The sequence below is a fragment of the Stutzerimonas stutzeri genome, from assembly GCF_024448935.1.
Taxonomy (GTDB): Bacteria; Pseudomonadota; Gammaproteobacteria; order Pseudomonadales; family Pseudomonadaceae; genus Stutzerimonas; species Stutzerimonas stutzeri_AO.
In genome coordinates, this window is the sequence record NZ_JAMOIE010000027.1 from 1 (window position 1) to 50,817 (window position 50,817).

The following is a 50,817-nucleotide window of genomic DNA, read 5'->3' on the forward strand; positions in this document are numbered from 1 at the left end:
GGGACGATTTATTCGCCCGATGTTATGCGGCGCCTTAGGCGAATGAATTCGCCCCTACAAATGCACCTGCGCTTGGTTTCAAGAAGATGCCATGAACAGATCCCGGCCCCGTAGGGGCGAATTTATTCGCCGATGTTATGCGGCGCCTCAGGGCGAACGGATTCGCCCATACAAAAGCACCTGCGCCTGGTTTCAAGAAGATGCCATGCACAGATCTCGGCCCCGTAGGGGCGAATTTATTCGCCCGATGTTCCGCAGGGAATTCAGCCCGGAAAATGAGGGAAAAGCTGCTTGATTAACCGAATCGCGAGGAAACAGCCATGAAATGGTTCGATATCTGCTCCCTGGACGAGATCAACCCACTCGGCGCACGCATCGTTGCCGGGCCGAAGGGTGACATCGCAGTCTTCCGCACCGCCGACGATCAGGTGTTCGCGCTGGACGACCGCTGCCCGCACAAGGGCGGCCCGCTGTCCCAGGGCATCGTCTTCGGCAAGCAGGTCGCCTGCCCGCTGCACAACTGGCAGATCAACCTCGATAGCGGCGAAGCCGTGGCGCCTGACGTTGGCTGCGCGCATCGCCATGAAGCACGGGTCGAGAACGGCCGCGTGCTGCTTTCCCTGAACAGCGCAACCGAGTGCGCCTGAGCGCACGGAGAGCCAGCCCCAGATGAACGAATTGTCAGTAGATGACGCCATGCGCCAGACAACCGCTTCGACCTGCTGCTATTGCGGCGTAGGTTGCGGCGTGCTGATCGAGCACGACGGCGAGCGCATCCTCGATGTCGCCGGCGACCCGAACCATCCCGCCAACTTCGGCAAGCTGTGCAGCAAAGGTGCGACCCTGCACCTGACCGGCGACCTGGACGCCCGCGCGCACTACCCCGAACTGCGCCTGGGCAAAGGTCTGGCCCGCGCACGCACCGATTGGGGCAGCGCCCTGGACCACGCCGCCAATGTATTCGCCGAAACCATCGCCGAACACGGCCCGGACAGCGTCGCCTTCTACATCTCCGGCCAGTTGCTGACCGAGGACTATTACGCCTTCAACAAGCTCGCCCGCGCGCTGGTCGGCACCAACAACATCGATTCGAACTCGCGGCTGTGCATGTCGTCCGCCGTGGTCGGCTACAAGCGCAGCCTCGGCGCCGACGCCCCGCCGTGCAGCTACGAGGACATCGAGCAGAGCGACTGCCTGCTGATCGTCGGCAGCAACATGGCCTATGCCCATCCGGTGCTGTTCCGTCGCCTCGAAAAAGCCAAGGCCGAGCGCCCGGAGATGAAGGTCATCGTCGTCGATCCACGACGCACCGTCACCTGCGACCTGGCCGACCTGCACCTGGCGATTCTGCCAGGGACCGACGTTGCGCTGTTCCACGGCATGCTGCACATCCTGCTGTGGGAAGGCTGGATCGATCGCAATTTCATCGAGGCCCACACCGATGGCTTCGATGAGCTGAAAAGCATGGTGCGCGACTACAATCCGGCCATGGTGGCGGACCTCTGCGGCATCGGCATTGATGAACTGCAGACCACCGCCCGCCTCATCGGCACGTCGAACAGCTTCCTCTCGCTCTGGTGCATGGGCCTCAACCAGTCCACCGCCGGCAGCGCCAAGAACAGTGCGCTGATCAACCTGCACCTGGCTACCGGCCAGATCGGCAAGCCCAGCGCCGGGCCCTTCTCCCTGACCGGCCAGCCCAACGCCATGGGTGGCCGCGAAACGGGCAGTCTGTCCAACCTGTTGCCTGGACATCGCGAGGTGGGCGATGCCGCGCATCGAGCCGAAGTCGCCGACTACTGGGGCGTACCGGCCCTGCCGGATGCCCCCGGTCTGTCGGCCATCGAACTGTTCGACGCCGTGCACAGCGGGCGGATCAAGGCGCTGTGGATCGCCTGTACCAACCCGGCGCAGTCCATGCCGGACCAGCAGAAGATTCACCAAGCCCTCGCGGCCTGCCCCTTCGTGGTGGTGCAGGAGGCCTTTTTCACCACCGAAACCTGTCGCTACGCCGACCTGCTTCTGCCCGCCGCCAGCTGGGGCGAGAAGGAAGGCACCGTGACCAACTCGGAGCGCCGCGTCAGCCACGTGCGCTCCGCCATCGCTGCGCCAGGCGAGGCGCGCGCCGACTGGTCGATCACCTGCGATTTCGCCCGCCGGTTGGAAAAGTTGATGCGCCCCGGCCAGCCCAGCCTGTTCGCGCTCGACACGCCGTCATCAATATTCGACGAATACAAGCGCCTGACCGCAGGCCGAGATCTTGATCTGTCCGGCCTCAGCCATGCACTGATCGACCGCCTCGGCCCGCAGCAATGGCCCTTCCCGGCCGGCAGCCAGCAAGGCACACCGCGGCTCTACGGCGACGGCGTGTTCCCCACCGACAATGGCCGCGCGCGCTTTCTCGCCGAGCAGTACCAGACGCCGAAAGAACGACGCGAGGCGCGCTTCCCGCTCACGCTGAACACCGGCCGCCTGCGCGATCACTGGCACGGCATGAGCCGCACCGGCACCGCGGCGCGCCTGTTCGGCCACGTCGAGCAAGCGCTGCTCGGCATGAGCGCCGACGACATGCGCCGACGCCGACTGCTCGACGGCCAACTGGTCAAGGTCCGCAGCCGCCGTGGCGAGCTGCTGTTGCCGGTGCACAAGGACGACAGCCTGCGGCCCGGCCAGACCTTCATGCCGATGCACTGGGGTGATCGCTTCCTCAAGGGGATGGGCGTGAATGTGCTGACGCTGCCCGCCTTCGACCCGATCTCCAAACAACCGGAGCTCAAGCATGCCGGCATCGAAGTGGAAAAGGTCGACCTGCCCTGGCAGTTCTTCGCGCTCGTCGAAGGCTCGGTGCAGAAGCGCTTCGAGTCCCTGCGCCCATTATTCGAAGGCTTCGCCTATGCCAGCTTCAGCCTGACCGGGCGAGACCGTTCCGCGCTGGTCATCCGCGCCGCCTGTCACGAAGCTCCGGATGCGGCGCAACTGGCGCAGATCGAACAACTGCTGGGGCTGGATGAAGGCCCGGTGGTGGCTTACGACGACCCACGACGTGCGGTCGGCAAGCGGGTGCGTATCGAGGAGGGTCGCATCGTCGCCCTCAGCCTGTCCGGCGAAACCGCCGCACGCGACTGGCTGAAGCAGCTCTGGCAGGACGGCACGGCCGATCAGGCGTTGCGCCGCTGGCTGCTGGCACCGCTGAGCACGCCGCCGGGTGGCGGAGCCCGCACGGCCAAGACCCTGTGCAACTGCATGAACGTCAGCCAGGACGCGATCTGTGCGGGCATCGATCGCGGTCTTGACCTGGATGGACTGAAGGGGGCACTGGGCTGCGGCACCAGCTGCGGGTCCTGTGTGCCGGAAATCAAGCGGTTGCTGGTCAAGCACCCGGCTGTCGCTTGAAGAAACTGTTCGAACAGCCGATGCACGGCGCATCGCCGGCCGATCATTGCCGCACCAGAGGTAGCACCATGAGCGCAAAAGCATGAAACAAGCCAATGGCAGCGCGGCCAGAAGCCGAGCGAGGGGGCAGCACCGATAAGCGGGCTGCAGGCTCAGGATCATGCCGGGTGGCCCGTCGAGAGCCTTTGCGGGCCTCCCCTCGCCGCAACCTGAGATGCGCCGATGAAGAAAAAATATTTCAATAAGCTTCCTCGAAAACATGTACGCGCACTTTCTATGGGCATAGTATGTGCACCCATCACAAGGTTGCGGCGCTTCGCCGCAGCTGCAATACAGCCGTTCCGCTGAGGAGTCCGGCATGTCCGATGTCAGTCTGTCCCACAACTGGGGCTTCGCGGTATTTCTTCTGGGCGTCTTCGCGCTGTGCGCGTTCATGCTCGGCGCTTCCAGCCTGCTCGGCAGCAAGGCCTGGGGTCGCGCCAAGAACGAACCTTTCGAGTCCGGCATTTTGCCCACGGGCAATGCGCGGCTGCGTTTTTCCGCAAAATTCTATCTGGTCGCGATGCTCTTCGTGATCTTCGACGTTGAAGCCCTATATCTCTTTGCCTGGGCTGTCTCGGTACGCGAAAGCGGCTGGGCGGGCCTCATTGAAGCTACCGTATTCATAGCAATTCTGTTGGCGGGTCTTGTCTACCTTTGGCGGGTGGGTGCGCTCGATTGGGCGCCATCCAGCCGTCGCGAGCGACAGGCGAAGCTAAAACAATGAGGCTCTTCGCATGCAATACAAACTTACCCGGATCGATCCGGATGCGGTCAGTGACCGTTATCCGGTCGGCCAGCAGGAGACTGTTGCCGATCCATTAGAAGACCAGGTTCATCGCAACATCTACATGGGCAAGCTGGAAGACGTGCTGAGTGGCGCGGTCAACTGGGGGCGCAAGCATTCCCTCTGGCCGTACAACTTCGGCCTGTCGTGCTGCTATGTGGAGATGACCACTGCCTTCACCGCGCCTCATGACATCGCTCGCTTCGGCGCCGAGGTCATCCGCGCCTCGCCGCGCCAGGCCGACTTCATGGTCATCGCCGGTACCTGCTTCATCAAGATGGCACCCGTCATCCAGCGTCTCTACGAACAAATGCTCGAACCCAAGTGGGTCATCTCCATGGGTTCGTGCGCCAACTCCGGTGGTATGTACGACATCTACTCGGTCGTTCAGGGGGTCGACAAGTTCCTCCCCGTCGACGTCTACATACCCGGCTGCCCGCCCCGCCCCGAGGCGTTCCTGCAAGGTTTGCAACTGTTGCAGGAATCCATCGGCAAGGAGCGCCGTCCGCTTTCCTGGGTCGTCGGCGATCAAGGCGTCTATCGCGCCGAGATGCCGTCGCAGAAGGAGCAGCGACGCGAACAGCGTATCCAGGTCACCAACCTGCGCAGCCCCGACGACGTGTGAGGCCGGCTTTCCGCCTGGAAAGCCTCTCCACACCCAACCGTTGACCGAAAGCGACCGAGATCATGACTGCAGGCAATGCGCTGTACATCCCGTCTTACAAGGCTGACGACCCGGATATCGTGGTCGAGCTGAACGCGCGCTTCGGCGCCGAAACCTTCGCGTTGCAACCCAGCCTGACCGGCATGCCGGTGCTCTGGGTGCCACGCGAAAAGCTCATCGAGGTGCTGGGGTTCCTGCGCCAGGTCAGCAAGCCCTACGTAATGCTCTACGACCTGAGCGCCATCGATGAACGCCTGCGCACGAATCGCCGCGGTCTGCCACCTGCCGATTTCAGCGTGTTCTATCAGCTGATGTCGCTTGAGCGAAACAGCGATGTGATGATCAAGGTCGCGCTCAAGGAAGGTGATCTCAACCTGCCTACCGCCGTCTCCATCTGGCCCAACGCCAACTGGTACGAGCGCGAAATCTGGGACATGTTCGGCATCACCTTCGAGGGCCATCCGCTCCTCACCCGCATCCTGATGCCGCCAACGTGGGACGGTCACCCCCTGCGCAAGGATTATCCCGCGCGGGCCACCGAATTCGATCCCTATAGCCTGAACGCCGCCAAGCAGGACCTGGAGCAGGAAGCCCTGCGTTTCAAACCCGAAGACTGGGGCATGAAGCGTGGCAACGAGCACGAGGACTACATGTTCCTCAACCTCGGCCCCAACCATCCCTCGGCGCACGGCGCGTTCCGCATCATCCTGCAGCTCGACGGCGAGGAAATCCTCGATTGCGTCCCCGAGATCGGCTACCACCATCGCGGCGCCGAAAAGATGGCCGAGCGTCAGAGCTGGCACAGTTTCATCCCCTATACCGACCGCATCGACTACCTCGGCGGGGTGATGAACAACCTGCCCTATGTGCTGGCCGTGGAGAAACTGGCCGGCATCACCGTGCCGGACCGGGTCGACTTCATCCGCGTGATGATGGCCGAGTTCTTCCGCATCCAGAACCACTTGCTGTATCTGGGCACCTACATCCAGGACGTCGGCGCGATGACCCCGGTGTTCTTTACCTTCACCGACCGCCAGCGCGCCTACGAGGTCATCGAAGCCATCACCGGCTTCCGCATGCACCCGGCCTGGTATCGCATTGGCGGCGTTGCGCATGACCTGCCGCGCGGCTGGGACAAGCTGGTTCGCGAATTCCTCGACTGGATGCCCAAGCGCCTGAAGGAATACGAAAAGGCGGCGCTGAAAAACAGCATTCTGATCGGCCGCACCAAGGGCGTCGCGGCTTACACCACCAAAGAAGCCCTTGAATGGGGCGTGACCGGCGCAGGCCTGCGCGCCACGGGCCTCGACTTCGACATTCGCAAGGCGCGCCCCTACTCCGGCTACCAGCATTTCGACTTTGAAGTGCCGCTGGCCGTCAACGGCGACGCCTATGACCGCTGCATGGTCAAGATGGGCGAGATGCGCGAGAGCCTGAAGATCATCGAGCAGTGCCTCAAGCACATGCCGGAAGGGCCCTACAAGGCCGACCACCCGCTGACCACACCGCCGCCGAAAGAGCGCATGCTGCAACACATCGAAACCCTGATCACCCACTTCTTGCAGGTCTCCTGGGGTCCGGTAATGCCGGCCAATGAAAGCTTCCAGATGATCGAAGCGACCAAGGGCATCAACAGCTATTACCTGACCAGCGACGGCAGCACGATGAGTTACCGCACACGCATCCGCACGCCCAGCTTCCCGCATCTGCAGCAGATCCCATCGGTGATTCGCGGCAGCATGATTCCGGACCTGATTGCCTATCTGGGCAGCATCGATTTCGTTATGGCCGACGTGGACCGCTGATATGAACACTCTGATCAAGACTGACTGTTTCTCCCTCAGCGAGACCGAACGCTCGGCCATCGAGCACGAGATGCACCATTACGAAGATCCCCGCGCCGCGTCCATCGAAGCGCTGAATATCGTCCAGAAGGCCCGTGGCTGGGTGCCTGACGGCGCTTGCGACGCCATCGGCGAAGTCCTCGGCATCCCGGCCAGCGACATCGAAGGGGTCGCCACTTTCTATAGCCAGATATTCCGCGTGCCGGTGGGCCGCCACATCATCCGTGTCTGCGACAGCATGACCTGCTACATCGGTGGCCACGAGTCGATCCTCGGCGCCATCGAGCAGGCGCTCGGTATCGCACCGGGCCAGACCACCGACGACAACCGCTTCACGCTGATCCCGGTGTGCTGCCTGGGCAACTGCGACAAGGCGCCGGCACTGATGATCGATGACGACACCTTCGGCGACGTACAGCCCGGCAGCGTCGGCGCTCTGCTGGAGGCCTATCAATGAATCAGCGCAGCGCTATGAACATGAAGCTTTCATCCTTCGGCCCGATCAATCGCATCGAACGCCAGGAAGAAACCCATCCGCTGACCTGGCGCCTGCGCGACGACGGCGAACCGGTATGGCTCGACGCATATCGGCAGAAGGCCGGCTACGACGCACTGCGCAAGGCGTTGGCCGACATGGCCGAAGCCGACATCGTGCAAACCGTGAAGGACTCAGGGCTGAAAGGCCGCGGCGGCGCCGGCTTCCCCACCGGTGTGAAGTGGGGCCTGATGCCGGCCGACGAATCACTGAACATCCGCTACCTGCTGTGCAACGCAGACGAGATGGAGCCCAACACCTGGAAGGACCGCCTGCTCATGGAGCAGCTGCCGCACCTGCTGATCGAAGGCATGATCATCAGCGCCCGCGCACTCAAGGCCTATCGCGGCTACATCTTCCTGCGCGGCGAATATGTCGATGCGGCGCGCAACCTCTCCCGAGCCATCGACGAAGCGAAAACCGCCGGCCTGCTGGGCAAGAACATCCTCGGCAGCGGCTTCGATTTCGAGCTGTTCGTCCACACCGGCGCCGGCCGCTACATCTGTGGCGAGGAAACCGCGCTGATCAACTCGCTGGAAGGCCGCCGCGCCAACCCGCGCGCCAAGCCGCCATTTCCCGCGGCTGTCGGCGTGTGGGGCAAGCCGACCTGCGTCAACAACGTCGAAACCTTGTGCAACGTGCCGGCGATCATCGGCAACGGCGTGGACTGGTACAAATCCCTGGCCCGCCCCGGCAGCGAAGACCACGGCAGCAAGCTGATGGGCTTCTCCGGCAAGGTGAAAAATCCCGGCATCTGGGAACTGCCCTTCGGCATCAGCGCCCGTGAGCTGTTCGAAGACTATGCCGGCGGCATGAAGGACGGCTATAGCCTCAAGTGCTGGCAGCCCGGCGGGGCCGGCACCGGCTTTCTGCTGCCCGAACACCTCGAAGCGCAGATGTACGCCGGCGGCGTCGCCAAGTTCGGCACGCGCATGGGCACCGGTCTGGCACTGGCCGTGGACCATACCGTCAGCATGGTTTCGCTACTACGCAACATGGAAGAGTTCTTCGCCCGCGAGTCCTGTGGCTGGTGCACCCCCTGCCGCGACGGCCTGCCCTGGAGCGTGAAGACCCTGCGTGCGCTGGAGCGCGGCCAGGGGACCGCTGAGGACCTCGACATTTTGTCACGACTGGTGGATTTCCTGGGCCCCGGCAAGACCTTCTGTGCTCATGCGCCCGGCGCAGTAGAGCCGCTGGGCGCCGCCATCAAATATTTCCGCGGCGAGTTCGAGGCGGGCATAAGCCAGACGGCAGCTCCCTCCTTGCAGCCGGCGCTGACGAATTGAAAGACGCTGAAGGCTGGACGCTGGACGAAAAAGCGACTCGAACCTCGTCCAGCCTCAAGCCTTCAGCCTCAAGCGAAAGATTCCCTTTAGCCAGACCCGCGCAAGCGGATGAGAAGACCTAGAAATGGCCACTATCCACGTAGACGGCAAAGACTACGAAGTCGACGGGGCGGACAACCTGCTGCAGGCGTGTCTGTCTCTCGGCCTCGATGTCCCCTATTTCTGCTGGCACCCGGCGCTGGGCAGCGTCGGTGCCTGCCGCCAGTGCGCGGTCAAGCAGTATTCCGATGAAAACGACACCCGTGGCCGGTTGGTCATGTCCTGCATGACCCCTGCCACCGACAACAGCTGGATTTCCATCAAGGACGAGGAAGCCAAGGCGTTCCGCGCCAGCGTCGTCGAATGGCTGATGATCAACCACCCGCACGACTGCCCGGTGTGCGAAGAAGGCGGTCACTGCCATTTGCAGGATATGACGGTGATGACCGGTCATAACCAGCGTCGTTATCGTTTCAGCAAGCGTACTCACCAGAATCAGCAGCTCGGCCCGTTCATCGGCCACGAGATGAACCGCTGCATCGCCTGCTATCGCTGCGTGCGCTACTACAAGGATTACGCGGGCGGCACCGACCTGGGCGTATTCGGCGCGAACGACAATGTGTATTTCGGCCGTGTCGAAGACGGCGTGCTGGAGAGCGAGTTCTCCGGCAATCTCACCGAGGTCTGCCCAACCGGTGTGTTCACCGACAAGACCCACTCCGAGCGCTACAACCGCAAATGGGACATGCAGTTTGCACCGAGCATCTGCCATGGCTGCGCGTCCGGCTGCAACATCAGCCCCGGCGAGCGCTACGGTGAGCTGCGCCGTATCGAGAACCGCTTCAACGGCGAAGTGAACCACTACTTTCTGTGCGACCGCGGTCGTTTCGGCTACGGGTACGTCAATCGCTCCGACCGGCCCCGCCAGCCATTGCTGGGCGCGGATAGACTCGGCGTCGACGCCGCACTCGACACGGCTGCCCAGCTGCTGGAAGGCAAGCGCGTGATCGGGATCGGCTCGCCACGCGCCAGCCTGGAAAGCAACCACGCGCTGCGTGAACTGGTCGGTGCGCAACACTTCTACAGCGGCATCGCCGCCGCCGAGCTGGAGAACATCCGGTTGATCCGCCAGTTGATGCAGAACGGCCCGCTGCCGGTGCCATCGATGCGCGAGATCGAACGCCACGATGCGCTGTTCATTCTCGGCGAGGACCTGACCCAGACCGCCGCGCGCATGGCCCTGGCCGTGCGCCAGGCGGCCAAGGGCAAGGCCACCGAGATCGCCGCCTCGATGAAGATCCAGGACTGGCACGCCGCTGCCGTGCAGAACGTCGGCCAGCACGCCCTGCATCCGGTGTTCATCGCCAGCGTCGCCGAGACCCGCCTCGATGACATCGCCGAGCAGCGCGTGCACGCCGCACCGGCCGATCTTGCCCGTCTCGGTTTCGCCGTGGCGCATGCCATCGATCCCGGCGCACCCGCCGTCGACGACCTGGAAGCCGAGGGCCGGGCGCTGGCGCAACGGATCGCCGACGCGCTGCTCGCCGCCAAGCGACCCCTGCTGATCAGCGGCACCTCGCTGGGCGAGAAGCGCCTGATCGAAGCGGCGGGCAATATCGCCCAGGCGCTGAAGAATCGTGGGAAGAACGCCTCGATCAGCCTCGTCGTGCCGGAAGCCAACAGCCTCGGCCTCGCACTGCTCGGTGGCGAATCGGTGGATGCCGCGCTGGACGCCTTGATTGCAGGCAGCGCCGACGCGGTAATCGTGCTCGAGAACGATCTGTATCGCCGTGCCGGCCAGGCCAAGGTCGATGCCGCCCTCGCCGCCGCCAGGGCCATCATCGTCGCCGATCATCAGCACACCGCTACCACAGCCAAGGCTCATCTCGTGCTGTCGGCCGCCAGCTTCGCCGAGGCCGATGGCACGCTGGTCAGCCAGGAGGGTCGCGCGCAGCGCTTCTTCCAGGTCTTCGAGCCCAGCTATTACGACAGCAAGATTCTGGTGCGCGAAGGCTGGCGCTGGATGCATGCGCTGCACTGCACGGTTCAGGGCAAGGCGGTGGACTGGACCACGCTGGATCAGGTCACTGCAGACTGCGCGGCAACCAACCCGCACCTGGCGGGCATCCTCCAGGCCGCGCCGCTCGCCTCGTTCCGCATCAAGGGCCTGAAAATGGCGCGCGAGCCGCTGCGCTACAGCGGACGCACCGCCATGCGCGCCAACATCAGCGTGCACGAACCGCGTCAGCCGCAGGATCCGGACTCGCCGTTCGCCTTTTCGATGGAAGGCTATTCCGGCAGCGCCGAGGACCGTCAACAGATCCCGTTCGCCTGGTCGCCGGGCTGGAACTCGCCGCAGGCCTGGAACAAGTTCCAGGACGAAGTCGGTGGCCACCTGCGCGCTGGCGACCCGGGCGTTCGCCTGCTGGACGGCGTCCGTCAGGATATGGACTGGAAAATCGCACCCCGCGCTTTTGCGCCCGCGCCCGGCACCTGGCAGGTGGTGCCGCTGCATCACCTGTTCGGCAGCGAGGAAACCTCGTCTCTCGCCGCCCCGATCCAGCGCCGTATCCCGCAGCCCTACGTCGCCCTGGCCGCGGCCGAAGCCCGCCGTGCTGGCGTGGCCGAAGGCGAGCTGCTCGATCTGCGTATCGCTGATCAGCCACTGCGCCTGCCGGTCCGCATCGATGCATCGCTGGCCCTCGGTCTCGTAGGTTTGCCGGTCGGTCTGGCCGGCGTTCCGCTGTTCTACGCCGACAGCCTGGCCACTGAACTGGAGGCCACCCGATGAGTTGGCTGACTCCCGAGGTGATCGATGTGATCGCCGCTGTTGCCAAGGCGCTGGTGATCATGCTTGCGGTGGTGGTCTGCGGGGCGCTGCTGAGCTTCGTCGAACGGCGTCTGCTGGGCTGGTGGCAGGACCGCTATGGCCCCAATCGCGTCGGACCGTTCGGCATGTTTCAGATCGCTGCGGATATGCTGAAGATGTTCTTCAAGGAGGACTGGAACCCGCCATTCTCCGACCGCCTGATTTTCACTCTGGCACCGGTGGTGGCGATGAGTTCGCTACTGATCGCCTTTGCCATCGTGCCGATAACGCCGACCTGGGGGGTGGCCGACCTGAACATCGGCCTGCTGTTCTTCTTCGCCATGGCGGGCCTCACCGTCTACGCGGTGCTCTTCGCCGGCTGGGCGAGCAACAACAAGTTCGCCCTGCTCGGCGCCCTGCGTGCTTCGGCGCAAACGGTGTCCTACGAAGTATTTCTGGGGCTGTCGTTGATGGGCATCGTCGCCCAGGCCGGCTCGTTCAACATGCGCGAGATCGTCGAATACCAGCAACAGCACCTGTGGTTCATCGTTCCGCAGTTCCTCGGCTTCTGCACGTTCTTCATCGCCGGCGTCGCGGTCACCCACCGCCACCCGTTCGACCAGCCGGAAGCCGAGCAGGAACTGGCCGACGGTTACCACGTCGAGTATGCGGGCATGAAGTGGGGCATGTTCTTCGTCGGCGAATACATCGGCATCGTGACCATCTCGGCGCTGCTGACCACGCTGTTCTTCGGCGGCTGGCATGGCCCGTTCCTGGACGCCCTGCCGTGGCTGTCATTCTTCTGGTTCGCCATCAAGACCGGTTTTTTCATCATGCTGTTCGTGCTGTTGCGCGCCTCATTGCCGCGCCCTCGCTATGACCAGGTGATGGCCTTCGGCTGGAAATTCTGCCTGCCGCTGACCCTGATCAACCTGCTGGTGACCGGCGCACTGGTGCTGGCCGCGGCCCAGTAAGGAGGAAACCCCATGTTCAAATACATTGGCGCGGTGCTGCACGGCACCTACACCCAGCTACGCAGCCTGGTGATGGTTTTCAGCCACGGCTTTCGCAAGCGCGACACCCTGCAGTACCCGGAAGAAGCGGTCTACCTGCCGCCCCGCTATCGCGGCCGCATCGTGCTGACCCGCGACCCCGACGGCGAGGAGCGCTGCGTGGCCTGCAACCTCTGCGCGGTGGCTTGCCCGGTGGCCTGCATCTCGCTGCAGAAGGCCGAGACCGACGAAGGGCGCTGGTATCCGGAGTTCTTCCGCATCAACTTTTCGCGCTGCATCTTCTGCGGGCTCTGCGAAGAAGCCTGCCCGACCAACGCGATCCAGCTCACCCCGGACTTCGAGATGGGCGAGTACAAGCGCCAGGACCTGGTGTACGAAAAGCAAGACCTGCTGATCTCCGGCCCCGGCAAATACCCCGACTACAACTTCTACCGCGTCTCCGGCCTGGCCATCGCCGGCAAGCCCAAGGGTGCCGCGCAGAACGAGGCGGAGCCGATCAACGTCAAGGGATTGTTGCCATGACGCCTTTCGATGAAAAGCGCTGGAGGCTTGAAAGCTGGACGAATAGCGGTAGCGGCGGATTCATTCGCCCATTGGCAGCAGGTAGCCGCGGGAGCGGTCTTGACCGCGAACCGGGTCTTGAAAGCTCGCGGTCCAGACCGCTCCCGCAGGGTCAGGGCGCGGCTTTTTCGTTCGGCCTTCGGCCTTCAGCCTTCCAGCGTTCCAGGAGCTTCTGATGGAATTCGCTTTCTACTTTTCCGCCGGCGTGGCCGTGGTCGCCACGCTGAGAGTCATAACCGGCAGCAATCCGGTGCACGCTCTGCTTTATCTGATCACCTCACTGCTGGCCGTGTCGATGTGCTTCTTCAGCCTCGGCGCGCCCTTTGCTGGCGCGCTCGAAGTCATCGTCTATGCCGGCGCGATCATGGTGCTCTTCGTGTTCGTGGTGATGATGCTCAATCTGGGTCGCAACACGGTCAGCCAGGAGCGCGGCTGGATGGCGCCTCGCGTGTGGCTCGGCCCGTCGTTGCTGGCGGCGATCCTGCTGGCGCAGCTGCTCTGGGCGCTTTTTTCAGCCTCCGCATACGCGCCTGCAGGGCTCTCCACGGTCGGGCCGAAAGAAGTCGGTATCGCCCTCTTCGGGCCTTACCTGCTGGCGGTCGAGCTGGCCTCCATGCTGCTGCTGGCGGCGCTGGTTGCCGCTTTCCACCTCGGGCGCCACGAGGCGAAGGAGTAACGCCATGCACTCAATTCCGATGGCGCACGGTCTGGCTGTCGCCGCCGTGCTGTTCTGCCTGGGGCTGGTCGGCCTGATGGTGCGGCGCAATATCCTGTTCATGCTGATGAGCCTGGAAGTGATGATGAACGCCACCGGCCTGGCGTTCGTCGTGGCTGGCAGCCGCTGGGAACAGCCTGACGGGCAGGTCATGTTCATCCTGGTGATCACCTTGGCGGCCGCCGAAGCCGCCATCGGCCTGGCGATCCTGCTGCAGCTGTACCGCCGCTTCAACACCCTCGATGTCGATGCTGCAAGCGAGATGCGCGGATGAACCTACTATTCATGACCTTCGTTTTTCCGCTGCTCGGCTACTTGCTGCTGGCCTTTTCGCGCGGACGGCTATCCGAAAACCTGGCCGCTGTGATCGGCGTTGGCTCGGTCGGCCTGTCCGCGCTGATCGCTGCGCTGTGTATCTGGCAGTTCAACAGCGCGCCGCCGCCGAATGGCGTCTTTACCCAGCACCTCTGGCAATGGCTGGACGTCGCGGGCTTCAGCGTCGCCTTCGGCCTGCATCTGGACGGCCTGGCACTGACGATGCTCGGCGTCGTCACCGGGGTGGGCTTTCTCATCCACCTGTTCGCCAGCTGGTACATGCGTGGCGAAGAGGGCTACTCGCGCTTTTTCGCCTACACCAACCTGTTCATCTTCAGCATGTTGCTGCTGGTGCTGGGCGACAACCTGCTGCTGCTGTACTTCGGCTGGGAAGGCGTCGGGCTGTGCTCGTATCTGTTGATCGGCTTCTACTTCAAGGAGCGCAAGAACGGTAATGCGGCGCTCAAGGCCTTCATCGTGACCCGCGTCGGCGACGTGCTGATGGCCTTCGGCCTGTTCATTCTCTTCGTTCAGCTCGGCACGCTGGATATCCAGGAACTGTTGGTGCTGGCGCCACAGAAGTTCGCCAGCGGCGATCTCTGGATCACCCTGGCGACATTGGCATTGCTTGGCGGGGCGGTCGGCAAATCGGCGCAACTGCCGTTGCAGACCTGGCTGGCCGACGCCATGGCCGGCCCGACCCCGGTGTCCGCGCTGATCCACGCGGCGACCATGGTCACCGCCGGCGTCTACCTGATCGCCCGTACCCATGGCCTGTTCCTGCTCGCGCCGGATGTGCACGAACTGGTCGGCATCGTGGGTGGCGTGACGCTGGTACTGGCTGGCTTCGCCGCGCTGGTGCAAACCGACATCAAGCGTATCCTTGCCTACTCGACCATGAGCCAGATCGGCTACATGTTCCTGGCCCTGGGCGTAGGCGCCTGGGATGCGGCCATTTTCCACCTGATGACCCACGCGTTCTTCAAAGCCCTGCTGTTCCTTGCCTCCGGCGCGGTCATCCATGCCTGCCATCATGAGCAGAACATTTTCAGGATGGGCGGCCTGTGGAGGAAACTGCCGCTGGCCTACGCGAGCTTCATCGTTGGCGGCTCGGCCCTGGCGGCGCTGCCGCTGATCACCGCAGGTTTCTACTCCAAGGACGAGATCCTCTGGGAAGCCTTCGCCAGCGGTCACAGCGGGTTGCTCTACGCCGGTCTGCTGGGTGCCTTCCTGACCTCGCTGTACACCTTCCGACTGATCTTCATCGCCTTCCACGGCGAAGCCAAGGTGGAGGCCCACGCCGCTCACGGTATCGCCCACAGCGTGCCGCTGGTGGTGCTGATCCTGTTGTCGACGTTCCTCGGCGCATTGATCGCGCCGCCGCTGGCCGGTGTCCTGCCGGAAAGCGTCGGGCATGCCGGCGGTGAAGCCAAGCACAGCCTGGAGATCGCGTCGGGGGCCATCGCCCTGGCCGGCATCCTGCTCGCCGCCATGCTGTTCCTCGGCACGCGAGGCCTGGTCAGCGCGATAGCGCAGAGCGCGCCGGGCCGTTTCCTGACTGCCTGGTGGTACGCCGCCTGGGGTTTCGACTGGCTCTACGACAAGCTCTTCGTGCAGCCCTATTTGGGGCTCTGTGGACTGCTCGCCCGCGATCCTGTCGATGCCGCCATCGGCCTGATCCCACGCACCGCTCGGGGCAGCCATGCACTATTGAGCCGCGCCCAGACCGGCCAGTTGCGCTGGTACGCCCTGTCCATCGTTGGCGGAGCCGTGCTGTTGCTCGGCGTCGTTCTGCTCTGAATTTGCGCAAGGACTCGAACCCGTGATTCTGCCCTGGTTAATCCTGATTCCCTTCATCGGCGGCCTGTTCTGCTGGCTCGTCGAACATTTCGACAAAAGCCTGCCGCGCTGGATCGCCCTGCTCACCATGGGGCTGCTGCTCGCGATCGGCCTCTGGCTGTGGGCAACCGGCAATTACCAGCTGGCCCCCGCCCCCGGTGCCGAGGCCAACTGGGCGCTGCAGTTCAAGCACGTCTGGATCGAGCGCTTCGGCATCAACCTGCACCTGGCGCTCGATGGCCTGTCGCTGTTGATGATCATACTGACCGGACTGCTCGGCGTGCTCTCGGTGCTCTGTTCCTGGAAAGAGATCCAGCGTCACGTCGGCTTCTTCCACCTCAATCTGATGTGGATTCTAGGAGGGGTGGTCGGGGTTTTCCTCGCCCTCGACCTGTTCCTGTTCTTCTTTTTCTGGGAAATGATGCTGGTGCCGATGTACTTCCTCATCGCACTCTGGGGCCATAGCGCCGAAGGCAAGCGCTCGCGGATCAATGCGGCGACCAAGTTCTTCATCTACACCCAGGCCAGCGGCCTGATCATGCTGGTGGCGATCCTTGGTCTGGTCCTGGTCAATTACCACAACACCGGCACCCTGACTTTCGATTATGAGTTGCTGCTCAAGGCCGAACTGGCGCCAGGCACCGAGTTCTTGCTGATGCTGGGCTTCTTCATCGCCTTTGCAGTGAAGTTTCCCATCGTGCCACTGCATTCCTGGCTGCCCGACGCCCATGCCCAGGCACCGACAGCAGGTTCGGTCGACCTGGCCGGCATCCTGCTGAAGACGGCCGCCTACGGCATGATTCGCTTCGCCCTGCCGCTGTTTCCCCACGCCTCGATGGATTTCGCACCGATCGCCATGGGCCTGGGGTTGCTCGGTATCTTCTATGGCGCCCTGCTGTCGTTCGGGCAGACCGATATCAAGCGGCTGATCGCCTATTCCAGCGTCTCGCACATGGGCTTCGTGCTGATCGGGATCTACTCGGGCAGCCAGCTCGCATTGCAGGGCGCGGTGGTGCTGATGATCGCTCACGGTCTCTCTGCCGCGGCGCTGTTCATCCTCAGCGGCCAGCTCTATGAGCGCCTGCACACGCGGGACATGCGCGAAATGGGCGGGCTCTGGTCGCGCCTGCCGTGGCTTCCGCCATTGAGCCTGTTCTTCGCCGCCGCCTCGCTGGGCCTGCCGGGCACCGGCAACTTCATCGGCGAGTTCGTGGTGCTGTTCGGCGCCTTTGCCGAATCGCCCTGGGTCGTGGTGGTCGCGACCTTCGGCCTGGTGCTGTCTTCGGTTTATTCGTTGGCGATGATCCATCGTGCCTACTTCGGTCCGACCAGGGCCGAAGGGCTGCTGCAAGGCCTGGATGCACGCGAGATCGGAATGGTGCTGTTGCTAGCCGTACTGCTGGTGCTGCTCGGCGTCTATCCGCAGCCGGTCTTCGACACCTCGCTCGCCACCATGAACGGTGTGCAGCAGTGGATCGATACCGCTTTCTCCCCAACCGTTTCGGCCCGGTAGTCTCGCCATGGAATTCACACAGCAACACTTCATCGCCCTGCTGCCCTTGCTGATCACCGGTGCCACCGCTATCGCGGTGATGCTGGCCATCGCCTGGCGGCGCAACCATGGGCTCAGTTTCATCGTCACTTCGGCTGGCCTGACGCTTGCGCTGCTTTCGATCGTGCCGGCGCTGCAGGTAGCCCCACTGAACGTAACGCCAATGCTGCGGCTGGATGCCTTTGCCTATTTCTATTCGGCACTCGTACTGGTCGCCACCCTGGCCTGCGTGACGCTGGCGCATGCCTACCTCGGCGAAGCCGATTCGGAAGGTTTTCCGGGTAATCGCGAGGAGCTGTTCCTGCTGATGACCCTGGCGGCCGCGGGCGGACTGGTGCTGGTCAGTACGCAGCACCTGGCTGGGCTCTTCATCGGCCTGGAGTTGCTCTCGGTACCGGTCTACGGGTTGGTTGCCTATGCCTTCTTCAACAAGCGCTCGCTGGAAGCCGGAATCAAGTACATGGTGCTGTCCGGCGCCGGCAGTGCCTTCATGCTGTTCGGCATGGCGCTGCTCTACGCCGAATCGGGCAGTCTCGATTTCACCGGCATCGGGGCCAGCCTGGCGGCACAAGGCTCGTCCCTTTTGGTACAGGCCGGTATCGGCATGTTGCTGGTCGGCCTGGGTTTCAAGCTTTCGCTCGCCCCGTTCCATCTCTGGACACCGGATGTCTACGAGGGCGCGCCGGCACCGGTCGCGGCCTTCCTGGCGACTGCCAGCAAGGTCGCGGTGTTCGCCGTACTGCTGCGCCTGTATCAGTTGTCGCCCGCCACCAGCGGCGGCTGGCTGAACGATGCGCTGAGCCTGATCGCCATCGCTTCGATCCTGATGGGCAACCTGTTGGCACTGAACCAGAGCAATCTCAAGCGCCTGCTGGGTTATTCGTCCATCGCCCACTTCGGCTACCTGCTGGTTGCGTTTATCGCCAGCAAGGGCTTGGCCGTCGAGGCTATCGGGGTCTATCTGGTGACCTATCTGCTCACCACCCTCGGCGCGTTCGGCGTGGTCAGCCTGATGTCGAGCCCCTACAAAGGGCGCGATGCGGACGCGCTGTATGAGTACCGCGGCCTGTTCTGGCGCCGGCCTTACCTCACGGCGGTGCTGACCGTGATGATGCTGTCGCTCGCCGGGATTCCACTGACGGCGGGCTTCGTTGGCAAGTTCTACGTCATCGCAGCCGGGGTCGAGTCGCAGCTGTGGTGGCTGCTGGGCGCGTTGATCATCGGCAGCGCCGTGGGCCTGTTCTACTACCTGCGGGTGGTGGTGACACTCTATCTGGTCGAGCCGGGCATCCGCCGTCACGATGCCCCTTCCAACTGGGGGCAGCTGGCTGGCGGCATCATGCTATTGGCGATTGCCGTGCTGGCCTTTTTCCTGGGCGTCTACCCGCAGCCGTTGCTGGAACTGGTCCAGCATGCGGGGCTGGCCGTCGTATAGCTGAAACCCAGGCTGAGGGGTTTGTCGTGGCAGGTGCGGCGGTCAGCGCAAGGCAGCCGCTGATCGGTCAGCCAGTGGTCGCCTGCTTTGGTTTTGCCGCGGCCTGGCAGCAGTGCGACTTCCACCGTCGTTCCCGCTGTCCTGTCCTGCCCGCGATAAAAAACCGCGACCCAGAGGCCGCGGTTTTTTGCTACGGGAGCATCACAGCTCTTGCCGCAGCTTCTCCGGCTTGATCAGGAAGCGCGCCAGTGCCGGCAGCAGCCAGATCGCGCCGACCATGTTCCAGAGGAACATGAAGGTCAGCATCAGGCCCATGTCGGCCTGGAACTTGATCGCCGAGAAGACCCAGGTGAACACCCCGATCGCCAGGCAGATGCCGGTGAAGATGACCGCCTTGCCCGTCGATTTCAGGGTTTCGTAATAGGCTTCCTGCAACGTCATGCCCTGGCGCAGGTAGGATTCCAGACGGCTGTAGATGTAGATGCCGTAGTCCACACCGATGCCCACCCCGAGTGCGATCACCGGCAACGTCGCGACTTTTACGCCAATCCCCATGAAGGCCATCAGTGCGTTGCCGAGAATGGAGGTCAGCACCAGCGGCAGAACGATACACAGGGTCGCCGCGACGGAGCGGAAGGTCAGCAGGCACATGAAACTCACCGCGGCGTAGACCGCAATCAACATGGTGGTTTCGGAGGCGGCGATGACTTCGTTGGTCGCTGCTTCGATACCGGCGTTGCCCGCAGCCAGGACGAACTCCAGCCCTTCGCGGTTGTTTTCCTCGGCGAATTCACGCGCCGCGGACACCACATGCTCAAGCGTCTCGGCTTTGTGGTCATTGAGGAACACCAGCACCGGCGCCAGCGAGCAATCGCTGTTGTACATGCCTTCGGCTCGAGCGATGGAGCTGTTCAGCACGAACTGGTTACGCGACAGCGTTTCCCACTTCAGGCTGCCCTCGTTCATGCCCTTGATGCTTTGCCGTGCCACAGTGACCATCGAAACGGCCGACTGCACGCCCTCGGTGTTCTCCATTTTCCACATCAGCTCGTCCATGGCGGCGAGCGTGTCGTAATGGGCGCAGCCCTCGGGCGCCGTTTTCACCATCACCACCAGCACGTCCGAACTGGTCGAGTAGTTGCGGATCACGAAGTCGTTGTCGAGGTTGTAGCGCGAGTCCGGATGCAGTTCCGGGGCGCCCTGATCGAGATCGCCGATCTTCAGGTTCTGTCCGTACCAGAGGCCACCACCCACGGCGAGCAGCGCGATGACGATGGAGATCGGCGCAACCACCGGATTGGCGAAATTCGACAGCAGGCGCCAGAACGGATGGTTGCGAGCCGCTTCCTCACGTGCCTGCTTGACCGCGCGCTGGCTGATGCCCATGTAGGAAATCGCCACCGGCAGCAGGATCAGGTTGGTCAGGATGATGACCGCCACGCCCAGCGACGCACCGATGGCCAGTTCGCGGATCACCCCGATGTCGATCAGTAGCAGGGTCACGAAGCCAACGGCATCGGAGGCCAGCGCCACCATGCCCGGGATGAACAGTTGACGGAACGCCATGCGCGCGGCCGCAAGCGGATCGTCGGTTTCGCCGGAAGCCATGGCGATGCCGTTGATCTTCTGCACGCCGTGGGAAATACCGATGGCAAAGACCAGGAACGGCACCAGCATCGAGTAAGGATCGAGCCCGAAACCCAGCGTGTGCAGCAGACCGAGCTGCCAGGCAACGGCGATAAGCGTGGTCACGACCACCGCGATGGTGCTCTTGAAGCAGCGGGTGAACCACAGCAACAGCGCCAGGGTGATGCCGATGGCGACAAAGAAGAACAGCGCAACACCGACCAGGCCGTCAATCAGATCACCGACCTTCTTGGCGAAACCGATGATGTGAACCTCCACATTCGGATTCTGCGCCTCGTACTTGTCGCGAATCTTCTCTTCCAGCTCGTGAGAAAATTCCTGGTAGTCGAGCTTGATCTGCTTGCTGCGGTCTTCCGGATCCGAATAAGACTCCATCAGCGGCACGTCGATGGTGCTGGACTTGAAGTCGTTGGCAACCAGACGCCCGACCTGCCCGGACTTGAGAATGTTGCTGCGCAGGTCATCGAGGCTTTCCGGCGACCCGTCATAGGTCTGCGGAATGACCTCACCACCGGCAAAGCCCTGCTCTGTCACCTCGGTCCAGCGCACACTGGGGCTCCACAACGACTTCATGTTGGAGCGATCGACACCCTGGATATAGAAGACTTCGTCATGGATCTGACGCAGCGTTTCCATGTAGTCCCTGGAGAAGATGTCACCATCCTTGGCTGCCACGGAGATCCGCACCGTGTTGCCCAGGTTGGCCAGGTCATCGCGATGCTGGAGCATGTTCTGAATGTAGGGATGCCCCAGCGGGATCATCTTTTCGAAGCTGGTCGAAGGACGAACCTGAGCCGCCTGATAGAACAGGAACACACTGATCAACAGGCAGACGAGGATCACTGCCGGTCGATTGTTGAATATCAGGCGCTCGAGGAAAGAGGCCGGTTTCTGTTGATGCTTGGTCATGGTGGCTCCGGCTTATTGTTGTTGTACGGGCAGGTTGGCGCCGCTCGGCGAAACGATCCGGACGCCGCTCTGCCCGACCAGGACCAGGTTGCCATCCGGGTTGCCGACGACGCCCGACAGGGAGCGTCGGTCAGGGCGGCTGAACAGCTTGAAGCTTTGTCCGTTGTCCTCGCTGCTGAGCACGGTGCCGCCATGACCGACCACAACGATGCGTCCATCGGCCAGCCGGTTGCCATCAGCCAGGCCCGATTCGACGGCATCACCGTCATCCAGCAGCTCGATGGCCTGCCAGCTGTCGCCGAAATCGGTTGAGCGGAACAGATTGCCACGCAGGCCAAACGCGACGACGACGCCTGGCTCGCCGCCGCCGACAACGCCGAACAACGAGCCCTGATAGGGCGACTCGACGCGCTCCCAGGTTTCGCCCATGTCAGCGGAGCGGAACATGCCGCCCATCTCGCCGACGATGAACAGGCCGGACCCGGGAATCTCGGCAATGGCGTTGAGGTGGGAACCCTCCTCGTTATCGAGGCGATCAGCGACGTCTTCCCAGTGTTCCCCGCCATCGGTGGTTTCCAGCAGCACGCCGTAAGCGCCGGTGGCAAAACCGTGCTGCGCGTTCTCGAACCAGACGTCGAGCAGCGGTACTTCGCCTTCGCGCTGTTCGTACTGCTGCGTCCAGGTCTGGCCGCCGTCCGTCGTGCCCAGGATCAGTGCGTCATGCCCCACCGCCCAGCCGTGCTTGTCGTCCGTGAAATACACGGCGGTGAGCAGCTGCCGGGTGGGCACCTTGGCCTGCGACCAGGTAGTGCCACCGTCATCGGAATAAAGGATGTGCCCCCGATCCCCTGCCGCGACCAGACGCGAGCCGGCATGGGCAATATCGAGAAGAAGTGAGGATGCGGCTTTTTGCGATTCGATCGCGTAGCGAACGCCTGGCTCGGCAGGGCTTTGGGCCTGAGCAGGCGCGGCTAGAAATGAAATGGAGAGAACACTGCAGAGCGAGAGCGTTCTTGCCAGCGGCGATTGACTACAAAACATCGGCGTGCGGGACGTTTTTTTCGCGCGCCCAACCGGTGTGCGCCACATGACGGGCTCACTCATGCATACCCCCTTTTTTTATAGGTAGGGCCTGCGTACTGAGGCAGGCGAGGCCATGCTATAGGGCTTTCGAAAGCGGCGGCAATTGCCTGGACGTTATGTTTTGTTAAGCATGGCTCGATGCTGTTGCGTGATAGGTGCGCCTTATGGCACGGGGCTTTGCCGCGCGATGCGTTCCGCTTTGAAAAAGGGACTCCGGGCTTCGAAAACGACAATCCCGCGGCGATGCGCGGATTGTCGTTTCGGGTTGTCTGTCGGCCCGGCTCAGGCGGTCAGGGCGTCAAGCAAGGCTCTTGCTGACCACCTCATAGACATCGCTGGACAGCTCGCCCGAGGCCAGAATCCGCTCCAATTCGGCCTTCATCAGGCCTTGGCGGCTGGCGTCGTACTTGCGCCAGCGGGTCAGCGGCGCCAACAAGCGCGAAGCAATCTGCGGGTTGAGGGTGTTGAGCACAATGACCTGGTCGGCCAGGAAGCGATAACCAGCGCCATCAGCACCATGGAAGTTGACCAGGTTCTGGTTGGCGAAGGCGCCGATCAAGGCTCGAACCTTGTTCGGATTCTTCAGCGTGAACGCCGGGTGCTGCATCAGCTGCTGAACGCGTTCCAGACCACCCGGCTGGGTGTTACCAGCCTGCACGCTGAACCACTGATCCATGACCAGCGGGTTGTCCTTGAAGTGCTCGGCAAACGAGGCCAGCGCCTTGTCACGCTCGGTTTCGAAGCCCGAGTTGACCAGCACTGCTAACGCCGTCAGCCGCTCGGTCATGTTGTCCGCGACCTCGAACTGCTCGACGCAGGCGGCGACCACTTCGGGCTTTCCGCTGAGCATCAGGTACGACAAGGCGATGTTCTGCAAGGCACGCCGAGCGAAGTGGCCCGCTTCGGCAACATACGGCATAGTCCGAGAAACCTCGCGATTGGCCTGGTAACGCTTCCAGAACAGCTCGAACAATGCGGTGGCAATGCTCTGACGAGCGAAGTCACGCGCCGCGTGAATGGCATCGACATCAGCCATCTCGCTGATTTCGGTCAGGTAGGCTTCGCTCGGCAGCGACAACATTTCCGCGACCATCGCCTGATCGAGGCTTTCGTCCTCGAGCTGGCTGCGCAGTGCCGCGACCAGACGCTGATCCAGCTGCAGCGCTTCGCCGCGCTGATGCTGCCCGATCATTTCCTGCAACACCTGGACCGACAGCCGCTGCCCCGCCTCCCAGCGGTTGAAACCGTCGGTGTCGTGCTGCATGAGGAACATCAGCTGATCGCGGCTGTAGGGGAAGTCCAGCTTCACCGGAGCGGAGAAACCACGCAGCAGCGAAGGCAATGGTTGCTCCGGCACATCGACAAAGGTGAAGGTCTGTTCGGGCTGGTCGACGGCCAGCACGCGGGTGGTACCGACCGGTGCGTCTTCACCTTGCAGGCGCAGCGCAATCTCGTTGCCCTGCCCATCCAGCAGGCCCAGCGAAACCGGGATGACGAAGGCCAGCTTCTCGCTTTGCCCCGGCGTTGGCGGGCAGCTTTGGCGGAATGTCAGGCTGTAGGTTTTTGCGGCGGCGTCGTACTGCTCACTGACGGCCAGTCGCGGCGTGCCCGCCTGGCTGTACCAGCGTTTGAACTGCGTCAGGTCGGCGCCATTGGCGTCTTCCATCGCCTTGACGAAATCATCGACGGTCACCGCCTGGCCATCATGCCGCGCGAAGTAGAGATCGCTGCCTTTGCGGAAGCCCTCCTCACCCAGCAGCGTCTGGATCATGCGCACCACTTCGGCGCCTTTCTCGTAAACGGTCAGGGTGTAGAAGTTGGAAATCTCGATAAAGGATTCCGGGCGCACCGAGTGGGCCATCGGACCGGCATCCTCGGCGAACTGGTGGGTGCGCAGGTAGGCGACGTCCTCGACGCGCTTGACCGTTGGCGAGTTCATGTCGGCGCTGAACTGCGAGTCACGGAAGACGGTGAAACCTTCCTTGAGCGACAGCTGGAACCAGTCACGGCAGGTGACGCGGTTACCGGACCAGTTATGGAAGTATTCATGGGCGACGATCGCCTCGACACGCTGGTGCGCGGCATCGGTGGCGGTTTCGGCACGGGCCAGCACGGCGCTGGAGTTGAAGATGTTGAGGCCCTTGTTTTCCATGGCGCCCATGTTGAAGTCGTTGACCGCGACGATCATGAAGATGTCCAGGTCGTACTCGCGGCCGTAGGCTTCCTCGTCCCACTTCATCGACTTCTTCAGGCTGTCCATGGCGTGCTGGCACTTGTCGATGTTCTCCGGTTCGACGTAGATGCGCAGCGCCACGTCGCGACCGCTCACGGTGGTGAAGTTGTCCTCGACGCACCAGAGATCACCGGCCACCAGGGCGAACAGATACGCGGGTTTCTTGAAGGGATCTTCCCAGGTCGCCCAATGACGCCCATCGTCTTCTTCGCCGCTGGCGAGCGGGTTGCCATTGGAGAGCAGGACCGGATAGGCCTGCTTCTCGGCGCTGACGGTGGTGGTGAACGTGCTCATCACGTCCGGGCGGTCAAGGTAATAGGTGATCTTGCGGAAACCCTCGGCCTCGCACTGGGTGCAGAACATGCTGCCGGACTTGTACAAACCTTCCAGCGCGGTGTTGCTCTCCGGGTGGATGACCACCGAGCTGTCGAGGGTGAAGCTGGCCGCGTCGGGTTGCAGCGTCAGGCTTTCCTCGGCCACTTCGTAGTCGCCCAGGCCGAGCTGACGGTCATTCAGCGCCAGCGAAATCAGCTCGAGATTCTGACCGTGAAGCTGCAAAGACGGCAGCCCGGCACCGGCCTCCGGGTTGCGCCGCATCACCAGCTGGGCATGCACCAGGGTGCGGTCTTCGTACAGCTCGAAGGTCAGGTGGGTTTCATCGATCAGGTAGTCCGGAACTTGATAATCCTTGAGATGAATGACTTTCGGTTGTTCGGTGCGCATCGGGTAGGCCTCTTCGAGGCAGCTTCAAGCGACGAGCTTCAAGCTGCAAGTGAATGGTTCATTCGATGGATCGATGAAGCCGACCCACCTACAGGCTTGGGTTCACGGCGTGCAGCTTGCGGCCACCTGGTAAGCGGTGAACTTGCGAATGTTGATCACGCCTGTGTCGAGGATCAGATATTGACCCTTGATGCCGCGCAGGGTGCCTTCGACGACCGGCGTCTTTTCCAGATCCAGGCTGACGATCTTGGTCGGGTAGGCCTCGACCGGATAGCGGATCTCAAGCACCTCGGCATCGGCCACTGGCTGGATCGCTTGCAACCCGTAGCGCTGCTGCAGTTCGCGCATGCCCTCAGCGCAGGCATCGAAGATCTGTTCGCGGATCTCGATCAGGTCGATGGGTTCGGCATCACCCTTGAGCAGTGCGCGCCAGTTGGTGCGATCTGCCACCTGGCTGCGCAACAGGTCTTCGACCATGCCGGATTGCTGTCGAGTCGCAACGCGCATGATCGGCAGCGCCTGGCTGGCGCCCTGATCGAGCCAGCGCGTCGGCAGTTGGGTGGCGCGGGTGATGCCGACCTTGATGCCCGAGGAGTTGGCCAGATACACCACGTGGTCGGTCATGCAGAAATCCATGCCCCACTGCGGGTCACGGCAGGTGCCGAAATCGTGATGGCACTTTTCCGGGCTCATGATGCAGATGTCGCACTGCGGCAGTTTCTTGAAGCAGGGATAGCAATAACCCTGGCTGAAACTCTTGTTGGTCTTGCGTCCACAATGGCTGCAGTGAATGGCACCCAGATATTCCAACCGCAGGGTCTTGCCGATCAGCGGATTGACCGGCACCAGCTGGTTGTTCAGACGGAATGAATACTGTGCCTGCTCGCCCAGCTGAATCGACATCTTGCTCAGCGCGCCGCGTCCCAGCTCAAGCATCAGTGGCAAGTCCCGGAAGCCGGGGCAAACAGGCTGGTGTCGACCGGCGCCCTGTTCTTGCTCTTGGAGGCGCATTCCTGGCCACCCATGTAGCCGGTGCGCTGCTCTTCGGGGAGATTTTTCAATTCCCAGGCGATCATCGCGCCGAGGCAGGTCTCTTTCTGCTCGGGCGTCAGCTTGCGGCCGTCGCTCCACTTGCCCAGCTCGACGGCGGTTTTGAGGTTTTCGTAGACTTCGGGGGTGATGTTTTCGATGGCTTCGATAAAGGACGACATGGGCGGCTCCCAGGGAATCAAGCGCGCATTCTAACGGAAATGCAGGCTGGAGGCTGGAGGCTGGAGGCGACAAGCTTCAAGCTTCAAGCTTCAAGCTTTCGATCGTGCGATCAAGCCGCCGATGACACCCGTGACGCAGCCGGCAACCAGGCCGCCAACATGGGCCGCGTTGGCGATCGCCAATGCGCCGAAGCTCACCACTTCGATCACGCCTGTCAGGCAGACCACCAGCCAGACCAGCATCAGCACCACAACGCCGGGAGGCAGCCGATAGGCCTCATCGGGGGCGAGCTTTTGGAACAGCCAGCAATGCCCGAGCAGCCCGTACAGAACGCCGGATAATCCCCCGAATATCCCCGGGCCACCGTAGGTGTACTGCGCCACATTGGAAACGACGCCGAACACCAGCGTCAGGCCAAGCAACATCAGCGCGCCTTGTCGATATTCGATGCGCCGTCCAAGCTCCCAGTACCACATCGAGTTCATGGCCAGGTGCAGGAAGCCGAAATGCACGAAGATTGGCGTTACCAGCCGCCACCACTCCCCTGCTGCGAGGGTTTGTTCGAGCGTCGCAAAGTAGGCGTACTCACCGTCGATGCGGAAGTCACCGAAGCTGAACCAGCGGATGGTCTCGAAGTTCTCGCCAAGCATGGTGATGGCGGCTGCGATCATCGTCAGCAGCAATACCGCTGCAGTCAGCGGACTGCGGCGAAGGCTGGCGACAAAACCGCCGCCGCGCCGTGGCGGTTGTTCTGCCACCACGGCACCGTCGCCCCGAGGATAGCGCTGGTAGAGCTCGCGGACCTGCTCGGCCGTCTCTGCCGGCACCCGCAACACCTGCTCGCCCGACTCCTCGGAGACGCGGCAAGGCACCTGCAACCGCTGCAACAAGGCGATAAAACCGCTCAGGTCCTCTGACAATGGCAGGCGCAACGCCTCGATGATGGCCATCTATCGCTCCACGTCCACCCAGACGAACTTCGCCGGGTCGAGTCTGGTTTCCTCATCGAGCCGATAGGCGACGAGCTTGCCGTACTTCACCGCGCTGTAATCGAGACAGGCGAGATTGGGTCGGATCGGCGCGGGTGTTCCGCTACGCCAGTAGTGCCCGACGAACAATAGGGGGTCATCCGGGCCATAGAGAAACAGCTGGCTCTTCTGGCTTTCACTGAGCGGCACCCGCGCGGCCTTTTCCGGCAGGCCGTCGGGTTGGAAGACGATGTCGCCGTAGGTCTGGGGATTTTCTTCCCAGAATTTCGTCCGGAAGAAGCTGCGGGTGAAGCCCTCCGCGCTGGTCAGCGTCAGTCCTTCCGGCAGCGGCATGTCGGTGCCACGCAGCAGGCGGTCCAGTGCCTTGGCAGCGAAGCCTTGGGCGAACGCCGCGTCCCGCAAGAATGCGGGATCGACGCATCCATTGACCAACCGCTCGCGCAGCTGACCGATCATCGCATTGTCCCAGCAGGCATGAACGACACGAAAGCGCTCGTTCTCCAGGTACAGCGGCAACGTCATGAACCATTCGCGGAAGGCGGTCCATTCTTGCGGATAGTGCTCGAATTGCTGGAAGGTATGCTGCAACAGCATGGCGTACCGCGGCGTGTGTTCGCGAACGAAGGTCTTGCCGCTCTCGGGGGGCGCCGGGGTGTACCAGCCCAGTGCGTTGAACTCGTGATTGCCCATGATGCAATGCGCCTGCCCCGCGTCGACCATTGCATGGACCAGGTGCAGCGCTTCGCGAATCCGTGGACCGCGATCAATGATGTCGCCAAGAAAGATCACCTGCCGACGTGGGTGCCGCCACACGTCGCCGTGCCGGCTATAGCCCAGCTGTTCAAGCAGACGTGCCAGTGTGTGGGCGCAACCATGCACGTCCCCGATCAGGTCGTAGCTGCGTTCCGGGTCGACAACCACTATTCCCCTCCACCGAGGCGGCTACCCCAGCCAAGCTTGGTGCGGCAGACCTCGTAATAGTTGTGGTCGAGCGGGTGGATCAGGTGAAGCTTCTGCGGTTTCTTGCGCACCGTGACGGTATCGCCTGGTGCGCAGGTGAAATGGTTCTGGCCATCGCAGGAGACCTGCGGGTAGATCTGCATGTTCGGCGAGACGACGATTTTCAGTTCGCTGTTGCCATCCACCACGATGGGCCGGCTGGACAGGGTGTGCGGATACATCGGAACAACCACGATCGCATCCAGCCGGGGGTGCATGATCGGCCCGCCTGCGGAAAGCGCGTACGCAGTTGAGCCCGTGGGGGTGGCAATGATCAGCCCATCGGCCTTCTGACTGCAGACGAACTGACCATCGATATACAGCTCGAATTCGATCATCCGGGTCGACTTGCCGGGATGCAGCACCACGTCGTTGAGCGCGTCGCCTTCGCCAATGGACTCCTCGAAGCGCCGCACCTGGGCCTCGAGCAGGAAGCGATTCTCCAGCGTGTATTGCCCGCTTAACACCTCGGCGACCTTCTCTTCCAGCTCATCCGGGCGAATGTCGGTCAGGAACCCGAGGCTGCCCCGGTTGATCCCCAGCACCGGCACCCGATGCTTGGCCAGCGCCCGTGCCGCGCCTAGCAGGCTGCCGTCACCGCCCACTACGATCACCAGATCGCAGGATTCGCCGAGGCGCTGCCGCGAGGAGGTCTGCATGCCATGGCCAGGCAGCACCTCGGCGATGTTTTCTTCGAGGATCACGTGCAGGTGGCGCTCCACGAGGAATCTCTTCAACCGGCGGATGGTATCCAGCACCTGGGAGCTGCCCAGGCGACCGATGATGCCGATGTTGCGGAACTGGTCCATTGAAGCTCCCTGTAGGCGAGACGGGTGAAAGCGGTTGGGACAGGAGAAACACCAATCGGCCGAAACGTATCTGGCATCAGTTTGGTGTCGCGCAGGCACGTTCGAGTTCAATAAACTGGTCGGCTTGGATTCCCCGTTGCAGTGCCGCCGGCGGATTATGGGCGAAAGCTGGAAGCGGCAGCAAACCAACCTCGGCTATGCTGCTTGCATGAACCTGCCCTACCTTGGCGATCTGCTCCCCAGCCTGATGCACCCGGCCGTGCGGGATCTCGCTTGGGCGCTGCTCTCGCCACCGTTGCTGAGCGAGGCCCCGGCGCCACAACGACACCCTTTCACGGCCAGCCGCTGGGCTGAGCACCCTGAAGAGCTGGCCGACTGGCTGCGCCTGCTCGACACGCAGCCGGGGATCCTCGAGGCCTGGCTCGCGCAACGCAGCATCAGGCGGTTGGGGCTCTATTACGAGCGCCTCTGGCAATTCGCCCTGTGTCAGGCGCCCGATGTCGACCTGCTGGTGGCGAACCTGCCGATTCGCCATGGCGGCCATACCCTGGGCGAGATCGACCTGCTTCTGCGTGACCGGGAAGGTGTCCATCATCTGGAGCTGGCCGTCAAGTTCTACCTCGGCCTGGGCGACGACAGCGCGCGGCACGATCGCTGGCTGGGTCCCGGCAGCCACGACCGACTCGACATCAAACTGCGGCGCCTCTGTGACCACCAACTGAGGCTGCCCTCGGTGCCCGCCGCGCAACTATTGCTCAGCGAACTGACCAGCGCCCCGATCAACAGCGCGCTGTGGCTAGGCGGCTATCTGTTCCAGCCGCTAGCAAGCGCCTGCTCCCCGCCTGCCGGCGCCAGCCCCCAGCACCTGGGCGGGCGCTGGCTGCGTCACCACGATTGGCCGGGATTCGCTGGAAGCGACCACGAAACCGTCTGGCAACTCTTGCCTCGCCATGCCTGGTTGGCTCCCGCTCGCGTGCCGTGGAGCGCCGTCTGGCAGCGGCCCGATTTCGATCGGTGGGTCGTCGGCGCCGAGGGCCAACGCCAGGCGAAAATGCTGGTGCGCCTGGAGGAGCACGCAGATGGACACTGGCTCGAACAGGAGCGTCTGTTCCTGGTCCCCAGCACCTGGCCGGCCCGCTGAACTGCACCTGACGTGAAAACGTCACCTGCATCCGGCAGACTTGTGCGGCAACAGCACCTTCTTCCACCGTCAGGGTCAGCCTCGATGAATTCGGACCAGGTCCATTCAATCGCACCGGAACAATCGAGTCCGTGGACAATTTTCCTGCTATTCCTGCGCCTCGGGCTGACGTCATTTGGCGGTCCGGTGGCCCACTTGAGCTATTTCCGTGAAGCGTTCGTTCACCGCCGGCGCTGGCTTGACGAGCAGGGCTATGCGGATCTGGTAGCCCTCTGTCAGTTTCTACCCGGCCCGGCGAGCAGCCAGGTCGGAATGGCCATCGGCCTGCTGAGGGGCGGCTATCGCGGTTCGCTGGCGGCCTGGACAGGATTCACGCTGCCTTCAGCAGTCGCCTTGGCGTTGTTCGCGCTGGGCATCGGCCACCTGGGCGATGGTTTGCCCGAGGGGCTTCTCCACGGCCTCAAGATCGTCGCGGTCGCCGTAGTGGCTCAGGCGGTATGGGGAATGGCACGTAACCTATGCACCGATGGCCCGCGAATCGCAATCGCGCTGCTGGCTGCCTGCGCGGTTCTGCTGTTGGCCAGTGCCTGGGCGCAGTTGCTCGTCATCGCATTCGCCGGCCTGACTGGATTGGTGTTGTTTCGCCCTGCTGCCATGTCCAACCTCACCCCTTGCCGGCCGCGCGTGGGGCAAACAACCGGCGCCTTGGCGTTGCTGCTGTTGTTTGCCTTGCTGCTTGTGCTGCCTGCATTGGCTGCCGCCTCGTCCAGCCAGCTAGTGGCGATGTTCGACAGCTTCTATCGCGCCGGCGCGCTGGTATTCGGTGGCGGCCATGTGGTGCTACCGCTGCTGCAAGCCGAAGTCGTGCCCAACGGCTGGGTCAGCAATGACATTTTTATGGCCGGTTACGGCGCAGCCCAAGCGGTGCCAGGGCCGCTATTCACCTTTTCTGCTTTTCTCGGGGCCTCGATTCGCGGCGGCAGCAGCAGCAGCCTGATCAACGCCTCGCTGTGCCTGATCGCCGTGTTCATGCCATCGTTTCTGCTGGTGTTCGGCGCCATGCCGTTCTGGGACCGTTTGCGTGCCAATCGGCGCATGCAAGCAGCGCTGGGCGGGGTGAATGCCGCGGTCGTCGGGCTGTTGCTGGCAGCGCTATACGATCCGGTCTGGACCAGCGCGATTTTTGGCCCAGCCGATTTTGTCCTGGCGGCCATTGCCTTGGCGGCCCTGATGGTGTGGAAGTTGCCGCCCTGGCTGGTGGTACTGGCTGGCGGCATCGCCGGCTGGTTGCTTGCCATGCTGAGCTAGAGGCTCGTCGGTTCAGCCGCTGCGTTCGGTTCGCCCGCCGGAACGCTCAAACCTGATGGCATCTGCTTAGCGAACAGCACTTCGACGGCTGCCAGGGCGCGCGGCACCAATTGATGGCGAATCTCCTGCAGATACCGAGGCGACAGTGTGTTGAGCGGAACCAGGCAGTGAAGAAGATCGGGAGGCAGCAGCTTGTTCACCCATGAATGAGCTCCAAAGGGGCGAAAGGTCAGCGCAGCAGCCCGTCCAACTGCGCCTGGGCAGCTCTTCGGCCCTGCAGACCGCCGGTGTGCACGAAGATGAGCCGCGTGCCACAGGCAAAATAACCGCCCTGCACATGAAAGCGCAATGCCATCATCGCCTTGGCCGTGTAAACGGGCTCCAGAGGAACGCCGGAGATTGCTTCAGTCTCCAGCAGAAACCGGGCCAGCGGTTCGTCGAATCGACCGAAGCCTCCACGGCTGGCGTCGACCAGCTGGTACCTGGAGTCAGCAGTGCCGGCGTCTCGCAACAGCCGGCTGACTTCGTCTGCAACGCCGTGCGAAGGCGGACCTGCCAGCGCTCCGTGGACCATTCTTCTGCGCCGCTGCGCCTCGCCGATCACTAACCCAGCCAAGGTGGTACCCGTGCCCGCGGCAAGCCACCAGCCCTCGTAATCCTCCCAGCCGATGGCGGCCAGGCGCGTTTGCACGTGGTCGACCAGCGGGGTGCACCCCCGTGCGCCAGCAAGCCCGCCGCCACCTTCGGGTACGCAGTAGTAACCGGGGAACCGCTCGCGCCAGGTATTGAAGAAATCCGCCCGGTGCCGTTCGCGATAGCCGCCATAACCTAGCCAGTGCAGCTGCATGCCGAAGCGCTGCAAATCTTCGACAGTGGCTGTCTGCTGCGGATTGCCACGCAGGAGCCCGACGCTGGCCAGCCCGTAACGCTTGGCCGCTGCGGCTAGCGCATGCAGATGATTGGAGTGAGGGCCGCCAAGGCTGATCAACCCTGACGCGCCGCTGGCTTGTGCCGCAGCAAGGTGATGCGCAAGCTTGAACCACTTGTTCCCGGACAGCTCTGGATCGAGCAGATCCAGCCGCAGCACGGCAAGCTGAACATCGGCCTCGCGTAGCCAGGGCAGATCAAGCCGCTGCAGCGGCACTGAGGCCAGGCTGGGGATAGATGCTGAAATGATGGAAACCCTGTCAGCTACCGCTACGCAGTCGATCCGGAGACCGATGCCTGGCGCAACAATTGGACTCGCCGATGACGAAGCGTGCTGGCGAGTCGACTTTGTCCAAGGGCATGTTGCAGCGCTCCCCTGTCGAGAGGCTGGCCACGCAGGCAGGTTGCTGATAATGCTGAACCCACTTGCCGTACTGCTCCTCGGAGACCGCACATTTGGCGGCGGCATACGCTAGCGGATTCTCCTGATAGCGCGCCATATCCTGAAGCGCGATCGTCAGGTGTCCGGCGCCGGGATGATAAGCCATGAACACCACGCCGATCCGTGACAACCTTTCGAGCACTCGGTCCCCCGTTTGCTCGGCCAGCACGCCCACCTGCTTCTGTAGCGCTTCGATCTCTTCCTGCAGTTGCGCATCCAGCTCGTTGCGATAAGCCAGCTCGACGTCCCGAATAGCAATCTGCTCCTTGCATTCAGCAACCGCTGCGGCGACCTGCACCTGCAACTCGGTGTCGAAGCGCGCCCGTGCAGCATCGGCTTCGTCACGAGTGTTCTGCTCAACCGCGCGCAGCTGCCGGCTCATCTCCTCACGGGTGTTCTGGAAGCCCTCGGCCTGCGCTGCGAGCTGGGCGCGAAGGTTCACTGTCTGCTGCTCATGTTCAAGCAACTGCCCACGCAATCGACTGATTTCAGTGTGCAGCGTTGCCTGCTGTTGAGCGGCCATAACCCGCAGTTTTGCGAGGTCGGCCTCGCGCCATTGTTCCAGGCTGGCAATGCGCAAGCGCTGCTGCTTGATCAACTGCGCAGCCTTGAGTCGCTGTTCCTTTTCGAGCAGCTCGGTGCGGCGAGTGGCAGCCCGCTTGGCCGCGCCCGGCGTGTAGCAGGTGTCTTCAGCCACCATTTGCAGACGCTCGGTGGGCACGGTCGGCGATGCCTCTTCTTCCACCAGCAGTCCCAGCTGGTTGCGCTTGATGCGGTCACGCAACATGACGAAGTGGTTCTTGCCGGGTGTCAGGTCCGGGTCCCACAAGTGCATCTGGTGCCAGGACACCGGGCACTGGCTGCGACAGGCCAGGCGGATCGGCCCGGCGCCGAGATCCGGCCCGCGCCCGGTGCGTTCGGCAAGGCTGCGCAGTGGGATATTCCAGCCACTGTCGGCTGATCCGTCCTCGTTGAAATCGAGATAGAAGAACACTGCCGCGCGAATCTGCAGCCGTGCATTGACCAGCACATACGCGACCCGCATCTGCTGATCGGCGAACTCCGGCATGCTCACCACCCCATCGAGCATGGCCTCGAATTCTGGGTAGAGCATTTCCTTGCTGACGCCGCCATCATTGAAGAACAGTACGGCTTCGACCGTCTGCGGTTTGATTTGCATGCTCGGTTCCTCAACAACTTGAACGGCCCGCGGGAAATCCGCGCTGCAGACGCCCGGCGCTCGCCAGCCCATGGTTGGGCCGAAGTGTAGGGGAAAAGCCAAACCGGCAATGTGACTGGGTTGGCAGCGACTTCGGCGCCAGGATTGGCTGTCGAAACGCCACCGGCACACTGTGAACGGGTTGAACTAAGCCGGTCGGCCCTTCATTGCCGCAAGCTGAGGAGCGAGACGCCTGCGCATGTTCTCACCGAGCGCCTGCAGCCCGCTCATCGGCCGGATCCTGACTTCGCAATCGGTAATCAGCCCAGTCTCATCGAAGCGAATCATGTCGATACCCTTGAGCTGACGATCACCGACGCGAGCGCTGAACGCCCACACGACGTCTGTGCCATCGGTGCCGGCCAGCTCGCGGTGATAGGCGAAGTCTTCGAATAGCCTGACCAGGGTATTGAGGATCAGATTGACCGCCGCAGCGCTCTCATAGGATGTGAAGGCCATCGGCGAGCGAAACACCGCCTGCGGGTTGCAGCCGCTCGGGCAACCGGCTGAGATCGCCAGCTGCAACCATCCGCTGCCAGCGCTGTAAGGTTGCAGCAGCGGCCGGGTGTAGTGGAAGAGATGTGCTCACGTCGCTGCTCCTGTACAAAGTCGTTGCTCCTGTACAAAAAAAGCCCCGCTTGAAAGCGGGGCTTCGGTATCACACTTCAGCGGCTAGCCGCGAACCCTGATTGATGGCGCGCTTGGCATCGAGCTCTGCGGCGACATCGGCACCTCCGATCAGATGGACCTGGCGCCCGGCCGCCTCCAGTTCGGCCTGCAGCTCCCGCAACGGGTCCTGGCCGGCGCAGACAATGACCGTATCGACTGCAAGCACCTGCGGCTCACCATCGGCCACACGGATATGCAGGCCCTCACCGTCGACCCACAGATAATCGACGGCGCTGATCATCTGCACGTGCTTGTTCTTCAGCCCAGTGCGGTGAATCCAACCGGTCGTCTTGCCCAGGCCGTTGCCAACCTTGGACTTCTTGCGTTGCAGCAGATACACCTGCCGTGCCGGTGCGTGTGGCTCAGGCTGAACGCCGGCCACCCCGCCCCGAGCTTCCAGCGCGAGGTCGATACCCCACTCGCGCCAGAACGCCTCTCTGTCGAGACTGGTCGAGAGGCCGTTGTGAGTGATGAACTCCGACACATCGAAGCCGATCCCGCCGGCACCGATGACTGCCACGTGCTGCCCAACGGGCTTACGTTGCAGGATTGCGTCGATGTAGCTGATCACCATTGGATGATCGATACCTGGGATATCGGGCGTGCGCGGCGCAATCCCGGTCGCCAGGATGATCTCATCAAAACCGCCGGCCAGCAGATCAGCCGCGCTGACGCGCGTGTTCAGGCGGACGTCAACGCCAGTGCTCTGCAGCTTGCTGTTGAAGTAGCGCAGGGTTTCGAAAAACTCTTCCTTGCCTGGCACGAGCTTGGCGATATTGAACTGACCACCAATCTCATTGGCGGAATCGAACAGCGTTACCTGATGACCGCGCTCCGCCGCTACGGTAGCAGCTGCCAGGCCAGCCGGGCCGGCTCCCACTACGGCCATTTTCTTGATCGTGGTGGTGGGGATGTAATTCAGCTCTGTTTCGTAGCACGCCCGTGGGTTGACCAGGCAGGTGGTCAGTTTGCCGCTGAACGTGTGATCCAGACAGGCCTGGTTGCAGCCGATACAGGTGTTGATGGTGTCGCTGCGGTCCGCTGCCGCCTTGTTGACGAAATCAGGATCGGCAAGGAACGGACGAGCCATGGAGACCATGTCTGCATCACCTTCTGCCAAGACCTGCTCGGCGACTTGCGGCGTGTTGATGCGGTTGGTCGTCACCAGTGGAATGCCTACGTGTCCGCGCAGTTTCGCCGTTACCTTGGTAAACGCCGCGCGTGGCACCTTGGTGGCGATAGTGGGAATGCGGGCCTCGTGCCAGCCAATGCCGGTATTGATCAAGGTGGCACCGGCCTGTTCTATGGCCTTGGCCAGCATCAGCACCTCCTCCCAGGTACTGCCGCCTTCCATCAGATCGAGCATCGACAGGCGATAGATGATGATGAACTCGCGGCCTACTGCTTCGCGTACACGACGGACGATTTCTACAGGCAGACGCATACGGTTTTCGTAGCTGCCACCCCAACCGTCGGTGCGGTGATTGGTATGGGACACCAGGAACTGGTTGATGAAGTAGCCTTCCGATCCCATGATCTCGACGCCGTCATAGCCAGCCTGCTGAGCCAGACCTGCGCAATTGACGAAGTCGCGGATCTGCTTCTCGATGCCCTCTTCGTCCAGCTCGCGTGGGGTAAAGGGGTTGATCGGCGCCTGGATGGCGCTCGGGCCCACCAGCTGAGGGCTGTAGGCATAACGCCCGGCGTGGAGGACCTGCATGCAGATCTTGCCACCGGCCTCGTGCACCGCCTGAGTGACCACCTTGTGCTCTTCGGCTTCCTCGAGGGTCGACAACTTGGCTGCTCCGGCGCGCACCGAACCTTCCTCGTTCGGGCCTACCCCACCCGTGACAATCAGACCCACGCCTCCACGTGCCCGCTCGGCGAAGAACGCGGCCATGCGCTCGAAACCATTGGGCATTTCTTCCAGCCCTGTATGCATCGAGCCCATCAGCGTGCGGTTGCGCAGCGTGGTAAACCCCAGGTCCAGCGGAGCCAGCAGATGCGGAAAAGCAGTCATGTTCGTTCCTCGATCAGGCGGCACGACCAGTGCCAGAATTCGTCGGTCGGATCGCCGCGCCTCTGTCGGACGCAGTCGCAATGCCGTGACGATAAACAGCGCCCGCCGCGCGCTCAATGACCCAAAATCACAACTGCATGACTCAAAAGCGCAAAGCGCTTGGCAAGCAGCTGCGCGATGCCTAGTCTCTGCGGAACACATTCGGCTCTAACCCATGCGCACCTATAGCAAGTTGCTCGGCCTCGCCGTGCTCGCCCTCGCGGCGTTCATCATCTACCTCGACTGGACCCAAGACCGGGACAGTGGCCCCTTGCTTTCTGACCTTCGGGTTCTTCCTATCGAGAGCCAGGGCCAGCCGGGTGAAACCGGCAACCTGCTCGGGATCGAAACCCGACTGATGCCGGCGGACTACCAGAGCCGCGAGCGGTTGCAATTGAAGTTCGCCACCTACCTGGACCAGGCGCGAGAAGCCGGACTGCTCAATCCCCGAACGGTTGTCGTGCTGCCAGAGCATGTCGGCACGGGCCTGTTCGCCCTCGGCGAGAAGCCTGAAGTCCAGCAGGCCCGCACGCTGCGCGACGCCGTACAATGGATGGCGCTGAGCAACCCCTGGGACTACTTGCATGCGCTGCTGGGCAACGAAGGGGATGATCACCGTACCGAGGCCGTTCTGAAGATCAAGGCACGGAAGATGGCTGATGACTATCAGCTGATTTTCGGAGGCCTGGCGAAGGCGTACGGTGTGACAGTCGTCGCCGGCTCGATCGTGCTGCCCGAACCCTATCTGGACGAGGGTCGACTACGGAGCGGTACCGGGCCGCTTCGGCAGGTCAGCCTCAGTTTCACGCCGGACGGCGAGGTACTGGGGCCACTGCAGTACAAGCAGAAACTGACTCGTTATGAGCGCCGTTACAGCGAAGCGCTCGAAGGTCAGACGCCATCGGTACTGCAGACGCCGGCCGGTCGGTTGATCGTTTTGCTCGGCTGCGATGCCTATGCACGACATGTTGCCGACGAAGCGGAGCTGATTGCCGTACCAGGCGCACGTGACGAGCCGCTGGCCACCTGCCGCGCGAACCTGGGCATAACTGCAAAACTGGCGCGGATGGATGTGCATACGCTGGGGCTGCCGTGGGATCTGGTCGGTTCGCCTCGCAGGCCGACACGACACCATCAGGGCGCGCCGGTGCGTTTGCGCAACCAGTGGCTGCCGAATCGACCATGAACCGTCAACGGGTCCGCCTTGGTGATCTCTCGGTTGGCTTCGTGCACAGCCTGGTCAGTGCCCTGCAGGAAAAGCAGATCGACCCCCAACCGCTGCTGGATGCGTATGGCCTCGATCATGCACGGCTATCGGAGCCGCGAGCGCAGCTGTCGATTCCTCGCTACATGCGTCTGGGTCATGCGGCCATGCAGTTGGCAGGTGACCCAGGCCTAGGGCTTGAAATGGGGCGGCTGCGCAAGGCCGGCCACCTTGGCCTCGTCGGCGTGACCTCGACGCAAGCCCCTACGGTGCGCGAAGCCGCACGTGCACTGATTCGCTACGAGCCGCTTTATGCGTCCAATTACCGGGGCGCCTCAGGGTTTCACGAGGACGCATCAGGCGCCTGGCTCAGGTTCTACTCGATCAGCCCGTACAACAGCTACAACCGGTTCGTCGTGGACACCGTATTGGCCAGCTGGGTTACGCAACTTGGCGCGGTCGCGGGCCGGCCGTTGACCCCGGTGGCTGTACAGATTGAATTTCAACGCCCTGATTACGCTGCACGCTACGAAGCGTTCTTCGCGAGACCGATTGAGTTCGGCGCCGAGCATAATCAACTGCGACTGGATCAGGCGACACTGGCGCTCCGCAACCCTGAGCACTGCCCGGGTACCTGGCGCCAGCTACTCGAACTCTGCGAGGCGGAGCTGGAGATTCGCACTCGAACCCGCAGCACTCGCGAGCGAGTGGCTCAGCTCCTCGGGCCGATGCTCAAGGGCCAGGAGCCCGATCTGCAGCAAGTCGCAGGGCGATTGCAGTTACCGCCCTGGACGCTGCGCCGAAAGCTGGATGAAGAAGGCACCAGTTACCGCGCGATTCTCAACGACACGCGACGTGATCTTGCCATGACCTACATTCGGGACACCGAATCGGCGTTCGGCGAGATTGCCTGGTTACTCGGATTTTCTTCGGCGGAAGCCTTCCAGCGCGCATTCAAACGCTGGAGCGGCCAGACACCGGGAGAGTATCGGCGCGCACAACGGCGCGCCGATTGATTCCGTCAAAGCTCGAAGGCGTCGTCAGCAGGCTCCGGCCCGTCCTGCTCAGATGCGTGCCACTCGAGAATTTCGTCTTGATAGTCATCCATAGAAACGATCCTCTTCTTCGGTTTGCCCAGCTCTGCGTTTCAAAGTCCATGCCAGCGAAACTACCCCGCGCCCATGACCGAAACATGAAGCGCTTCATACGGCGGGTGACCCATAAATAGCCCGAGCGGCCTGCTGCCACAACGCGCCATATCGCCGCAGGCCCCACATAGGCTCTAGCGCGGCGGTTAGGGCGACGTCAGACCCGCCGCGGTCATCGCCTGGCGCAGCAGCCAGGCGACCACACCCAGGGCGAGAACGCTGGCCGACCAGATCAAAACCAACCAGGTCATGCGCTTCCACAGCGGCTTGGGTCTGGCTGCACCGCTTTCGTGCTTGTTTTGCATATATCGCTCCGTGACGGCCCGTTTCAGTGGTAGCCGTCGTCTGCACTGACCTTGCCGCGGAATACGTAGTAACTCCACGCGGTGTACATCAAAATCAGCGGGATGATCAGCAGCGCCCCTATCAGGGTGAACCCCTGGCTCTGAGGCGGTGCGGCGGCGTCCCAGATACTGATGGACGGCGGAATGATGTTCGGCCACAGGCTGATTCCGAGTCCGCTGTAGCCCAGGAAAATCAGCGCCAGGGTGAACAGGAACGGCGAATAGTGAGCGTAACGCTTGATCGATCGGAGCAGCCCGAACGTACATGCCAGCACCAGAATCGGCACCGGCAGGAACAGGATCAGGTTCGGCATGCTGAACCAGCGCTCAGCGATATCCGGATGGGTCAGCGGTGTCCAGATACTGACGATCCCGGTTACGGCCAGCACCGCCCAGACCAGCGGAATACCGATGTCATGCATGCGCTTTTGCAGATCACCAGCGGTCTTCATGATCAGCCAGGTGCAGCCCAGCAGGGCATAGGCCACGATCAGCGCCACGCCGCAGAACACCGAGAACGGTGTCAGCCAGTCCAGCGGACCACCGGCATAAGCTCGATCGGCCACGGGGAAACCGTGAATGAAGGCGCCAAGTGCGACACCCTGGAAGAAGGTCGCCGCCAGCGAGCCGCCGACGAATGCCTTGTCCCACACATGCTGACGAGACACGCTGGCCTTGAAGCGAAATTCGAACGCCACACCGCGGAAGATCAACCCCATCAGCATGAAGATGATCGGCAGGTAGAGCGCCGAAAGCACGACGGAATAGGCGAGCGGGAACGCTGCGAACAGCCCTGCACCGCCCAGCACCAGCCATGTCTCGTTGCCGTCCCAAATCGGCGCCACGGTGTTCATCGCAACGTCCCGCTCGGAGGTATCGGCCAGGAACGGAAAGAGAATGCCGATGCCCAGATCGAACCCATCCATCACCACGTACATCATGATGCCGAAGATGATGATGACGGCCCAGATCAGCGAAAGATCAATACCCATAACTCAGTTCCTCTCGCCCAGTTTGTCGCCATGATCGTGCGGTATCGCCTCGTCGGCGGCAGACAGCGGCCGCATCGGCGTGCGCTTCTCCCCCGGCCCACCGGCGCCCTTCTCGTCTCCCTCGCTGATGGTTGGCCCTTTGCCGATCAGACGCAGGATGTAGACGAACCCGATGCCGAACACCGCAAAGTAGATCAGGACAAACATCGCCAGGGTCAGACCAAGCTGCCCGGCGCCATGGTTGGATACTGCATCGGCGGTCCGCATGATTCCGTACACCACCCACGGCTGCCGGCCAACCTCGGTGGTAAACCAGCCGGCGAGAATTGCGAGAATCCCGGACGGGCCCATCAGCAATGCGAGGCGCAAGAAGGGCTTGGAGTGGAACAGCCTGCCACCCCGACGCAGCCACAGACTCCAGAAGCCTGTGAAGATCATCAGCAGACCCAGCGCGACCATCACGCGGAAGGTCCAGAACACAATGGTGGAATTGGGCCGGTCTTCTTTGGGGAAATCCTTCAGCGCCGGGATCTGCTCGGTCAGGCTGTGCTTGAGAATCAGGCTACCGAGGTACGGAATTTCGACCTTGTAGCGGGTTTCTTCGCGCTCCATGTCTGGCCAGCCGAACAGCAACAACGGAGTAGGCTCACCTGACGAATTGTCCCAATGACCTTCCATCGCAGCGATCTTCGCCGGCTGGTGTTCAAGCGTGTTGAGCCCGTGAAAGTCTCCGACCACGGCCTGGATCGGCGCAACGATCAGCGCCATCCACATCGCCATGGAAAGCATCTTTCGCACCGCCGGGTTGTCATTGTCGCGCAGCAAGTGCCAGGCGGCAGACGCGCCGACCATGAACGCAGTCGCGAGAAAGGCAGCAATCGCCATGTGCGTCAGACGGTACGGGAACGAGGGGTTGAATACGATGGCGAACCAGTCCACTGGGATCACGATTCCATCGATGATCTCGTGCCCTTGCGGTGTATGCATCCAGCTATTCGAAGCCAGGATCCAGAACGTGGAGAGCAGGGTGCCGACTGCCACCATCAGCGTCGAAAAGAAATGCAGCCCGGCGCCCACGCGATTCCAGCCAAACAGCATGACCCCGAGGAAACCAGCTTCAAGGAAGAAAGCTGTCAGCACCTCGTAAGCCAGCAATGGCCCCGTGACGCTTCCAGCGAATTCGGAATAGGCGCTCCAGTTCGTACCGAACTGGTAGGCCATGACGATCCCTGACACCACGCCCATTCCGAAGTTGACGGCAAATATCTTCAGCCAGAAATGGTAGAGATCTCGATAGACCTGACGCTTGGTTTTCAGCCACAACCCTTCCAGCACTGCCAGGAAACTCGCCAACCCGATGGTGATCGCCGGAAAGATGATGTGGAAGGAAATCGTGAAAGCAAACTGGATCCGCGCAAGTTCAAGCGCTTCCAAACCGAACATTAATCACCCCTCGTCAGTACGCCATCAGCCCCTGGCTTGTTGGTCACAACACGCATAACTGACAGCATTTAACCGCAAGGGTGCGCCGGATACCCCGTTACAGGTTGACGCAGGTCAAGATAAAACAGCCAAGGATGTGGCTATGCCTGGACGTTCGAACGCCATGTTCATGGGTTTATTCGTCTTCGTTCACCCTATCCCGCAACTCCTTCCCCGGCTTGAAATGCGGAACAAACTTGCCATCGAGCGGGACGGATTGTCCGGTCTTGGGGTTACGACCGACGCGGGGGGCGCGGTAGTGGAGGGAAAAACTGCCGAAGCCACGAATTTCGATACGGTCACCGGTGGCCAGTGCCTGGGCCATCTGTTCGAGCATGGTCTTGATGGCCAGCTCAACATCCTTGGACGAAAGAAGGCCTTGTTGGGTGACGATACGTTCGATCAACTCCGACTTGGTCATGGTTTTCCCTTCGTTTTCAAGCGGCTAGATCAATTAGGTTGCGCTCGTTTGTAGCATGTTGTTCAGAGTTTGAATAGCCTGAACGTTGGAGTCCGGTTTTTGGATTTGGTGTAGACATGATGGGTTGACCTGCCCCGCCTCAACGACCGTGGGTCGAGTTGAGGCGGGACAGCAGCAACACTCAGCGCACATTGAGGGCAAGTCATGCAAGAGCATAACGCAGGGCAGCCGGTAGGTCTTGAGTCGGTCAGGGCGCTGGGGCGGGTTGAGCAAGCGTTGCAGGGAAGTGCATACATTGGCTGGCTTTGACTCGCCGCGGCAGCTGTTGGCCTTTCTTGGGCTGGTGCCGAGCGAGCGCTCGAGCGGGCGCGAACTTCTGCTTATGCCTGCCGGATCTACCTCGTAGCGTTCCGTGCAAGTATGGGGCTTTGGTGATCATGGCCACCTTACCCTGCTACGCCGCCTCTCTCCGCTTCCTGTTCGGCTAGGCGCCGCCGTGTAGCCAGCATTTTGCCTTCGGCTTGCTGCAGATTCGCAGTCACCCGCGGCACCCTTGCCGTTCAGCCAACACTTCCCCTTGCCGGCTGTGTAGAGGATTTTCACCTCCAAGCCACCAGCGTGGCCACCACAGCCAAGCCAGTTGCGCTTACGCGCAACGCGCCATGCCTGGCGCACAATGAAAACCCGCCACATATGGGCGGGTCTTATTCATCGAGACCAGCAGCAAAGCCGGCCGGGGCAGCACAGATCAACGCTTGGCGACTACCTGCTCCTTCGGAAGTTTGAAGGTCCAGACCATGCCGCCCTGGTTGAAGTCCTTGATGCGTTTGGCAACCTCGCCACCCCACAGTGGGACTGCACCGCCCCAGCCAGACAGGACCGATACGTACTGTTCGCCGTCCATTTCCCAGGTAACCGGCGAGCCGATCACACCGGAACCGGTGTTGAATTCATACACCTTCTCGCCGGTCTTGGCATTGAACGCCATCAGGTAGCCTTCGGGGTTTCCGGTGAACACCAGGTTGCCCTTGGTTGCCAGAACGCCGCCCCACAGTGGCGCGTAGTTCTTGTAACGCCAGACTTCCTTGCCGGTTTTGGGATCAATAGCGCGAAGCACGCCAATGTATTCCTCGTTCAGCGGGTGGATGGTGAAGCCAGCGCCCAGGTAAGCCGCCCCTTTCTTGTAGGCGACGTCTTCGTTCCAGATGTCCATGGTCCATTCGTTAGACGGCACGTAGAACAGTCCGGTGTCCTGGCTGTACGCCATTGGCATCCAGTTCTTAGCGCCCAGGAAAGCCGGCGCAACGGTCACGGACTTGCCCTTGTCGGCCTCGCCTGGGGCGCCAGGACGCTTGGCGTCGTCGTAGACCGGACGGCCTTCCTTGTCCAGGCCCTTGGCCCAGGTGATCTCGTCCACGAACGGGAAACCGCGTATGAATTTGCCGTTGGTGCGATCGAGCACATAGAAGAAGCCGTTACGGTCGGCGGTACCGGCGGCCTTGATGGTCTTGCCGCCTTCCTGATAGTCGAAGGAGATCAGCTCGTTGACACCGTCATAGTCCCAGCCGTCATGCGGCGTCGACTGAAAGTGCCACTTGATCGAGCCGTCATCCGGGTCCAATGCCAGACGCGAAGACGAATACAGGTTGTCGCCTGGGCGAAGGTGCGAGTTCCAGGGCGAGGGGTTGCCGGTACCGAACAACAGCGAATCGGTGTCCGGATCGTAGTATCCACCCAGCCAAGGCGCTGCACCGCCGGTCTTCCACAGGTCGCCCGGCCAGGTTTTACCGGCTTCGCCGCCAGAGATGCCGTTCTCGACCTTTTTGCCATCCTTCATCACATAGCCCATATGACCTTCGACGGTCGGACGGGTCCACAGCAGCTCGCCATTCTTGGGGTCGAACGCCTGGATCATGCCGACTACGCCGAACTCACCACCGGCCAGGCCAGAGATCAGCTTGCCTTTTACCACCATCGGCGCGGCAGAAATGGAGTAGCCAGCCTTGTAGTCGGCAACGGTCTTCTTCCAGACGACCTTGCCGGTGTCCTTGTTCAGCGCGACCAGCTTGGCATCCAGCGTGCCGAAAATCACCATGTCGCCATACAGCGCCACGCCACGGTTGATCACGTCGCAGCAAGGCATGATGCCGTCCGGCAGGCGGGCGTCGTACTGCCACAGTTCCTTGCCGGTACGGGCATCGACCGCAAATACGCGCGAGTAGGAGCCGGTGAGGTACATCACACCGTCTTTGATCAGCGGCTGCGCTTCCTGGCCACGTTGTTTTTCACCCCCCAGGGAAAAACCCCAAACCGGGCGCAGCTGGCTGACGTTCTCAGTGTTCAGTGCATCGAGTGTGCTGTAGCGCTGGCCTTGCAGCCCCAGGCCGTTGGTGACGATCTGATCGGTGGACTTGGCGTCATCGAGAATTTCCTGATCGGTGACTGCCCATGCCGACACGCTGGACACGGCCATGGCGGCGCAAAGCGCTGTCAGGGCGAAGGGCTTGCGAAGACCGGTGTGCTTCATTGCGGCTACCTCTACGGGTTCATTGTTATCGTCGCCGGGACGTTTTCCCGGTTTAGCAACGATTCTTGGAGCTAGCCGCGCCCGCAACAATTACACGCAGTACCGATTTTCCTCCTCCCTTGGTAGCAATACTCCGTCATCCTTGCCTCATGCTGGCAAAGCCGGGCTACCGCACCGACACCGACACCGAAGCTGAAGCCGGAGTGCCCGAAAAGGCAATACCTCGCACAGTGCTCGATCTGGCAGGAGCAACGCGCTGACGAGCTTAGCTTGCGTTAGCAACAGCGCCGTACCGTCTACCGTCAAGAGGGCTGCGGGTCGGCGCGCCTGACCCAACGGGTTGTCGATCACGGAGCGAATGACTGCGCGGAGATCACGCCGAACCGATACAGTAGGCGCCTAATGATCAGGGCGTCACTCCGCCAACACCAGGCCATACGGATGACGCCGGCCTTTCATCGAGCTGGATTCTTGCAATGAAACAAACGTGGTCCCCGTTTCCCTGGGTGTGCTTCGCCATGTGTGTCGGTGTCATGGGTACGGCGCTCATTTCCCCGTTGTATCCGCTATATCAACAAGCGTGGCAGCTTCGTACCAGCGACATCTCACTGATCTATGTTGTCTACATGGCGGGCGCGCTGTTCGGGCTGTTGTTCATGGGCCGCCTCTCAGACACCCTGGGTTTTCGCAAAGTGATGCTCACCGGCTTGCTGCTCGGCTGGGGCGGGACCCTGGTGACGATGCTGGCGTGGAACCTGCCAAGCCTCAACATCGGCCGCTTTGCCGTCGGCCTCTCCTCCAGCCTGATCGTGACCGGCGCATCGGTGGGCCTGGTGCAGATTTCCCGGGACGGAGCATCCCAGCGAATATCGATGATCACCAGCTTTCTGCTCGCCTTTGGCTTCGGCCTCGGCCCGCTGACCGGCGGCGTCACCGGTCAGTGGCTGCCGTTTCCGCTGATGGCCACTTACGTGCCCACTCTGATCCTCGGCGTGCTCGGTGCATATGCCTTGCTGCGCGTGCAGCTCAAACCGCACCCCGAACTCCGCGCAACTGCACCGCTCGGTTTGCGTACGTTCATCCCGCGACTGACCTGGGCCGCCCGCGGTGATTCGCTGGCGTTCCTGCTGACCTGTGCTTGCCCGTTTTTTGCGTTTGGCGTGTTCGGCATCTATGCATCGATGGCGCCGCTGTTTCTGGAGAAAATGCTGCCCTGGCATGGGCCGGTGGTGAGCGGCACGTCCATTGGAGTCATTCTGCTGGCTTCGGCCATGATGCAGTTGGCCTGTGCCCGGATGAGTCTGCGCTGGTGCGGCCTGCTCGGCCTGTTGTCGGTTGTGGTGAGCAACGCGATGCTTGTACTCAACTTTACCCTTGGCTCTTCGCTGGTGTTCGTCATCGGCGTCTGCGCTGCAGCGGCGGGACATGGCATGTGTCTGTTGGCCGGCATCAGCATGGTCAACCGTATCGCCAGCCCCGCCGAGCGTTCGGGCCTGATTTCAACCTACCTGGTGTGCGGCTACGTTGGCAGCATCGTGCCGCTGCTTGGCGCCGGCTGGGTCGCCGACCATTATGGCCTGCCCGTCGCAATCAGTTTGCTCGGCTGGGTAGTCATCGCACTCGCCACGCCATTGGCGTTTTGGTTTTTCCGGCATCCGCGGATGCGGGCCCGCGGCCATGGAGAGTTAGAAGGCTGAACTGACGTTCGGCCGGAGCACGGGGTGCGAACTGCCGTTCGGCGCGATAACATCCCAGCGCGCATCCGATACCTGCGGCATACGCGCTGTGATCAGTTCTCGCCCAGCTGCACCTGGTACAGCTCCGGCAGCTCATATTGCAGCCCGTAGCCTTCATAGATGGCTTTGACGGCGCCCGCCTTGATCAGGCCTTCCAACTCGCCTTCCAGTGCATAAGCCAGCTGGCGGTTGGACTCATGCACGGCCATGCCAAGCTCCCAGACCTGTTTGCCCATGTTTGGGTAGGCGTTCTGAGCGGCCTTGAGATGACTGTCGTTGGCCTGGCTCAGCATCCAGTCGATCTCACCGCGCATGGCCATGGTCGCGTCAACCTCCCCTGCCTGCATCGCGGCAAATGCGGCCTGCGCAGTCGGGTAGCGGTGCAGCATCTTGGCAATGCTGCCGTTGAATACCGACGACAGATAGAACGAGGGGACACTTTCCACTTCCACCCCGACCGGGTGGAAGCGGAACACGGCCACACTGGAAAGGTCCTCGATGCGTCGATCATCGTAGGCGGACTGCCAGCGCTCGCGCTGGTACGGGCCGAACATGACCACCAGCTCGTTGATCAGCTCGCCCAGCTCGTTCTGCTTGTAGGAAAACTCGCGATCATAGGGCACACGCATCATCACGTCGGCCAATACGTTCGGTCGCAGGTAATGCCCTTTCCAGATGAAGTTGCGCAGGTCGTCATCCAGTGTCTCGTCAGGCGTTACCCACAACACCTCGACCTTCAGCCCGAGCGCTGACGCCAGTTTTTGCGCGAGCTCGAAATCGACCCCGCGCGGCGTGCCATCGGCCATGAAGCTATAGGGCGGAAAGTTCTCGTACATTGCCACTTTGAGCACGCCCGAATCGATGATGTCATCGAACGCGCGCACCTTGACCACCTCCGCCTGTACCAGCGCGCAAGCCATCCACAAGCAGAGACCCGCAAGCAACTGGCGCATCGTTATCACCGCTTGGCAGCTTCGCTTTCGACGTAGGTACGGATGGCCCAGAGCGCTTCCTGGCTGAGGTAATCGGCCATGCGGGGCATGTAGACGGCGCCATCGCGAACAGCACCGTTGATCACGCGCTCCTTGTACCATTCGTCGCCGTCATAGCTGGCTTCCAGTTCCCGTAGATCCGGTGCGATGCCGCCGGAGATCGCCTCGAGGCCATGGCAGCGGGCGCAGTTCTGGTTGTAGGCCGATGCGCCAATTTCAACGGCCCTGTCATGGTCTTCACTGGGCGCCCGGTACGGGTTTTCATCGACCCACTCTTCACCCAGCGGAGTCAATCCCTTGGTTTCCACCTTCTGCGGCGTGACGTCACCGTGGGCGAACGCAAAGCCGGCGAACCCGAGCAGACCAGCAGCAGCAAAGAGTGCGCGCAGTTCAGTTTTATTATTCATGACTACCACCATTATTTTCGATACCTGGGCAAGGCAGCCCAGTAGGAACGCATGGTGGTCATCTTGGGCATTGCGCCCACTTGGCAGAATCGTGCTTTGGTTGTCGGATACTCCTCCCTTGGTAGTAGGGCCTCATGCAGCGTCGGCGCAGCGGCCTGGTAGGCAGACCGAAAACACAGGCGGATTGGGAAGTTTTCTCCGTCAACTGACCCAACGTACCGCAGCAGCCAACGGGCAGATCCATCAAGTTGATCGTAAAAACTGCAACACCAGGCACGCCAGGCGGTTGAAACGACAGAGCAGGGGCGCAGCTAGGCTAATCAGGGGGTCAAGCGGGTAATCGACGCCGATAAATCGCTGGTCGGCATCAGCGAAGCGGTGAGTGGCATCATCGACATGACCACGCAGATCGCTTGCGCTACCGAACCGCAAAGCGCAGTGGCCGACAAGATCAGCCAGAACGTCGGCAACATCGCCCGACTCGCTGCTCAGACCTCAGGCGACGCCCAGAGCTCGGCGCTGGCGTCAGCAGACCTCACGGCCACTGCGCAGCAGTCTCAATACACTCGGGTGGAGCGCTTCAACCGGTACTCAATCGAGCCCCGCTGCGCCATTGCCAGTGCCCGCTTATAGCATCGCTGTAGCGGGCATCCGGTGGTTTACCGAGAAGGACAACCAAGGAATGCCGCAACGGCATCGGCGGCACTGTCCAGGTGTTGTCCGTGCGTGATTCCGGACCGCTTAAGCGGCTTGAGATCGTGGTCCGCCTTGGCCAGCCAAGCAAGGCGAATCGCCGGCGATAGGGCGTAGCCGGCCACTGTACCGCGGCTGCCCAAGGCGTCGCGTTCACCCTGGATGATCAATGTGGGCGTTTGCAGCTCCGCCAGGTGCGCCACGCGCGGCTTTTCCGGCTTGCCCACGGCATGGAACGGATAGCCCAGGCATACCAGCGCATCAGCCACGAGCTCATCGGCCAGCAAGCTCGCCATCCGACCACCCATCGACTTGCCACCGATGGCCAGTCGCCCTGCGGCCTGCTGTCGCACCGCTCGATAAACCGCACGCCATTGCTGCAGCAGCTGCGCATGAGGATTGGGCGGCCGTTTGCACCCACTCTGACGTCGCTCAGCCATATAGGCGAACTCGAAGCGATAGACCGCCACGCCCCGCGCGACCAGCCGTTCAGTCATCTGCGCCATGAACGGACTGTCCATCGGAGCACCCGCTCCATGCGCCAGAATCAAGCTGGCACAAACCTCCCCTTCCGGTTGATCACGGCGGACGAATGGAATTTCGTCGCTCTGTGAGTATTGACCGGCGTCAATACCGGCCATGTGCCCAGTGTCCATCCTTGTCCCCGCTTTCCATGAAAGAAATCTCTGCTCAGCGCAACAAAAAACATGCTCATTACCGTGGATGGATGCCCATACATGAACACAGCAACCAGTACCGCCTATGACTACAAGGTGGTCCGCCAATTCGCCATCATGACGGTGGTGTGGGGAATCGTCGGGATGGGGCTCGGCGTTTTCATCGCAGCACAATTGGTCTGGCCGTTTCTCAACTTCGACCTCCCATGGACCAGTTTCGGTCGTCTACGCCCATTGCACACCAACGCGGTGATCTTCGCCTTCGGCGGCTGTGCATTGTTCGCGACCTCCTACTACTCGGTCCAGCGCACCTGTCAGACCACGCTGTTCGCGCCGAAACTGGCCGCGTTCACGTTCTGGGGTTGGCAACTGGTCATTCTGCTCGCCGCGATCTCCCTGCCGCTGGGTTTCACCAGTTCCAAGGAATACGCGGAGCTGGAGTGGCCGATCGACATCCTCATCACCATCGTCTGGGTGTCCTACGCGGTCGTGTTCTTCGGCACCCTGGCCACGCGTAAGGTCAGGCACATCTACGTCGGCAACTGGTTCTTCGGCGCATTCATCCTGACCGTGGCGATCCTGCATCTCGTCAACAACCTGGAAATCCCGGTCACGGCGATGAAGTCCTACTCGCTGTATGCCGGTGCGACCGATGCGATGGTGCAGTGGTGGTACGGCCATAACGCCGTGGGCTTCTTCCTCACCGCTGGCTTCCTCGGCATCATGTATTACTTCGTGCCGAAGCAGGCCGAACGTCCGGTGTATTCCTATCGCCTGTCGATTGTCCACTTCTGGGCACTGATCACCGTCTACATCTGGGCCGGCCCGCACCACCTGCACTACACCGCGTTGCCGGACTGGGCGCAGAGCCTGGGCATGGTGATGTCGCTGATTCTGTTGGCACCGAGCTGGGGCGGCATGATCAACGGCATGATGACCCTCTCGGGCGCCTGGCATAAGCTGCGCAGCGACCCGATCCTGCGCTTTTTGGTGGTGTCG

General features: G+C 62.1%; 42 protein-coding genes and 2 pseudogenes. 23 read left to right on the forward strand and 21 right to left on the reverse strand.

The window, feature by feature from the left end:
* Positions 1-320: 320 nt before the first annotated feature.
* The 15 genes and pseudogenes from nirD to nuoN all read left to right on the forward strand — a co-directional run bounded on the left by nirD (position 321) and on the right by nuoN (position 18,826).
* On the forward strand, positions 321-647 hold the full coding sequence (nirD, locus tag NA637_RS10000; RefSeq protein ID WP_256072109.1) for a nitrite reductase small subunit NirD: 327 nt from the start codon (positions 321-323) through the stop codon (positions 645-647).
* A gap of 49 nt (positions 648-696) precedes the next feature.
* Positions 697-3,393, forward strand: coding sequence for a molybdopterin-dependent oxidoreductase (locus tag NA637_RS10005; RefSeq protein WP_423836718.1), 2,697 nt, complete (start codon positions 697-699; stop codon positions 3,391-3,393).
* Positions 3,394-3,751: 358 nt separating this feature from the next.
* Entirely contained in the window at positions 3,752-4,159 is a 408-nt protein-coding gene (locus tag NA637_RS10010; RefSeq protein ID WP_256072111.1) for an NADH-quinone oxidoreductase subunit A, read from the forward strand.
* Between the two features lie 10 nt (positions 4,160-4,169).
* Entirely contained in the window at positions 4,170-4,844 is a 675-nt protein-coding gene (locus NA637_RS10015; RefSeq protein WP_256072112.1) for a NuoB/complex I 20 kDa subunit family protein, read from the forward strand.
* A 62-nt stretch (positions 4,845-4,906) separates the two neighbouring features.
* Complete coding sequence (nuoC, locus tag NA637_RS10020; protein WP_256072113.1) at positions 4,907-6,688, forward strand: NADH-quinone oxidoreductase subunit C/D; 1,782 nt, start codon at positions 4,907-4,909, stop codon at positions 6,686-6,688.
* Position 6,689: 1 nt separating this feature from the next.
* A complete protein-coding gene (gene nuoE / locus NA637_RS10025) occupies positions 6,690-7,184 on the forward strand; it encodes an NADH-quinone oxidoreductase subunit NuoE (protein ID WP_256072114.1) in 495 nt (164 codons plus the stop codon).
* 20 nt (positions 7,185-7,204) lie between these two features.
* Positions 7,205-8,548, forward strand: coding sequence for an NADH-quinone oxidoreductase subunit NuoF (gene nuoF, locus NA637_RS10030; protein WP_256072149.1), 1,344 nt, complete (start codon positions 7,205-7,207; stop codon positions 8,546-8,548).
* Between the two features lie 124 nt (positions 8,549-8,672).
* Positions 8,673-10,610, forward strand: a pseudogene (nuoG, locus tag NA637_RS10035) (NADH-quinone oxidoreductase subunit NuoG); the annotation flags it as partial.
* Positions 10,611-11,374: 764 nt separating this feature from the next.
* Positions 11,375-12,370 carry an NADH-quinone oxidoreductase subunit NuoH gene (gene nuoH, locus NA637_RS10040; protein WP_256072116.1) on the forward strand — a complete coding sequence of 332 codons (996 nt, stop codon included), beginning with the start codon at positions 11,375-11,377 and terminating at the stop codon, positions 12,368-12,370.
* Between the two features lie 12 nt (positions 12,371-12,382).
* Positions 12,383-12,931: an NADH-quinone oxidoreductase subunit NuoI gene (nuoI, locus tag NA637_RS10045; protein ID WP_256072117.1), complete on the forward strand. Its 549-nt coding sequence runs from the start codon at positions 12,383-12,385 to the stop codon at positions 12,929-12,931.
* 214 nt (positions 12,932-13,145) lie between these two features.
* On the forward strand, positions 13,146-13,646 hold the full coding sequence (nuoJ, locus tag NA637_RS10050) for an NADH-quinone oxidoreductase subunit J (protein ID WP_256072118.1): 501 nt from the start codon (positions 13,146-13,148) through the stop codon (positions 13,644-13,646).
* A 4-nt stretch (positions 13,647-13,650) separates the two neighbouring features.
* Positions 13,651-13,959, forward strand: coding sequence for an NADH-quinone oxidoreductase subunit NuoK (nuoK, locus tag NA637_RS10055; RefSeq protein ID WP_256072120.1), 309 nt, complete (start codon positions 13,651-13,653; stop codon positions 13,957-13,959).
* A complete protein-coding gene (gene nuoL, locus NA637_RS10060) occupies positions 13,956-15,800 on the forward strand; it encodes an NADH-quinone oxidoreductase subunit L (RefSeq protein ID WP_256072121.1) in 1,845 nt (614 codons plus the stop codon). Before nuoK ends, nuoL begins: the two co-directional genes overlap by 4 nt.
* A 22-nt stretch (positions 15,801-15,822) precedes the next feature.
* Positions 15,823-17,352, forward strand: a complete 1,530-nt coding sequence (gene nuoM, locus NA637_RS10065; RefSeq protein WP_256072122.1) for an NADH-quinone oxidoreductase subunit M — start codon at positions 15,823-15,825, stop codon at positions 17,350-17,352.
* 7 nt (positions 17,353-17,359) lie between these two features.
* Positions 17,360-18,826, forward strand: a complete 1,467-nt coding sequence (nuoN, locus tag NA637_RS10070) for an NADH-quinone oxidoreductase subunit NuoN (RefSeq protein WP_256072123.1) — start codon at positions 17,360-17,362, stop codon at positions 18,824-18,826.
* Positions 18,827-19,027: 201 nt separating this feature from the next.
* Here nuoN and NA637_RS10075 read toward each other — a convergent pair whose 3' ends face one another.
* The 8 genes from NA637_RS10075 to NA637_RS10110 all read right to left on the reverse strand — a co-directional run bounded on the left by NA637_RS10075 (position 19,028) and on the right by NA637_RS10110 (position 29,430).
* A complete protein-coding gene (locus tag NA637_RS10075) occupies positions 19,028-21,382 on the reverse strand; it encodes an efflux RND transporter permease subunit (protein WP_256072124.1) in 2,355 nt (784 codons plus the stop codon).
* 12 nt (positions 21,383-21,394) lie between these two features.
* Positions 21,395-22,486 (reverse strand): WD40/YVTN/BNR-like repeat-containing protein, encoded by a 1,092-nt coding sequence (locus tag NA637_RS10080; protein WP_256072125.1) that lies wholly within the window; start codon positions 22,484-22,486, stop codon positions 21,395-21,397.
* A gap of 277 nt (positions 22,487-22,763) precedes the next feature.
* Positions 22,764-25,421 carry an aminopeptidase N gene (gene pepN, locus NA637_RS10085; protein WP_256072126.1) on the reverse strand — a complete coding sequence of 886 codons (2,658 nt, stop codon included), beginning with the start codon at positions 25,419-25,421 and terminating at the stop codon, positions 22,764-22,766.
* Between the two features lie 102 nt (positions 25,422-25,523).
* Complete coding sequence (locus NA637_RS10090) at positions 25,524-26,357, reverse strand: DUF2797 domain-containing protein (protein WP_256072127.1); 834 nt, start codon at positions 26,355-26,357, stop codon at positions 25,524-25,526.
* Positions 26,357-26,632, reverse strand: coding sequence for a YeaC family protein (locus NA637_RS10095; RefSeq protein WP_256072128.1), 276 nt, complete (start codon positions 26,630-26,632; stop codon positions 26,357-26,359). Before NA637_RS10095 ends, NA637_RS10090 begins: the two co-directional genes overlap by 1 nt.
* Before the next feature lie 90 nt (positions 26,633-26,722).
* Entirely contained in the window at positions 26,723-27,583 is an 861-nt protein-coding gene (locus NA637_RS10100; RefSeq protein WP_256072129.1) for a rhomboid family intramembrane serine protease, read from the reverse strand.
* On the reverse strand, positions 27,584-28,543 hold the full coding sequence (locus NA637_RS10105) for a metallophosphoesterase (RefSeq protein ID WP_256072130.1): 960 nt from the start codon (positions 28,541-28,543) through the stop codon (positions 27,584-27,586).
* Positions 28,543-29,430 (reverse strand): NAD(+) kinase, encoded by an 888-nt coding sequence (locus NA637_RS10110; protein WP_256072131.1) that lies wholly within the window; start codon positions 29,428-29,430, stop codon positions 28,543-28,545. Before NA637_RS10110 ends, NA637_RS10105 begins: the two co-directional genes overlap by 1 nt.
* Before the next feature lie 208 nt (positions 29,431-29,638).
* Here NA637_RS10110 and NA637_RS10115 point away from each other — a divergent pair, with 208 nt between their 5' ends.
* Both NA637_RS10115 and chrA read left to right on the forward strand, forming a co-directional pair.
* Positions 29,639-30,571, forward strand: coding sequence for a DUF1853 family protein (locus tag NA637_RS10115; protein WP_256072132.1), 933 nt, complete (start codon positions 29,639-29,641; stop codon positions 30,569-30,571).
* An 84-nt stretch (positions 30,572-30,655) separates the two neighbouring features.
* On the forward strand, positions 30,656-31,879 hold the full coding sequence (gene chrA / locus NA637_RS10120) for a chromate efflux transporter (RefSeq protein WP_256072133.1): 1,224 nt from the start codon (positions 30,656-30,658) through the stop codon (positions 31,877-31,879).
* Here chrA and NA637_RS10125 read toward each other — a convergent pair.
* The 5 genes and pseudogenes from NA637_RS10125 to NA637_RS10145 all read right to left on the reverse strand — a co-directional run bounded on the left by NA637_RS10125 (position 31,876) and on the right by NA637_RS10145 (position 37,156).
* A complete protein-coding gene (locus tag NA637_RS10125) occupies positions 31,876-32,079 on the reverse strand; it encodes a hypothetical protein (RefSeq protein WP_256072134.1) in 204 nt (67 codons plus the stop codon). The two genes, chrA and NA637_RS10125, sit on opposite strands and share 4 nt — an antisense overlap.
* Positions 32,080-32,108: 29 nt before the next feature.
* Positions 32,109-33,023: a 1-aminocyclopropane-1-carboxylate deaminase/D-cysteine desulfhydrase gene (locus NA637_RS10130; RefSeq protein WP_256072135.1), complete on the reverse strand. Its 915-nt coding sequence runs from the start codon at positions 33,021-33,023 to the stop codon at positions 32,109-32,111.
* Positions 33,024-33,066: 43 nt separating this feature from the next.
* A complete protein-coding gene (locus NA637_RS10135; protein WP_256072136.1) occupies positions 33,067-34,428 on the reverse strand; it encodes a chromosome partitioning protein ParA in 1,362 nt (453 codons plus the stop codon).
* A gap of 186 nt (positions 34,429-34,614) precedes the next feature.
* Positions 34,615-34,996 (reverse strand): annotated as a pseudogene (locus NA637_RS10140) (nuclear transport factor 2 family protein).
* Positions 34,997-35,125: 129 nt separating this feature from the next.
* Complete coding sequence (locus NA637_RS10145) at positions 35,126-37,156, reverse strand: NADPH-dependent 2,4-dienoyl-CoA reductase (RefSeq protein ID WP_256072137.1); 2,031 nt, start codon at positions 37,154-37,156, stop codon at positions 35,126-35,128.
* 214 nt (positions 37,157-37,370) lie between these two features.
* On the opposite strand from NA637_RS10145, the gene NA637_RS10150 reads away from it, so the two are divergent.
* The gene (locus tag NA637_RS10150) at positions 37,371-38,381 is read left to right on the forward strand and encodes a carbon-nitrogen hydrolase (RefSeq protein WP_256072138.1); all 1,011 of its coding nucleotides are present in this window, start codon (positions 37,371-37,373) and stop codon (positions 38,379-38,381) included.
* Positions 38,378-39,415 (forward strand): AraC family transcriptional regulator, encoded by a 1,038-nt coding sequence (locus tag NA637_RS10155; protein WP_256072139.1) that lies wholly within the window; start codon positions 38,378-38,380, stop codon positions 39,413-39,415. The genes NA637_RS10150 and NA637_RS10155 overlap by 4 nt, the downstream gene beginning before the upstream one ends.
* A 278-nt stretch (positions 39,416-39,693) precedes the next feature.
* On the opposite strand, the gene NA637_RS10160 is transcribed toward NA637_RS10155, so the two are convergent.
* The 4 genes from NA637_RS10160 to ihfB all read right to left on the reverse strand — a co-directional run bounded on the left by NA637_RS10160 (position 39,694) and on the right by ihfB (position 42,786).
* The gene (locus NA637_RS10160) at positions 39,694-39,852 is read right to left on the reverse strand and encodes a DUF2474 domain-containing protein (RefSeq protein WP_045426130.1); all 159 of its coding nucleotides are present in this window, start codon (positions 39,850-39,852) and stop codon (positions 39,694-39,696) included.
* 23 nt (positions 39,853-39,875) lie between these two features.
* Positions 39,876-40,883 (reverse strand): cytochrome d ubiquinol oxidase subunit II, encoded by a 1,008-nt coding sequence (cydB, locus tag NA637_RS10165; RefSeq protein ID WP_256072140.1) that lies wholly within the window; start codon positions 40,881-40,883, stop codon positions 39,876-39,878.
* Between the two features lie 3 nt (positions 40,884-40,886).
* The gene (locus NA637_RS10170; RefSeq protein WP_256072141.1) at positions 40,887-42,326 is read right to left on the reverse strand and encodes a cytochrome ubiquinol oxidase subunit I; all 1,440 of its coding nucleotides are present in this window, start codon (positions 42,324-42,326) and stop codon (positions 40,887-40,889) included.
* Between the two features lie 175 nt (positions 42,327-42,501).
* Positions 42,502-42,786 carry an integration host factor subunit beta gene (gene ihfB, locus NA637_RS10175; protein WP_019340642.1) on the reverse strand — a complete coding sequence of 95 codons (285 nt, stop codon included), beginning with the start codon at positions 42,784-42,786 and terminating at the stop codon, positions 42,502-42,504.
* A 286-nt stretch (positions 42,787-43,072) separates the two neighbouring features.
* Here ihfB and NA637_RS25680 point away from each other — a divergent pair, with 286 nt between their 5' ends.
* Complete coding sequence (locus NA637_RS25680) at positions 43,073-43,192, forward strand: transposase (protein WP_423836716.1); 120 nt, start codon at positions 43,073-43,075, stop codon at positions 43,190-43,192.
* A 342-nt stretch (positions 43,193-43,534) separates the two neighbouring features.
* Here the strand turns inward: NA637_RS25680 and NA637_RS10180 are convergent, their stop codons facing one another.
* Complete coding sequence (locus NA637_RS10180; RefSeq protein WP_256072142.1) at positions 43,535-45,313, reverse strand: PQQ-dependent methanol/ethanol family dehydrogenase; 1,779 nt, start codon at positions 45,311-45,313, stop codon at positions 43,535-43,537.
* Between the two features lie 476 nt (positions 45,314-45,789).
* Between NA637_RS10180 and NA637_RS10185 the strand changes: the two genes are divergently transcribed.
* Positions 45,790-47,010, forward strand: coding sequence for an MFS transporter (locus tag NA637_RS10185; RefSeq protein WP_256072143.1), 1,221 nt, complete (start codon positions 45,790-45,792; stop codon positions 47,008-47,010).
* A 92-nt stretch (positions 47,011-47,102) separates the two neighbouring features.
* Here NA637_RS10185 and NA637_RS10190 read toward each other — a convergent pair whose 3' ends face one another.
* Both NA637_RS10190 and pedF read right to left on the reverse strand, forming a co-directional pair.
* A complete protein-coding gene (locus NA637_RS10190; protein ID WP_256072144.1) occupies positions 47,103-48,002 on the reverse strand; it encodes a substrate-binding periplasmic protein in 900 nt (299 codons plus the stop codon).
* 5 nt (positions 48,003-48,007) lie between these two features.
* Positions 48,008-48,448, reverse strand: coding sequence for a cytochrome c-550 PedF (gene pedF / locus NA637_RS10195; protein WP_256072145.1), 441 nt, complete (start codon positions 48,446-48,448; stop codon positions 48,008-48,010).
* Between the two features lie 396 nt (positions 48,449-48,844).
* Here pedF and NA637_RS25685 point away from each other — a divergent pair, with 396 nt between their 5' ends.
* Entirely contained in the window at positions 48,845-49,081 is a 237-nt protein-coding gene (locus tag NA637_RS25685; RefSeq protein ID WP_423836717.1) for a hypothetical protein, read from the forward strand.
* 26 nt (positions 49,082-49,107) lie between these two features.
* Here the strand turns inward: NA637_RS25685 and NA637_RS10205 are convergent, their stop codons facing one another.
* Complete coding sequence (locus NA637_RS10205) at positions 49,108-49,797, reverse strand: alpha/beta family hydrolase (protein WP_256072146.1); 690 nt, start codon at positions 49,795-49,797, stop codon at positions 49,108-49,110.
* Positions 49,798-49,878: 81 nt separating this feature from the next.
* On the opposite strand from NA637_RS10205, the gene NA637_RS10210 reads away from it, so the two are divergent.
* Positions 49,879-50,817: cbb3-type cytochrome c oxidase subunit I (locus NA637_RS10210; protein ID WP_256072147.1), on the forward strand; the 939-nt coding region annotated here is incomplete at its 3' end.

Coding starts and splice junctions, on each gene's coding strand:
- nirD (WP_256072109.1), top strand. CDS start 321: ATGAAATGGTTCGATATCTGCTCCCTGGACGAGATCAACCCACTCGGC.
- NA637_RS10005 (WP_423836718.1), top strand. CDS start 697: ATGCGCCAGACAACCGCTTCGACCTGCTGCTATTGCGGCGTAGGTTGC.
- NA637_RS10010 (WP_256072111.1), top strand. CDS start 3,752: ATGTCCGATGTCAGTCTGTCCCACAACTGGGGCTTCGCGGTATTTCTT.
- NA637_RS10015 (WP_256072112.1), top strand. CDS start 4,170: ATGCAATACAAACTTACCCGGATCGATCCGGATGCGGTCAGTGACCGT.
- nuoC (WP_256072113.1), top strand. CDS start 4,907: ATGACTGCAGGCAATGCGCTGTACATCCCGTCTTACAAGGCTGACGAC.
- nuoE (WP_256072114.1), top strand. CDS start 6,690: ATGAACACTCTGATCAAGACTGACTGTTTCTCCCTCAGCGAGACCGAA.
- nuoF (WP_256072149.1), top strand. CDS start 7,205: ATGAAGCTTTCATCCTTCGGCCCGATCAATCGCATCGAACGCCAGGAA.
- nuoH (WP_256072116.1), top strand. CDS start 11,375: ATGAGTTGGCTGACTCCCGAGGTGATCGATGTGATCGCCGCTGTTGCC.
- nuoI (WP_256072117.1), top strand. CDS start 12,383: ATGTTCAAATACATTGGCGCGGTGCTGCACGGCACCTACACCCAGCTA.
- nuoJ (WP_256072118.1), top strand. CDS start 13,146: ATGGAATTCGCTTTCTACTTTTCCGCCGGCGTGGCCGTGGTCGCCACG.
- nuoK (WP_256072120.1), top strand. CDS start 13,651: ATGCACTCAATTCCGATGGCGCACGGTCTGGCTGTCGCCGCCGTGCTG.
- nuoL (WP_256072121.1), top strand. CDS start 13,956: ATGAACCTACTATTCATGACCTTCGTTTTTCCGCTGCTCGGCTACTTG.
- nuoN (WP_256072123.1), top strand. CDS start 17,360: ATGGAATTCACACAGCAACACTTCATCGCCCTGCTGCCCTTGCTGATC.
- NA637_RS10075 (WP_256072124.1), bottom strand. CDS start 21,382: ATGACCAAGCATCAACAGAAACCGGCCTCTTTCCTCGAGCGCCTGATA.
- NA637_RS10080 (WP_256072125.1), bottom strand. CDS start 22,486: ATGAGTGAGCCCGTCATGTGGCGCACACCGGTTGGGCGCGCGAAAAAA.
- pepN (WP_256072126.1), bottom strand. CDS start 25,421: ATGCGCACCGAACAACCGAAAGTCATTCATCTCAAGGATTATCAAGTT.
- NA637_RS10090 (WP_256072127.1), bottom strand. CDS start 26,357: ATGCTTGAGCTGGGACGCGGCGCGCTGAGCAAGATGTCGATTCAGCTG.
- NA637_RS10095 (WP_256072128.1), bottom strand. CDS start 26,632: ATGTCGTCCTTTATCGAAGCCATCGAAAACATCACCCCCGAAGTCTAC.
- NA637_RS10100 (WP_256072129.1), bottom strand. CDS start 27,583: ATGGCCATCATCGAGGCGTTGCGCCTGCCATTGTCAGAGGACCTGAGC.
- NA637_RS10110 (WP_256072131.1), bottom strand. CDS start 29,430: ATGGACCAGTTCCGCAACATCGGCATCATCGGTCGCCTGGGCAGCTCC.
- NA637_RS10115 (WP_256072132.1), top strand. CDS start 29,639: ATGAACCTGCCCTACCTTGGCGATCTGCTCCCCAGCCTGATGCACCCG.
- chrA (WP_256072133.1), top strand. CDS start 30,656: ATGAATTCGGACCAGGTCCATTCAATCGCACCGGAACAATCGAGTCCG.
- NA637_RS10135 (WP_256072136.1), bottom strand. CDS start 34,428: ATGCAAATCAAACCGCAGACGGTCGAAGCCGTACTGTTCTTCAATGAT.
- NA637_RS10145 (WP_256072137.1), bottom strand. CDS start 37,156: ATGACTGCTTTTCCGCATCTGCTGGCTCCGCTGGACCTGGGGTTTACC.
- NA637_RS10150 (WP_256072138.1), top strand. CDS start 37,371: ATGCGCACCTATAGCAAGTTGCTCGGCCTCGCCGTGCTCGCCCTCGCG.
- NA637_RS10155 (WP_256072139.1), top strand. CDS start 38,378: ATGAACCGTCAACGGGTCCGCCTTGGTGATCTCTCGGTTGGCTTCGTG.
- NA637_RS10160 (WP_045426130.1), bottom strand. CDS start 39,852: ATGCAAAACAAGCACGAAAGCGGTGCAGCCAGACCCAAGCCGCTGTGG.
- cydB (WP_256072140.1), bottom strand. CDS start 40,883: ATGGGTATTGATCTTTCGCTGATCTGGGCCGTCATCATCATCTTCGGC.
- NA637_RS10170 (WP_256072141.1), bottom strand. CDS start 42,326: ATGTTCGGTTTGGAAGCGCTTGAACTTGCGCGGATCCAGTTTGCTTTC.
- ihfB (WP_019340642.1), bottom strand. CDS start 42,786: ATGACCAAGTCGGAGTTGATCGAACGTATCGTCACCCAACAAGGCCTT.
- NA637_RS10180 (WP_256072142.1), bottom strand. CDS start 45,313: ATGAAGCACACCGGTCTTCGCAAGCCCTTCGCCCTGACAGCGCTTTGC.
- NA637_RS10185 (WP_256072143.1), top strand. CDS start 45,790: ATGAAACAAACGTGGTCCCCGTTTCCCTGGGTGTGCTTCGCCATGTGT.
- NA637_RS10190 (WP_256072144.1), bottom strand. CDS start 48,002: ATGCGCCAGTTGCTTGCGGGTCTCTGCTTGTGGATGGCTTGCGCGCTG.
- pedF (WP_256072145.1), bottom strand. CDS start 48,448: ATGAATAATAAAACTGAACTGCGCGCACTCTTTGCTGCTGCTGGTCTG.
- NA637_RS25685 (WP_423836717.1), top strand. CDS start 48,845: ATGACCACGCAGATCGCTTGCGCTACCGAACCGCAAAGCGCAGTGGCC.
- NA637_RS10205 (WP_256072146.1), bottom strand. CDS start 49,797: ATGGACACTGGGCACATGGCCGGTATTGACGCCGGTCAATACTCACAG.